At 74.8% G+C, this 57,671-nt stretch carries 20 protein-coding genes and 1 pseudogene (1 of these 21 running past the window's edge); 15 read left to right on the top strand and 6 right to left on the bottom strand.

Annotated elements, in window-relative coordinates; translation table 11 throughout:
• The 10 genes and pseudogenes from HCJ92_RS00095 to HCJ92_RS00055 form a co-directional block, all read left to right on the top strand.
• Positions 1-190, top strand: the end of a protein-coding gene (locus HCJ92_RS00095) for a type I polyketide synthase (protein WP_167931258.1). Its footprint begins 13,880 nt before the window's first position; only the last 190 of its 14,070 coding nucleotides appear in the window; its start codon lies beyond the left edge, outside the window; the stop codon is at positions 188-190.
• Positions 191-208: 18 nt separating this feature from the next.
• Positions 209-15,082, top strand: a complete 14,874-nt coding sequence (locus HCJ92_RS00090; protein WP_167931257.1) for a type I polyketide synthase — start codon at positions 209-211, stop codon at positions 15,080-15,082.
• A 56-nt stretch (positions 15,083-15,138) separates the two neighbouring features.
• Entirely contained in the window at positions 15,139-26,922 is an 11,784-nt protein-coding gene (locus HCJ92_RS00085) for a type I polyketide synthase (protein WP_167931256.1), read from the top strand.
• A 70-nt stretch (positions 26,923-26,992) separates the two neighbouring features.
• Positions 26,993-37,168 carry a type I polyketide synthase gene (locus HCJ92_RS00080; RefSeq protein WP_167931284.1) on the top strand — a complete coding sequence of 3,392 codons (10,176 nt, stop codon included), beginning with the start codon at positions 26,993-26,995 and terminating at the stop codon, positions 37,166-37,168.
• A pseudogene (locus HCJ92_RS25720) lies at positions 37,161-40,772 on the top strand (type I polyketide synthase); the annotation flags it as partial. The gene HCJ92_RS00080 and the pseudogene HCJ92_RS25720, both read left to right, overlap by 8 nt.
• Positions 40,773-40,968: 196 nt before the next feature.
• Positions 40,969-43,248: a type I polyketide synthase gene (locus HCJ92_RS25715; protein WP_420824649.1), complete on the top strand. Its 2,280-nt coding sequence runs from the start codon at positions 40,969-40,971 to the stop codon at positions 43,246-43,248.
• A gap of 30 nt (positions 43,249-43,278) precedes the next feature.
• Positions 43,279-44,172, top strand: a complete 894-nt coding sequence (locus HCJ92_RS00070) for a 3-hydroxyacyl-CoA dehydrogenase family protein (RefSeq protein WP_167931254.1) — start codon at positions 43,279-43,281, stop codon at positions 44,170-44,172.
• Positions 44,169-44,441, top strand: a complete 273-nt coding sequence (locus tag HCJ92_RS00065) for an acyl carrier protein (protein ID WP_167931253.1) — start codon at positions 44,169-44,171, stop codon at positions 44,439-44,441. Before HCJ92_RS00070 ends, HCJ92_RS00065 begins: the two co-directional genes overlap by 4 nt.
• Positions 44,442-44,520: 79 nt before the next feature.
• Complete coding sequence (locus HCJ92_RS00060; RefSeq protein ID WP_209310520.1) at positions 44,521-45,642, top strand: acyl-CoA dehydrogenase family protein; 1,122 nt, start codon at positions 44,521-44,523, stop codon at positions 45,640-45,642.
• A 98-nt stretch (positions 45,643-45,740) separates the two neighbouring features.
• Positions 45,741-46,793, top strand: coding sequence for an HAD-IIIC family phosphatase (locus HCJ92_RS00055; protein ID WP_167931283.1), 1,053 nt, complete (start codon positions 45,741-45,743; stop codon positions 46,791-46,793).
• Positions 46,794-46,853: 60 nt separating this feature from the next.
• Here HCJ92_RS00055 and HCJ92_RS00050 read toward each other — a convergent pair whose 3' ends face one another.
• Together HCJ92_RS00050 and HCJ92_RS00045 are read right to left on the bottom strand one after the other, a co-directional pair.
• Positions 46,854-47,516, bottom strand: a complete 663-nt coding sequence (locus tag HCJ92_RS00050) for an O-methyltransferase (protein ID WP_167931251.1) — start codon at positions 47,514-47,516, stop codon at positions 46,854-46,856.
• 650 nt (positions 47,517-48,166) lie between these two features.
• Positions 48,167-48,763 (bottom strand): helix-turn-helix domain-containing protein, encoded by a 597-nt coding sequence (locus HCJ92_RS00045; RefSeq protein WP_167931250.1) that lies wholly within the window; start codon positions 48,761-48,763, stop codon positions 48,167-48,169.
• A gap of 94 nt (positions 48,764-48,857) precedes the next feature.
• Between HCJ92_RS00045 and HCJ92_RS00040 the strand changes: the two genes are divergently transcribed.
• The 3 genes from HCJ92_RS00040 (at position 48,858) to HCJ92_RS24550 (ending at position 50,926) form a co-directional block, all read left to right on the top strand.
• Positions 48,858-49,883 (top strand): NAD(P)/FAD-dependent oxidoreductase, encoded by a 1,026-nt coding sequence (locus HCJ92_RS00040; RefSeq protein ID WP_167931249.1) that lies wholly within the window; start codon positions 48,858-48,860, stop codon positions 49,881-49,883.
• A 118-nt stretch (positions 49,884-50,001) separates the two neighbouring features.
• A complete protein-coding gene (locus tag HCJ92_RS24555; protein WP_338053925.1) occupies positions 50,002-50,427 on the top strand; it encodes a MerR family transcriptional regulator in 426 nt (141 codons plus the stop codon).
• A gap of 25 nt (positions 50,428-50,452) precedes the next feature.
• Entirely contained in the window at positions 50,453-50,926 is a 474-nt protein-coding gene (locus HCJ92_RS24550; RefSeq protein WP_338053924.1) for a HEAT repeat domain-containing protein, read from the top strand.
• A gap of 152 nt (positions 50,927-51,078) precedes the next feature.
• On the opposite strand, the gene HCJ92_RS00030 is transcribed toward HCJ92_RS24550, so the two are convergent.
• The 4 genes from HCJ92_RS00030 to HCJ92_RS00015 form a co-directional block, all read right to left on the bottom strand.
• The gene (locus tag HCJ92_RS00030; protein WP_167931248.1) at positions 51,079-52,308 is read right to left on the bottom strand and encodes a metallophosphoesterase; all 1,230 of its coding nucleotides are present in this window, start codon (positions 52,306-52,308) and stop codon (positions 51,079-51,081) included.
• 478 nt (positions 52,309-52,786) lie between these two features.
• Positions 52,787-53,449: an SDR family NAD(P)-dependent oxidoreductase gene (locus HCJ92_RS00025; protein WP_167931247.1), complete on the bottom strand. Its 663-nt coding sequence runs from the start codon at positions 53,447-53,449 to the stop codon at positions 52,787-52,789.
• 115 nt (positions 53,450-53,564) lie between these two features.
• Positions 53,565-53,975 carry a (R)-mandelonitrile lyase gene (locus HCJ92_RS00020; RefSeq protein ID WP_167931246.1) on the bottom strand — a complete coding sequence of 137 codons (411 nt, stop codon included), beginning with the start codon at positions 53,973-53,975 and terminating at the stop codon, positions 53,565-53,567.
• Between the two features lie 68 nt (positions 53,976-54,043).
• On the bottom strand, positions 54,044-55,060 hold the full coding sequence (locus HCJ92_RS00015) for a zinc-dependent alcohol dehydrogenase family protein (protein WP_167931245.1): 1,017 nt from the start codon (positions 55,058-55,060) through the stop codon (positions 54,044-54,046).
• A gap of 216 nt (positions 55,061-55,276) precedes the next feature.
• Between HCJ92_RS00015 and HCJ92_RS00010 the strand changes: the two genes are divergently transcribed.
• Together HCJ92_RS00010 and HCJ92_RS00005 are read left to right on the top strand one after the other, a co-directional pair.
• Positions 55,277-56,182: an MmyB family transcriptional regulator gene (locus HCJ92_RS00010; RefSeq protein WP_167931244.1), complete on the top strand. Its 906-nt coding sequence runs from the start codon at positions 55,277-55,279 to the stop codon at positions 56,180-56,182.
• A gap of 416 nt (positions 56,183-56,598) precedes the next feature.
• Positions 56,599-57,671, top strand: a 1,073-nt coding sequence (locus tag HCJ92_RS00005) for a ferric reductase-like transmembrane domain-containing protein (RefSeq protein ID WP_167931243.1), incomplete at its 3' end; no start/stop codon positions are given.

The raw sequence follows: 57,671 nt of genomic DNA, 5'->3' as shown, positions 1-57,671 counted from the left end.
GACGCTGGCGGGCGCGGGCACGGACACGCCCGACGCCGACGAGATCGGCGCCCGCCTCCGCGGTCTGCTGCGCTCCTGGGAAAGCCGCCGTCCGCGCGCGGACGGGCCCGGCGGGGCGAACGGCGCCGACACGACGACCGCCTCGGCGGACGAGCTCTTCGAACTTCTCGACAACAACTACGGCGCCTGAGGGAGAAGCGAAACACCCATGCCGGACAACGACAAGCTCCTCGAGTACCTCAGGCGAGCCACCGCCGACCTGGGGGACGCCAGGCGGCGCCTGCGCGAGGCGGAGGACGCCCGCCACGAGCCCGTCGCGATCGTCGCCATGAGCTGCCGCTACCCCGGCGGCGCCGACACTCCCGAGCGGTTGTGGGACCTCGTCGACACCGCTACCGACGCCGTCACGGAGTGGCCCACCGGCCGTGGCTGGGACACCGAGGCACTCTTCCACCCGGACCCCGACCACCCCGGCACCTCCGCCACCCGCCACGGCGGATTCCTGCACGACGCCGCCGACTTCGACCCGGCCTTCTTCGGGATCTCGCCGCGCGAGGCGCTCGCCATGGACCCGCAGCAGCGCCTCGTCCTGGAGACCGCGTGGGAGGCGGTGGAGCGCGCGGCGATCGATCCGGCCGCGCTGCGCTCCAGCCGGACGGGCGTCTTCGTCGGCGCGATGCGCAACGACTACGGCAGCGCCTCGCGTGACGTCCCCGAACTGCAGGGCCTCCTCGACACCGGTACGGCGGCGAGCGTCGTCTCCGGCCGCGTCGCCTACACCCTGGGCCTGGAAGGCCCCGCGATCAGTGTCGACACCGCCTGCTCGTCCTCCCTGGTCGCCCTGCACCTCGCGGTCCGTTCGCTCCGGGCGGGCGAGTGCTCCCTCGCCCTCGCGGGCGGCGTCGCGGTCATGGCGACCCCGGACGCGTTCGTCGCCTTCAGCCGCCAGCGCGCCTTGTCCGCGGACGGGCGATGCAAGGCGTTCGCCGCGGCAGCCGATGGCACCGGCTGGTCCGAGGGAGCGGGGATCGTCGTCCTGGAACGCCTCGCGGACGCCCACCGCAACGGCCGCCGCGTACTCGCCGTCATCCGTGGTTCCGCCGTCAACCAGGACGGCGCGAGCAACGGCCTGACCGCGCCCAACGGCCCCGCCCAGGAACGCGTCATCGCCGACGCTCTGGCCGACGCACGGCTCGCCCCGGGCGACATCGACGCCGTCGAGGCGCACGGTACGGGCACCCGCCTCGGTGACCCCATCGAGGCGCAGGCCCTGCTGGCCGCCTACGGCCAGCGGCGTGACGCTGAACGACCGCTCTGGATCGGGTCGTTGAAGTCGAACATCGGCCACACCTCGGGCGCGGCCGGCGTCGGCGGCGTCATCAAGATGGTCATGGCGCTGCGCCACGGGCGGCTGCCCCGCACCCTGCACGTCGACGAGCCGACCCCGTTCGTCGACTGGTCACGGGGGGCCGTCCGCGTCCTCACCGAACCCCGGCCCTGGGGCGCGTCCGAGAGGCCGCGCCGGGCCGCGGTCTCCGCCTTCGGCGTGAGCGGTACCAACGCCCACCTCGTTCTCGAGGAGCACACCGCCGGGGACGTCGGGGAGACGGCCGCCCCGGCGGGGGCCGCTCCCGCCGAGGGCCCGCTGCCCTGGGTGCTGTCCGCCCGCGACGAGGACGCCCTGCGCGCCCAGGCCGCGCGCCTGCTCGCACACGTCGGCGCCGCGACGGGGGGCAGGTTCGGGGAGGTCCCGGACGGTGCCGTCGGCCGGGCCCTGGCGACGACGCGGTCCGCCTTCGAGCACCGTGCCGTCGTGGTGGCGGAGGACCGGGCCGGGTTCATCGGGGAACTGACCGCGCTCGCCGCGGGCACTCCGTCCCCGCGCCTCGTGCGGGGCACGACCGGGCCCCTCGGCAGGACGGTGTTCGTCTTCCCCGGGCAGGGCTCGCAGTGGCCGGGCATGGCCGTCGGCCTCCTGGACTCCGAGCCCGTGTTCGCGGACCGGATGGCCGCGTGCGAGCGGGCTCTCTCACCGTTCGTGGACTGGTCCCTGGAGGCCGTGCTGCGCGGCACGTGCGGCGCGCCGTCGCTGGAGCGCGTCGACGTGGTGCAGCCAGCGCTGTTCGCGGTGATGGTGTCGCTGGCGGCACTGTGGCGCGCGTACGGGATCGAGCCGGACGCGGTGGTCGGTCACTCCCAGGGGGAGATCGCCGCCGCCTGCGTGGCGGGCGCGTTGTCCCTCGACGACGCGGCCAGGGTCGTCGCGCTGCGCAGCCGGGCTGTGGGGGACATCGCGCGGCGCGGCGGCATGGCGTCCGTGCCGCTGCCCGCCGCCGACGTCGGCCCGCACCTGGAACCGTGGGGTGGACGGCTGTCCGTCGCCGCGGTCAACGGGCCCTCGGCCACGGTCGTCTCGGGAGACCCGGAGGCGGTCGAGGGCCTCGTCGCCGCTCTCGTCGCACGGGACGTGCGGGCACGCGTCATCCCCGTCGACTACGCCTCGCACTCCCCGCACGTGGCGGAGATCGAGGAACGGCTGCACACCGTGCTCGCGGACATCGCCCCGCGCGCCGCCGAGGTGCCGTTCCACTCCACGGTCGACGCCGGCCGGGTGCTCGACACCACGACGCTGGGCCCCGCCTACTGGTACCGCAACCTGCGGCAGACCGTGCGGTTCGAGGAAGCGATCCGGGGCCTGCTCGACGACGGGTACGGGTTCTTCGTCGAGGTCAGTGCCCACCCGGTGCTCACCGTGGGTGTGGAGCAAACCGTCGACTCCGCCGGCCTCGAACGGCCCACCGCCGTGCTCGGCACCCTCCGCCGTGACGACGGCGGCCCGCACCGCTTCCTGCTCGCGCTCGGCGAGGCCCACACCCGTGGCCTCTCCCCTGACTGGTCCCGCGTGTTCGACGGTCACGACGGGACGGCCGAACTGCCCACGTACGCTTTCCGAAGGCGCCCGTACTGGCTGGAGTCTCCGCCCACGACCGTGGCGGACGCACCAGCGGATCCCGTGGAGGACCGCTTCTGGGAGGCCGTCCGTACCGGCGACCTGCCCGAGCTGACCGCCACCCTCGGTGTCGGGCCGGACGAACCGCTCAGTGCCGTGCTGCCCGCGCTCGCCACCTGGCGGCAGCGCCGGGCCGAGCTCGCCACCGTCGAGTCCTGGCGCTACCGGCCCACCTGGCAGCCCCTGCCGGAGCCCGCCACCCCCCGCCTGGCGGGCACCTGGCTCGTCCTGACACCCGCCGCGCTCGCCGAAGAGGCCTGGACCCTCTCCTGCGTCAGCGCCCTCCGGGACCACGGGGCCACCGCGGTCCCCGTCGTCCTCGATACGTCCGACACCGCGCGCGGCCCGCTCGCCGCCCGGCTCACCGACGTCCTGGCCGGCGCCGTGCCCACGGGCGTCCTCTCGCTCCTCGCCACCGACGAACGACCGCACCCGGCCGGCCCGGCGGTGCCCGTCGGCGCCGCCCTCAACCTCGCCCTGGTGCAGGCCCTCGGGGACGCAGGCATCGACGCGCCGCTGTGGTGGGCCACGCGCGGCGCCGTCGCCGTCGGCCCCGCCGACGCGCCCGTCAGCCCGGCGCAGCACGTGAGCTGGGGCCTCGGCCGGTGCGCCGCCCTGGAACATCCGCGCCGCTGGGGCGGCCTCGTCGACCTGCCACCGGAGCTCGACACGCGGGCCGCGTCCCGGCTGTGCGCGGTGCTCGCCGCATTCGGCACCGAGGACCAGCTCGCCGTGCGCCGCGCGGGTGTCCACGGCAGGCGACTCGTCCGCGCCCCCCTCGGTGACGCCGCCCCCCGTCGCACCTGGACCCCGCGCGGCACCACGCTGATCACCGGCGGCACCGGTGGCCTCGGCGCGTACATCGCACGCTGGCTCGCCCGGGAGGGCGCCGAGCACCTCGTCCTCGTCAGCCGCCGCGGTCCCGCCGCGCCCGGGGCCGACGCGCTCGTCGAGGAGGTCAGGGGGCTGGGCACCCGTGCCACGGTCGCCGCCTGCGACATCACCGACCGGGACGCGCTCGCCTCGCTCGTCGCGGAACTGGCGGCGGACGGCTGCGAGATCCGTGCCGTGCTGCACGCCGCCGCCGGCGGCTCGCTCGTGGCCCTGGACGACACGGATCCCGACGAGTTCGCCGACACGCTGCACGCCAAGGCACGGGGTGCGTCGCACCTGGACGCGCTGTTCGACCGGGACACGCTCGACGCCTTCGTGCTGTTCTCGTCCATATCCGGCGCGTGGGGCAGCGCGATCCACGGCGCGTACGCCGCGGCCAACGCCCACCTCGACGCGCTCGCCGAGAACCGCCGGGCCCGGGGCCTCACCGGCACCTCGGTGGTCTGGGGTATCTGGAGCCCCGAGGACGGCGGCGGCATGGCGGCCGGCCTCGCCGAGGACCAACTGCGCGCGCAGGGAGTGGTGTTCATGCCACCCGCCACCTGCGTCGCCGCCCTCAAGCAGGTCCTCGACCACGACGAGACGCTCACCCTCGTCGCCGACATCGACTGGAACAGGTTCGCCCCGGTCTTCACCACCGGCAGGCCGAGCCCCTTCATCGGTGGTGTCCCCGAGGCCCGCGCCGCCCTGGCGCCGGGCCCCGCACCGGCCTCCGACGACGCGGCTCCGGCCACCGGGAGCCTCCGCGACCGGTTGCGCGACCTGACCGCGGCCGAGAGCGAACGCCTCCTGACCGACCTCGTGCGCACCGAGGCAGCCACCGTCCTCGGCCACGACACCGACGCGTCCATGGCGCCCGACCGCGCCTTCCGCGACCTCGGCTTCGACTCGCTGACCGCGGTGGAGATGCGCAACCGGCTCGCCGCGGCGACCGGTCTGCGCCTGCCCGTCACGGTCGTCTTCGACTACTCCTCGCCCGGCGCCCTCGCCCGCCACCTGCGCACCGAACTCCTCGGCGACCGGGCCGCCGTGGCCGCCGTGCCGAGGGTGCGCGCGGTCGCGGACGACGACCCGATCGTCGTCGTCGGCATGAGCTGCCGTTATCCGGGCGGTGTCGCCACCCCGGAGGAGCTGTGGCGGCTCGTCGCCGACGGCCGCGACGCGGTCGGCGGACTCCCCGCCGACCGCGGCTGGAACCTGGACGCGCTCTACGACGCCGACCCCGACCGGCCCGGCACCAGCTACGCGGCGGCGGGCGGCTTCGTCTACGACGCGGGCCGGTTCGACGCGGAGTTCTTCGGGATCTCGCCGCGCGAGGCGCTCGCCATGGACCCGCAGCAGCGGCTCCTCCTGGAGACGTCATGGGAGGTACTGGAGCGCGCGGGTGTGGACCCGCGCACCCTGCGATCCAGCCGTACCGGCGTCTTCGTGGGCGCCGCCTACCAGGGGTACGGCGGCAGCATGGACGATGTCCCAGAAGAACTCGAAGGGCTCTTCGTCGCGGGCATCTCCACCAGCGTCCTGTCCGGTCGCGTCGCCTACACCCTCGGCCTCCAGGGGCCGGCCGTGACCGTGGACACGGCCTGCTCGTCCTCGCTCGTCGCGGTCCACCTGGCCGCGCAGGCGCTCCGCAACGGCGACTGCGCCCTGGCCCTCGCGGGCGGCGCGACCGTGATCGGCTCGCCCCTGACCTTCACCGGTTTCAGCCGGCAGCGCGGGCTCGCCCCCGACGGCCGCTGCAAGTCGTTCGCGGCGTCGGCCGACGGCTTCGGCATGGCGGAGGGCGTCGGGCTCCTGCTCCTGGAGCGCCTGTCCGACGCCCGCCGCAACGGGCATCGGGTGCTCGCGCTCGTGCGCGGCTCCGCCGTCAACCAGGACGGTGCGAGCAACGGTCTCACCGCGCCCAGCGGCCTCGCCCAGCAGCGCGTGATCAACGAGGCCCTCGCCGACGCCGGTCTCACCGCGGCCGACGTGGACGCCGTGGAGGCGCACGGCACCGGCACCACCCTCGGCGACCCCATCGAGGCGCAGGCCGTCCTCGCCACGTACGGACAGGGCCGTGACGAACCCCTCCACCTGGGTTCGCTGAAGTCCAACATCGGGCACAGCCAGGCCGCCGCCGGTGTCGCGGGCATGATCAAGATGATCCTCGCCCTGCGCCACGAGGTCCTCCCGGCGACCCTGCACGTCGACGAGCCGTCCGCGAACGTCGACTGGTCCGCCGGCGCCGTCTCGCTGCTCACCGGAGCCGCGCCCTGGCCCGCGAACGGCCGCCCGCGGCGCGCCGGAGTCTCCTCCTTCGGTCTGAGCGGCACCAACGCCCACGTGATCGTCGAAGAGCCCCCCGTCGAACAGCCCCCCGCCGACGAGGAGCCCGCGCGGGCCGGGGCGGGGTTCCCCGACACGGACGTGCCGTGGGTCCTCTCCGCCCGTACGGGCGAGGCGCTGCACGAGCAGGCCGTGCGGCTGCGGGCGCATGTCACGGGCCTGCCCGGTCTGCGCCCCGCCGACATCGGGTACTCGCTCGCCACCACCCGTACCGCGTTCCGCCACCGCGCCGCCGTCGTCGGCCGCGACCGGGACACCCTGCTCGCGGCGCTCGACACCCTCATCGACGGTCGCACCGGCCCCGGCGCCGTGCGCGGCACCACCTCCCAGGACAGCCGCGCGGTGTTCGTGTTTCCGGGGCAGGGGTCGCAGTGGCCGGGTATGGCGCGTGAGTTGTTGGGGTGTTCGCCGGTGTTCGCGGCGCGGGTGGCGGAGTGTGCGGGGGCTCTGGGTCCCTATACGGATTGGTCGTTGGTGGATGTGTTGTGCTCGGGTGAGGGGCTTGAGCGGGTGGATGTGGTGCAGCCGGTGTTGTTCGCGGTGATGGTGTCGTTGGTGGAGGTGTGGCGGTCCTACGGGGTGGAGCCGGCTGCGGTGGTGGGGCATTCGCAGGGGGAGATCGCCGCTGCCTGTGTGGCCGGAGCGCTGTCGTTGGAGGACGCGGCGCGTGTCGTCGCGCTGCGCAGCAGGGCACTGGTCGCACTGACCGGCCGTGGCGGCATGCTGTACATCCCGCTGCCCGCGGAGCAGGTCGAGGCCCGGCTCGACACCTGGGCGGGCCGGTTGGACATCGCCGCCGTCAACGGCCCCACGACGGTGACCGTCTCGGGCGACTCCGACGCACTGGAGGAACTGCACGACGCACTCGCCGACGACGGCGTACTCTGCTGGCCCATCCCCGGGGTCGACTTCGCCGGGCACTCACCGCAGGTCGACGAGATCCACGACGAACTGCGCACCCTCCTGGACGGGATCACGCCCCGCTCGTCGCGCGTGCCGTTCTACTCGACCGTCACCGGCGGCCTGCTCGACACCTCCCGCCTCGACGCCGCGTACTGGTACCGCAACCTGCGCGAGCCCGTCGCCTTCCGCCGCGCCGTGGACGCCCTCCTCGCCGACGGCCACCGCCTGTTCGTCGAGGCCGGCGCTCACCCGGCACTCGCCGTGTGGATCCGGGAAGCCCTGGAGACGGCTGGCGCCGGCGGTGGTGTCGTGGGCACCCTGCACCGGGACGAGGGCGGCCGTGCCCGTGTGCTCACCTCGCTCGCCGAACTCCACGCACTCGGACACCCGGTGGACTGGGACGCGGTCTTCGACGGCACCGGTGCCCGCCGCTGCGAGCTGCCCACCTACGCCTTCCAGCGCCGCCACTACTGGATGGAGCCCTCGCGGCAGGAGACCGGGGGCGGCGTCCACCCCGTCGACCAGGGATTCTGGGACGCCGTGGCCGGAGCGGACCCGGACGCCCTCGCCGACCACCTGCGCGTGCAGGACGACGACGTGCGCGCCGCCATGAACGCGGTGAGGCCCGTACTCTCCGACTGGCTGCGCAGCCGCCGGAGCCGGTCCGTGCTGGACTCCTGGCGTCATCGCGTCACCTTCAAGCCCCTCACCTCGGAGCGGAGTTCCGGCCTCGGCGGGGCGATCTGGTGGCTCGTCGCGCCCGCCGCCGCCGAGTCCCCGGTCGTCGCCGGCTGCGTCCAGGCGCTGCGCGAGCACGGTGCACACCCCGTCCTGGTGGAACTCGACGCCGAGGACGTCGGGGAGCACGGTCGCCGACCCCTCGCCGACCGCCTGCGCGCTCTCGCCGGGAACTCCCCGGCAGTCGGCGTGCTCTCGCTGTTGGCGCTCGACGAGACCCCGTACACCGACGACACCGTCCTGCCCACCGGTCTCGCCCTCACCACCGCGTTGCTCCAGACGCTCGGTGACGCCGACGTCCGCGTACCGCTGTGGTGCGCGACCCGGGGCGCGGTCAGCGTGGGACGCTCCGACCGCCTCCGCGCACCCCTCCAAGCCCTGCTCTGGGGGCTCGGCGGGGTCGCCGCCGTCGAGTACCCCGAGCGCTGGGGCGGCCTCGTCGACCTGCCCGAACGCATCGACGAGCGGGCCCGCGGGCGGCTCGCCGCCGTCCTCGCGCACCCGGACGGCGAGGACCAGTTCGCCGTGCGCGCCTCCGGGGTCTTCGGGAGGCGTCTCGCCCGCGCGGAGCCGGCGCCCGAGCACGCCGCGGCCGACTGGACACCGGACGGCACCGTCCTGGTCACCGGCGCCACCGGAGGGCTCGGCGCCCGCATCGCCCGCAGGCTCGCCCGCAGTGGCACCGCACACCTGCTGCTCACCAGCCGCGCCGGCCCGGACGCTCCCGGTGCCGAAGCACTTGCTGCTGAACTCGCCTCCTCTGACGTCGAGTTCACCATCGCGGCCTGTGATGCCGCCGACCGCGACGACCTCGCCCGGCTCCTCGAAGGCATTCCGCCGGAGCGGCCCCTGCGCGCCGTGTTCCACGCCGCGGGTGTCCTGGACGACGGCGTCCTGGACACCCTCACCCCGGAGCGCGCCGCCGGGGTGCTGCGCCCGAAGGCGGACGCCGCGACCCATCTCGACGAGCTCACCCAGGACGCGGATCTGACGGCCTTCGTGCTGTTCTCCTCGCTGGCCGGGACCCTCGGCGGCACCGGACAGGGCAGCTATGCCGCAGCCAACGCCTTCCTCGACGCCCTCGCACAGGCCCGCCGCGACCGCGGGCAGCGGGCCACCTCCGTGGCCTGGGGCCTGTGGGGCGGCGACAGCCTGGCCTCGGGCGCCACCAGCGAACGCCTCGTCCGGGGCGGCCTGCCCGCGATGGACCCGGACCTCGCCGTGGACGCCCTGTGGCAGGCCCTCGGCGACGACGAGACACGGCTGATCGTCGCCGACTTCGCCTGGGACCGCTTCGTCCGCGCCTACACCGCGCTGCGGCCCAGCGCCCTCCTCGGGGACCTCCCCGAGGTCCGCCGCGCCCTCGCCGGGACCGCCGCCTCGCCCGGCGGGGGAGAGGACGGTCTCGCCGTCCGGCTGGCGGGACTGTCGGAGGCCGAACGCACCCAGGCACTGGCCGAGGTGGTGCGGAGGTGCGCCGCCGATGTCCTGGGCCACGACGATCCGGCCGCCATCGAACCGGGGCGCGCGTTCAAGGACCTCGGGTTCGACTCGCTGACCGCCGTCGAGCTCCGCGACCGCCTCGCCCGGGCCACCGGACTGCGCCTTCCCGTGACCCTCGTGTTCGACCACCCGACCACCGAAGCGCTCGTGGCGCACCTGTCCGCGCACGTGTCCGGGGGGCGGGCCGGCGCGGCCGGGCCCGCCCCCGCCCCCGCGCCTCGTGCGGTCCTGGCAGACGACCCCGTGGCCATCGTCGCGATGAGCTGTCGCTTCCCCGGTGGCGTCACCAGCCCCGAGGAGTTCTGGCAGCTCCTGGCGGACGGCACCGACGCCGTCTCCGGGTTCCCCACCGACCGCGGCTGGGACCTGGAGGGCCTCTACGACCCCGACCCGGAGAAGGCCGGCCGCACCTACGCCCGCGAGGGCGGCTTCCTCTACGACGCCGACCACTTCGACCCCGCCTTCTTCGGCATGTCGCCCCGCGAGGCCCTCACCGTCGACCCGCAGCAACGCCTGCTGCTGGAGACCGCGTGGGAGGCGTTCGAGCGGGCGGGCATCGACCCGCGGACCGTCAGGGGCGGTGACGGCGGCGTCTTCGTCGGCTCCAGCTACCGCGACTACGGCTCCCGTGTCACCGAGCCGTCCGAGGAGTTCGAGGGCTACCTCGGCATCGGTAGCGCCGGCAGCGTCGCCTCCGGGCGCATCGCGTACACCTTCGGCCTGGAGGGCCCGGCCGTGACCGTGGACACCGCCTGTTCCTCCTCCCTGGTCGCCGTCCACATGGCGGCCCAGGCGCTGCGAGGCGGCGAGTGCTCCCTGGCGCTCGCGGGCGGTGTCACCGTGATGGCGACACCGGGCGCGTTCGTCGAGTTCAGCCGACAGCGCGGCCTCGCGGCCGACGGCCGGTGCAAACCCTTCGCCGCCGCCGCCGACGGCACCGCGTGGGCCGAGGGCGCGGGCCTGCTGCTCCTTGAGCGTCTGTCCGACGCCCGGCGCAACGGGCATCCGGTGCTTGCGCTCGTGCGCGGTTCGGCCGTCAATCAGGACGGCGCCAGCAACGGCCTCACCGCGCCGAACGGGCCCTCCCAGCAGCGCGTCATCCGCCAGGCCCTCGCCGCCGCGGGCCTCGCGCCCGGCGACATCGACGCCGTGGAGGCACACGGCACCGGCACGAAGCTCGGCGACCCCATCGAGGCGCAGGCCCTGATCGCCACGTACGGGCAGCGCCCCGCCGAACGGCCCCTGCTCGTCGGGTCGCTGAAATCCAACATCGGCCACAGTCAGGCCGCCGCGGGAGTCGCCGGCATCATCAAGACGGTCCTCGCCATGCGGCACGGCACGCTCCCGGCAACCCTCCACGTCGACGAGCGGACGCCCTACGTGGACTGGTCCGCCGGCCATGTGCGGGTGCTCACCGAGAACACCGCCTGGCCCGACGGCGAGGGCCCGCGCCGCGCCGCCGTGTCGTCCTTCGGCGTCAGCGGCACCAACGCCCACACCATCCTGGAGCACGTCCCCGACCCGCCGAGGCCCGCGGTGACCCCGGCGTCGGGGCGGTGCCTGCCCTGGCTGCTCTCCGCCCGCGGCGAGGACGCTCTGCGCGCCCAGGCCCGCCGCCTCCTCGCGCACGTCGGAGCCGACGCGTCGCTCCACCCCGACGTCATCGGCAAGGGCCTGGCCACCGGCCGCAGCTCCTTCGAGCACCGGGCCGTCCTCGTCGGCGCCGACCGGCACGCGTTGGAGGCGGCCCTCACCGCGCTGGCCGATGGCACCCCGTCGGCCGACGTGGTCGCGGGTGTCGCCGGGCGCGGTGGCAGGACCGCCTTCCTGTTCCCCGGACAGGGCAGCCAACGCCTCGGCATGGGCGCCGAACTCCACCGGACCTCGCCGGTGTTCGCCGACGCGTTCGACGCGGTGTGCGCGGAGTTCGACCCGCTCCTGGACCGGCCGCTGCGCGACGTCGTCCACGCCGCGGCGGGAAGCGACGACGCGGCGCTGCTCGACACGACGGCCTACACCCAGCCGGCCCTGTTCGCGGTCGGCGTCGCCCTCCACCGGCTCGCCGAGTCGTACGGGGTGCGGTCCGACCTCGTCACCGGGCACTCCGTCGGGCAGCTGACCGCCGCGCACGTCGCGGGCGTGCTGTCGCTCCCCGACGCCGCCGCCCTGGTGGCCGCCCGGGGCCGGCTGATGCAGGCCATGCCCGACGGCGGCGCAATGGTCGCGCTCACCGTCCCCGAGGCGGACCTGCTCCCGCAACTGGCCGGAAGAGAGGCGGAGATCGCGATCGCCGCCGTCAACGGACCCGCCGCCACCGTCCTGTCCGGCGACGCGGCTGCCGTCGAGGCGATCGCGGCGCACTGGCGGGAGAGGGGCGCCAGGACCCGCCGCCTCCCGGTCAGCCACGCCTTCCACTCCCCGCACATGGACGGCATGCTGGCCGACTTCCGGGCCGTCGCCGAACAGGTCGCCTACCACGCGCCGAACACCCCCGTCGTCTCGGACCTGACCGGCGCACTCGCCACCGCCGCCGAACTGTGCGACCCCGGCCACTGGGTACGTCACGTCCGCTCCACCGTCCGCTTCCGGGACGTCGTGCGCACCCTGGAGGCCGCGGGCGCCACCGCCATGGTGGACCTCGGCCCCGACGGCGCCCTGGCGGCCCTCGGCCAGGACTGCCTCAGCGGGGACGCGGACGGTGTCCGGCTGGTGCCGCTGCTCCGCAAGGACCTGCCGGAGCCCGCCGCGGTCACCACCGCCCTGGCCCGACTGCACGTCCACGGCGTCTACCTCGACTGGGCGCCGCTGTTCGCCGACGTACCGGACGGCCGTGCGGCTCTGCCCACGTACGCCTTCCAGCGCTCCCGCTACTGGCTCGCGCCCACCCCCGCGGCGACTGACATGCCCGCGGCGGGCCTGCTGCCGTCCACACATCCCCTCCTCGGCGCGGGCTCCCCGCTCGCCGAAACCGGCGGCTTCCTGTTCACCGGCCGGCTGTCCGTCGCCGCCCACCCGTGGCTCGCCGACCACGCCGTCCACGGCGGTGCGCTCCTCCCCGCCACGGCCTTCCTCGAACTCGCCGTCCACGCGGGCGACCGCACCGGTTGCGCGGAGGTCGACGAACTCACGCTGGAAGCCCCCCTGACCCTGCCGGCCCGCGGCGCCGTCACCCTGCAACTCACCGTCCAGGCACCCGACGCGACCGGCGGCAGGGCCTTCGCCGTCCACGCGCGGCCCGAGCACGCCGCGCCCGACGAGCCCTGGACCCGGCACGCGAGCGGTCGCCTCGCCGACGGCACGCCGACCGACGCCGCCGACCTCACGGCATGGCCGCCCCCGGGAGCCGAACCCCTGTCCGTCGACGGCCTCTACGAGCGCCTCGCCGGCGGCGGATTCGCCTACGGTCCCGCCTTCCAGGGACTGTGCGCAGCCTGGCGTCTGGGGAACGACGTCTATGCCGAGGCGCGCCTCCCCGAGGCACAGCGGACGGACGCGGGCCGCTACGGGCTGCACCCGGCGCTCCTCGACAGCCTGCTGCACTCGCTGGCGTTCGGCGTACTCGAAGGCAGCGACCGGAGCTGGCTGCCGTTCTCCTGGAGCGGTGTACGGCTGCACGCGTCGGGCGCGGCGGCCCTGCGGCTGCGCATGACGCCCACGGGGCGCGATTCCGTCGCCCTGACGGTCGCCGACCCCTCCGGATCCCTGGTCGCCACCGCCCGCTCCCTGGTGCTCAGGCCGGTGACCGCCGAGCGGATCCAGGAGTCCCGCACGGGTGCGCACGAGGACTTGTTCCGTCCGGAGTGGCCCGTCACCGCGCCCGTCCGCGAGGTGCCCACGTCCCTGGCCGTGCTCGGAAACTCCTTCGCGGACCTCGCGCCGACCCACGAGGACCTCACCGCCCTGGGCGCCACGATCGACGCCGGCGCCGAGCTGCCGGCCTTCGTGCTGACCGCGCTGCCGGGCTCGGGCGGCGGCACGGACGGCGACGGCACGGGCGGTGGCGCCGGCGACACGGCCCGCGCCGTCCACGAACTCACCGCCCGCGTACTGGAACTGGTGCGCACCTGGCTCACCGACGAGCGGTTCGAAGGGGCCAGGCTGGCCCTCGTCACCGAGGGCGGCGTCCCCGTGGCCCCCACGGACGACGTACCCGACCCGGCACACGCCGCCGTGTGGGGCCTGGTCCGCTCCGCGCAGACCGAGAACCCCGACCGGTTCGTGCTCCTCGACACCGACGGCGACCCGGCCTCGCGCGCCACCGTGACCGCCGCGCTCGCCACCGGCGAACCCCAACTCGCCCTCCGCGCCGGACAGCTCCACGCCGCGCGCCTGGCCCGCGTTCCCCGGACCCTGCCCGAGCGCGGAACCCCGTGGGACCCGGACGGCACCGTCCTGATCACCGGCGGGACCGGCTCCATCGGCGCCCTGGTCGCCCGCCATCTCGCCGGCGAGCACGGCGTACGGCACCTTCTGCTCACCAGCCGCAGCGGGACCGACGCCGACGGCGCGGGCGCACTCCTCGCCGACCTGGCAGCAGCGGGCGCCGACGCCAGGATCGTCGCCTGCGACGCCGCCGACCGGGTGGCCATGGCGAAACTCCTGGACGGCCTCGAGCCCCCGCTGCGTGCGGTCGTGCACACCGCCGGCGTCATCGACGACGGCGTGGTCGCCGACATGGCGCCCGAGCAGCTCCACCGCGTGCTGCGCCCCAAGGTCGACGCCGCCGTCAACCTCCACGAGCTGACCGCCGACCAGGACCTGTCCGCGTTCGTCCTGTTCTCCTCCATCGCCGGGGTCTTCGGTGGCATGGGGCAGGCCAACTACGCGGCGGCCAACGCCTTCCTGGACGCCCTGGCCCACCGGCGACGCGCCCGAGGCATGCCCGGCGTCTCGCTCGCCTGGGGCCTGTGGGCCACCGGCGGCGGCATGACCGGGCACCTGGGCGAGGCCGACCTGGCCCGGATCGCCCGCGGCGGCATCGTCCCCTTCGCACCGGCGGACGGGATCGCCCTCTTCGACACGGCCACCGCCCTGGACGCGCCCGCTCTCCTGCCGCTGCGCCTCGACACCGGCGCCCTGGCGGCACAGGCCGCCGCGGGCGGGGTGCCCGCCTTCCTGCGGGGACTCGTACGCGCACCCGTACGCCGCGCCGCGGCGGCCGACGGCCCCGGTCACGACGGCGCCGACGCCCTGCGGCAGCGCCTGGCAGGGCTGCCCCCGGCCCGGCGCGAGCGGATTCTCGTCGACGTGGTCCGCACCCACGCCGCCCTGGTGCTCGGCTTCCCCGATCCGGTGGCAGTCGGTGCCGAACTGCCGCTGTTGGACATCGGCTTCGACTCGCTGACCGCAGTGGAGCTGCGCAACCGGCTGCGGGGCGCCACCGGTCTGGCCCTGCCCGCGACGCTGCTCTTCGACCACCCCACCGCCGTAGCGGTCGCCCGCCACCTCGCCGAGGAGATCGCCCCCGGGGACGAACCGGGCGGGCCCGACCCCGCGGTCCTCGCCGGACTCGACGGCCTGGAGACCGCGGTGCGTGACGCCGTGCACGACGACGCAGTCCGCACCGCGCTGACGGCCCGGCTCCAGGGCCTCCTGGAGACGCTCCGCCCGCCCTCCGCCCCCGAGGCGTCCGCCGTCGAGGACCGCATGGGCTCCACCGACGACGAGCTCTTCGACTTCATCGACAGCGAACTCGGCAGTCCATGACGCAGCCGCCGCGCTCACGACCCCGACCGCCCCGCGTACGAAGGTGACGATGCACGGTGAATGACGACAAGCTGCGCGACTACCTCAAGCGGGTGGCCGCCGACCTGCACCGGACCAAGCAGCGCCTCGGCGAGGCCGAGGCCAAGGACCAGGAGCCCATCGCCGTCGTCGCCATGGGCTGCCGCTACCCCGGCGGTGTGCGCACCCCCGAGGAGCTGTGGCACCTCGTCTCGACGGGGACCGACGCGATCACCCCCTTCCCCGCCGACCGCGGCTGGGACCTGGCCGACCTGCACGACCCGGCGGGGGAGCGCCCCGGCACCACCTACAGCGCGGAGGGAGGCTTCCTCGACGACGTCGCCGACTTCGACCCCGGATTCTTCGGGATCTCCCCGCGCGAGGCCCTCGCCATGGACCCGCAGCAGCGGCTCCTCCTGGAGACCAGCTGGGAGACCTTCGAACGCGCGGGGATCGACCCGCACACCCTGCGCGGCAGCCGCACCGGGGTCTTCGCCGGGGTGATGTACCAGGACTACGCGGTCCGGCTGCGCGACGTGCCCGAGGACGTCCGGGGCTACCTCGGCAACGGCAGCTCCGACAGCGTCGCGTCCGGTCGCGTCGCCTACACCTTCGGCCTCGAAGGCCCCGCCCTCTCCGTGGACACCGCGTGTTCGTCGTCCCTGGTCGCGCTGCACCTGGCCTGCCAGGCGCTACGGCAGGGCGACTGCGCGCTCGCGCTCGCCGGCGGCGCCATGGTGATGTCCACGCCGGTGCCGTTCGTGGAGATGAGTCGGCAGAACGGCCTCGCCGCCGACGGCCGGTGCAAGTCGTTCTCGGCCGCCGCCGACGGCACCGGCTGGGGGGAGGGCGTCGGCATGCTCCTCCTGGAGCGCCTCTCGGACGCCCGGCGCAACGGACACCCGGTGCTCGCGCTCGTCCGGGGCTCCGCGGTCAACCAGGACGGCGCCAGCAGCCGCCTCACCGCGCCGAACGGGCCGTCCCAACAGCGCGTCATCCGCCAGGCCCTCGCCCACGCCCGACTCTCGGCGGCGGACGTCGACGTCGTCGAGGCCCACGGCACGGGCACCCCGCTCGGCGATCCCATCGAGGCACAGGCGCTCCTCGCCACCTACGGCCGGGAACACACCGCCGAGCGGCCGCTGCTCATCGGCTCGCTGAAGTCCAACATCGGACACACCCAGGCCGCCGCCGGCGTGGGCGGCGTCATCAAGATGGTCCTCGCCATGCGGCACGGCGTGGTGCCGCCCTCCTTGCACGGGGCGGAGCCCACCCCCCAGGTCGACTGGTCCACAGGGACGCTGAAGCTTGTCACGGACGCCACCGACTGGCCCGAGACCGGGCGTCCGCGCCGCGCCGCCGTGTCCTCCTTCGGAGTCAGCGGCACCAACGGCCACGTCGTCCTGGAACAGGCCGAGCCCGCCGAGATCCCGCCTCCCGCCGGGGAACCCACCGGTCCCGTGCCGTGCGTGCTGTCGGGGCGAAGCGCCGACGCGCTGCGCGCCCAGGCCGCCGCGCTGCACGCCCACGTGGAGCGCGCGCCCGGCCTCCACCCCGCCGACATCGCCCACACCCTGGCGACGGGCCGGGCCGCGCACGAGCACCGGGCCGCCCTCGTCGCCGACGACCGCCAGGCGCTGCTCGACGGGCTGGCCGCGCTCGCCCGCGGCACCGACCCGCTGCCGCCGGGCGCCGTGCGCGGCACGGCCCGCACCGGCGAGGCGGTCGCCTTCGTCTTCCCCGGCCAAGGCTCCCAGTGGCCCGGCATGACCCGTGAACTCCTCGACACCTCCGCGGTGTTCGCAGCCCGCTTCGCCCGGTGCGCCGACGCTCTCGCCCCGTACACCGACTTCTCGCTCACGGACGTGGTCCGCGGTGTCCCCGGCGCCCCGGGGCTGGACCGCGTGGACGTCGTCCAGCCCGCCCTGTTCGCGGTGATGGTCTCCCTCGCCGAGCTGTGGCGGGCCCACGGCGTCGAGCCCGCGGCCGTGGTGGGGCACAGCCAGGGGGAGATCGCCGCCGCCTGCGTCGCCGGCGCGCTCACCCTGGACGACGCCGCGAAGGTCGTCGCGCTGCGCGCGAGGGCGCTGCGGGCCCTCGCCGGGCACGGTGGCATGGCGTCGGTGTCGCTGCCCGCCGACCGCGTCCGGGAACGCATCGTGCCCTGGGCCGGGCGCATCGCGCTCGCCGCCGTCAACGGCCCCGAGTCGGTCGCCGTCTCCGGCGACCCCGAGGCGCTGGCCGAACTTCTCACCGCCCTCGACGCCGAGGGAGTGAGGACCCGCGCCATCCCGGTCGACTACGCCTCGCACGGTCCGCAGGTAGAGGCGATCCGCGCGGAGCTGTCCCGGAACCTGGCGGACATCGCGCCCCTTCCTGCCGTCGTGCCCTTCTACTCGACCGTCACCGGCGGCCTGCTGGACACCGGCCTGCTGGACGCCGCCTACTGGTACGAGAACCTCCGCCACACCGTGGAGTTCGAACGGGCCACGCAGGCCCTGCTCGCCGACGGGCACCGCGTGCACGTCGAGGTCAGCCCGCACCCCGTGCTGACCTCCGCCCTCCAGGACACCGCCGCGGCGGCCGGCACCGACACCCTCGCGCTCGGCACCCTGCGCCGCGACGACGGCGGTCGGCGTCGCGTGCTCACCGCGCTCGCGGAGCTGCACGTGCGCGGCGTGCCCGTCGACTGGGACGCCGCGCTCCCCGGGCACCACCCCCCACGCGCCGACCTGCCCACGTACGCGTTCCAGCGGGAGCGCTACTGGCTGGAGGACACCGGCGCGCCGGCGGGCGACGCCGCCTCGCTCGGCCTCGCCCCCTCCGGGCATCCGCTCCTCGGCGCCGTCGTCGCGCTCGCCGACAGCGGAGGCCTGCTGTTCACCGGCAGGCTCTCGCCACGCACCCACCCCTGGCTCGCCGACCACACCGTCCACGGCGACACCCTGCTGCCCGGTACCGCCTTCCTGGAACTCGCCGTCCTCGCCGGGGACCGCACGGGCTGCTCCCATGTCCGGGAGATCACCCTCGAAGCGCCCCTCACACTGCCGCCGGACGGCGGCATCGTGCTGCGACTGTCCGTCGGCGTGCCCGCCGCCGACCGCACCCGCACCCTCGCCCTGCACGCGCGGCCCGACGACCCCGACACCGACGAGGAGTGGACCCGCCACGCCACCGGCGTTCTCGCCCCTGCGGCACCGGCCCCCGTCCCGGTCGCCGCCCCGAGCGCCTGGCCGCCGCCCGGCGCGGTCCCCGTCGACCTCGATGGCATGTACGCGCGCTACGCCGAGGGGGGATTCGCCTACGGCCCCGCCTTCCAGGGACTCACGGCGGTGTGGCGGCTCGGCGACGACCTGTACGCCGAAGCCGCGCTGCCGCCCGCGATCCACCAGGACGCGCGACGGTTCGCCCTGCATCCGGCGCTGCTCGACGCCGCTCTGCACGCCACCGGAGTCACCACCGACGCGGAGAGCGAGGGCGGCCGCATGCCGTTCGTCTGGTCGGGGGTGACCCTGCACGCGTCGGGAGCCGCCGCGCTGCGCGTCCGGGTGACCAGGACCGCGCCGGACACCCTCGCACTCGATGTCGCCGACGCCACCGGAAGCCCCGTCGCCTCGGTGGATTCCCTGGTGCTTCGCCCTGCCGCACCGGCCGCCGCCGCGGCCCGCACCCACCACGACTCGCTGTTCCGGGTGGAGTGGGCCCCCGTCACCTGCCCGCCCGCTCCCGTCGACGCCGTCTGGGCGGTCATCGGCCCGGGGGACACCGGCCTGCCGGCATCGACCGCCCACGCCGACACCGCCGCCCTCGTCGCCGCCCTCGACGCCGGCAGCGCGCCCCCCGGGCTGGTGATGATGCCCCGACCGACCTGCCACGAGGGTGACCGGGACGACGTCGCGGACATGCACACCGCGGTCCACAGGGCTCTGGGGACGCTCCAGACCTGGCTGGCCGACCCGCGGCTCGCGGGGACGAGGCTCGCCCTCGTCACCCGGGGCGCCGTCGGCGACGCGCCCGCGGACCCGGCCGGCGCGGCCGTGTGGGGGCTGGTGCGCTCCGCCCAGTCCGAACACCCCGGCCGGTTCGTCCTCCTGGACCTGGACCCGGACCGCGAGGCGGCGGCGGAGACCGTCGCCTCGGCGCTCACCTCCGGGGAACAACAAGTCGCCGTACGCGGCGACACCGTCCTCACCCCCAGGCTCGCCAAGGTCCCGACCACCGACCCGGTACCCCTCACGCTCGACCCCGACGGCACCGTCCTTGTCACCGGCGGCACCGGACTGCTCGGCACCCACGTGGCCCGCCACCTCGTGGCACGGCACGGCGTCCGCCGCCTCCTCCTCACCGGACGCCGCGGGCCGGACGCGCCGGACGCCGCCGGCATCGCCGCGGAACTCACCGCGCTCGGCGCCCACGTCACGGTCGCCGCCTGCGACGTCGCCGACCGGAGCGCCCTCGCCTCGCTGCTCGACCGGATTCCCGGCGACCACCCGCTGACAGCCGTCGTGCACGCCGCGGGCGTCCTCGACGACGGTGTCGTCACCTCCCTCACCCCGGACCGGGTCGACGCGGTGCTGCGCCCCAAGGCCGACGCCGCCCGGTACCTGCACGAGCTCACGCGGGACACGGAGCTGCGGGCGTTCGTCCTCTTCTCCTCCGCCGCGGGCACCCTCGGCGGCCCCGGGCAGGGCAACTACGCTGCCGCCAACGCCTACATGGACGCCCTCGCCCAGCGGCGCCGCGCGCTCGGCCTGCCCGCGCAGTCCCTCGCCTGGACCCTGTGGGAGCAGCGCTCCGCCCTGACCGGCCACCTCGACGCCGCCGACCTGCGTCGCCTGGCCCGCTCCGGCATGCCGCCGCTCACCACCGACGAGGGCCTCGCCCTCCTCGACGCGGCGCTCACGGTCGACGCCGCCGCGTTGGTGCCGCTCCGGCTCGATCCGCGTGCGCTGCGGGCCCGGGCCGCCGAGGGCGAGCCGGTGCCGCCGCTCCTGCGCTCCCTCGTGCGCGTGCCGCTGTCGCGCAGGGCCGCGGCCGACGGCACCCCGGGGAGCGCCGGTGACGCCCCGTCCGAGGGCCTTGCCGCGCTGCCGGAGGCCGAACGCCTCCGCGTGCTCGTCCGGTTGGTGTGCGCCCAGGCCGCCGCCGTGCTCGGGCACACCTCCGACGGCGCGGTCGCCCCGGCGCGTGCCTTCCGCGACCTCGGGTTCGACTCCCTCGCCTCCGTCGAACTGCGGAACCGCCTGAACGCCGCCACCGGTCTGCGGCTGCCCGCCACACTGGTCTTCGACCACCCGTCGCCGGAGGCGCTCGCCACGCATCTGCGGGACGAGCTGGCCGGCGGGAAGCCCACGGCCCCGGCGCCCGCGTCCGGCACATCCCTCGCACCCGCTACCTCCGGCAAGGCCGCCGCGGACGAGCCGATCGCCATCGTCGGGATGGGGTGCCGCTTCCCCGGAGCGGTCCGCACCCCCGACGACCTGTGGCGACTCGTCGCCTCCGGGGGCGACGCCATCCGTCCCTTCCCCACCGACCGCGGCTGGGACCTCGACGCGCTCCACGACCCGGACCCCACGCACACCGGCACCTCGTACGTGCGTGAAGGCGGCTTCCTCGCCGGCGCCGGTGACTTCGACCCCGACTTCTTCGGCATCTCGCCCCGCGAGGCGATCGCCATGGACCCGCAGCAGCGACTGCTGCTCACCCTCACCTGGGAGGCGTGCGAGCGCGCCGGGATCGACCCGGCCGCACTGCGCGGCACCCCGGCGGGCGTCTTCATCGGCCTGATGCAGCAGGACTACGCGGTTCGGCTTCTCCCGCACATCCCCGAGGACGTCGAGGGCTTCCTGGGAACCGGCAACTCCGGCAGCGTCGTCTCCGGCCGCATCGCCTACACCTTCGGCCTCGAAGGTCCCGCCCTCACCATCGACACGGCGTGCTCCTCCTCGCTCGTGGCCCTCCACACCGCGGTGCAGTCGCTGCGCCGCGGCGAGTGCTCGCTGGCCCTCGCGGGCGGGGTCACCGTGATGTCCAGCCCCGAACTCTTCGTGGAGTTCAGCCGTCAGGGCGGCCTCGCCGCCGACGGCCGCTGCAAGTCCTTCGCCGCCGCGGCGGACGGCACCGGCTTCGGTGAGGGCGCCGGGGTCCTGCTGCTGGAGCGCCTGTCGGACGCCCGCCGCAACGGTCGTCCGGTGCTGGCGGTGGTGCGGGGGAGCGCCGTCAACCAGGACGGTGCGAGCAACGGTCTGACGGCGCCGAACGGGCCGAGTCAGCAACGGGTGATCCGCGCGGCGCTCGCCGACGCCGGACTGTCGGCGCAGGACGTGGACGCCGTGGAGGCGCACGGGACCGGCACCCGCCTGGGTGACCCGATCGAGGCGCAGGCGCTTCTCGCGACGTACGGCCGGGAACGCCGGGCGGGGCGGCCACTGTGGCTCGGCTCGCTGAAGTCCAACATCGGCCACACCTCCGCGGCGGCCGGCGTCGCCGGGGTGATGAAGATGGTCCTCGCGATGCAGCACGGGACGCTGCCGCGGAGCCTTCACGTCGACGAGCCGACCCCTCGGGTCGACTGGTCCGCGGGTGAGGTGCGGTTGCTCGCCGAGGCACGACCGTGGGAGGCCGACACCGGGCCCCGCCGGGCGGGGGTGTCGTCGTTCGGCGTCAGCGGGACGAACGCGCACGTGATCCTGGAGCAGGTGCCGGACGCGGTCCCTCCCCGGGGCGGTGACATGCCGCTGCCGGTGCCCTGGATGCTGTCCGCGAAGTCTCCCCAGGCGTTGCGGGAGCAGGCGGCCGGGCTGGTGGAGGTGTGCGGCACCGAGACGCGGGTCGGGGACGTGGCCCTGTCGCTCGCGGTGACGCGTGCTCGCTTCGAGCACCGGGCGGTGGTCGTGGGGGACCACGAGCAGCTGCTGCTGGGGGTGAGGGCACTGGCCGCCGGCGAGCCGTCGCCGTTCGTCGCGGAGGGGCTGGCGTCGGCGTCCGGCAAGACGGTGTTCCTGTTCCCCGGGCAGGGCGCGCAGTGGGCGGGAATGGCACGTGAACTGCTGGACGCGTCGCAGGAGTTCGCGGAGTCCATGCGGGAGTGCGCGGCGGCGCTGGCCCCGTTCACGGAGTGGTCGCTGCTGGACGTGGTGCGCTCGGGCGACGGCCTGGACCGCGTGGACGTGGTCCAGCCGGTGCTGTTCGCGGTGATGGTGTCGCTGGCGCGGCTGTGGCGCTCCTTCGGTGTGGTGCCCGACGCAGTGGTGGGGCACTCGCAGGGCGAGATCGCCGCGGCAGTGGCAGCCGGAGGTCTGTCACCGGCGGACGGCGCGAAGGTGGTCGCGTTGCGCAGCCGGGCGATCGCGGGCCTGGCCGGGCAGGGCGGGATGGTGTCACTCGCCATGTCGTCGCAGCGGGCCGCGGAGGCTGTCGCGGCCTGGGACGGACGTCTTTCGGTGGCGGCGGTCAACGGCCCCTCGGCGGTGGTGGTGTCCGGCGACACCGGCGCCCTGGAGCAACTGCTCGCCGCCTGTGGGACGGACGGCGTACGAGCCCGGCGGGTCGATGTGGACTACGCCTCGCACTCGGCCCACGTGGAGCGCGTCGAGCGGGAGCTGGTGCAGGCGCTGGAGGGAATCCGACCGACCCGCGGTGACGTGCCGCTGTTCTCCACCGTGACGGGTGAGTGGCTGGACACCTCGACGATGGACGCCGCCTACTGGTACGCCAACCTGCGCCGCCCGGTCGCCTTCGAACCCGCCGTCCGCACGCTGGCCGGCGAGGGCTTCGACGCCTTCATCGAGGTGAGCCCGCACCCGGTGCTCGCCATGGCGGTGGAGGAGACCCTGGAGGCGGCCGACGCGACCGGCGTCGTCCTGGGCACGCTCCGGCGGGACGAAGGCGGACCCCAGCGGATGCTTCTCGCCCTCGGGCAGGCCCACGCGCGCGGCGTCGCGGTCGACTGGTCACCCGCCTTCGCGGGCACCGGGGCCACCCGGACCGACCTGCCCACCTATCCCTTCCAGGAACGACGCCTCTGGCTGGACGTCCCGACCACCAGCCGGGATGTCGTCTCCGCGGGCCTCGGCGCGACAGGGCACCCCCTCCTGGGCGCCGCCGTGGAGATCGCCGACACGGGAGAACTCCTGTGCACCGGCCGCCTCTCGCTGCGCAGCCACCCGTGGCTCGCCGAGCACGCGGTGCGGGGGACCGTCCTGCTGCCCGGCACCGCCTTCCTGGAGCTGGCGCTCCGCGCCGGCGAAGCGGCGGGCTGCGCAGCTGTGGACGAACTCACCCTGTCCGCGCCGCTCCCGCTGCGCCCCGAGGACGCCGTCCGGATTCAGGTGCGGCTCGGGGCGCCCGACGCGGACGGGCGGCGGGCGATCGGCGTCTTCGCGCGGGCCGAGAGCGAGACCGGGGCGGGGACAGGAAGTGCGTCCGCGTGGACCGTCCACGCCACCGGAACCGTCGGTCCCGCGGCGCGCCCCGCCGGGCCCGCCCTCGTGGCCTGGCCGCCGTCCGGCGCCGAGGCCGTGGACATCGGGGACCTCTACGAGCGGTTCGCGGCTGCCGGACACGCCTACGGGCCAACTTTCCAGGGCATCCGCGCCGCCTGGGCGCGGCACGGAGAGATCTGCGCCGAACTCGTCCTGGACGAGCGGCAGCACGCCGATGCCCCCGGGTACCGGATCCACCCGGCGCTCCTGGACGCCGCCCTGCAGACCGCCGCCCTGCTGCCCGGCCGCGACGACACCGCACGCCTGCCGTTCAGCTGGAACGACGTCGCCGCGCACACCGCGGGTTCCACCGCCGTACGGGTTCGACTCACCGGCGAGGGGCCGGACGCCGTCGCCCTGACGGTGTACGACCTGGCGGGGCAGGAGGTGCTGTCGGCCGGTTCACTCGCCCTGCGCCCCGCGTCGGGGGTCGGGGCGTGGGGCGCGGGCCACGGCCGGGACGGGCTGCACCGGGTGGACTGGGTGCCGCTGCCGGAGGCCGGCGTGCCCGTGCCGAAGGCACCCCCGTGGGGCGACTGGGCCGTCCTGCGTGACGCGCCCGACAGCCCGGTGCCCGGCCTGGTCGTCGCCGACTGCCCGCGCGCTGACGCCCGGCAGGAGGGCACGGGCGGCGGCACCGACCCGGGCGCGGCGTTCCACGCCGCCGTCGTGGAGTGCCTCGCCCTCGTGCGGGAGTGGCTGTCCGACGAGCGGTTCGACGGCTCCGTCCTCGCCGTGGTCACCCGGGGGTCCGTGACCACCGGCCCCGGCGACCGGGCGGCGGACTGGACGCGGTCCGGCCAGTGGGGGCTGCTGCGGACGGCACAGACCGAACACCCCGGCCGCTTCCTGCTGGTGGACCTGGACGACGACCCCCGGTCACGTGCCGCGCTGCCCACCGCGCTCGCCTCGGGCGAACCCCACGTCGCCGTACGCGCCGGGGAACCGCTCGTGCCGCGGCTGACCGCGGGGCCCGGCCGGGACACCCTCGTGCCGCCCCCGGACAGCCCCGACGGCTGGCAGATCGCCCTGTCCGGGGACGGCACGGTCGACGGGCTGACGACCGAACCCGCGCCCGACGCGTTCGCCCCGCTCGGTGCGGGCGAGGTGCGGATCGCCGTACGGGCCGCGGGCCTCAACTTCCACGACGTGGTGGTCGCACTCGGACTCGACCCCGACCAGGCAGGACTTGGCAGCGAGGGCGCCGGTGTCGTCCTGGAGGCCGGCGCCGGGGTCGCCGACCTCGTGCCCGGCGACCGGGTGATGGGCGTCTTCGGCGGCGCCTTCGGGCCGACCGCAGTCGCCGATCGGCGGACCCTCGCCCGGATCCCGGCCGGCTGGACGTTCGCGCAGGCCGCGTCGGTACCGATCGCCTTCCTCACCGCCTACTACGGCCTGTTCGACCTCGGGGGGCTGCGTCGCGGCCAGTCGGTCCTGGTGCACGCGGCGGCGGGCGGCGTCGGCATGGCGGCCGTGCAGCTCGCACGGCACGCAGGGGCCGAGGTGTACGGGACCGCGAGCCCAGCCAAGCAGGACGTGCTGCGGGCCTCGGGGCTGACCGGCGACCACATCGCCTCCAGCCGCACCCTCGACTTCGCCGACCGCTTCCTCGGCGTCAGCGGTGGCCGTGGCGTGGACCTCGTCCTCGACTGCCTGGCGCGCGAGTTCGTCGACGCGTCCCTGGCGCTGCTGCCGCGGGGCGGCCGGTTCGTGGAGATGGGCAAGACCGACGTGCGCGACGCCGCCGAGGTGGCACGCCGGCACCCCGGCGTCCACTACCGGGCCTTCGACCTGATGGAGGCCGGAGCCGAACGGATCGGCGCCATGCTCGCCGAGGTGCTGTCCCTGTTCGAACGGGGCGAGCTGACGCCGCTGCCCCTGAACTGCTGGGATCTGCGTCAGGCGCCGCAGGCGTTCCGCCACCTGAGCCAGTCCCGGCACATCGGGAAGAACGTCTTCACGCTGCCCGCGCCCCTCGACCCCGAGGGCACCGTCCTGATCACCGGTGGCACCGGCACCCTCGGCGGACTCGTCGCCCGCCACCTGGTCGCCGCACACGGCGCACGCCGACTGCTGCTCACCGGCCGCTCCGGCGCGGACGCTCCTGGCGTCGGACCACTCGTGCGCGCACTCGCCGAGGCGGGCGCCCACGTGACCGTCGAGACCTGCGACGTGACCGACCGTGCCGCGCTCGCCGAGCTGCTCGCGGGTGTCCCGCAGGCACACCCGCTCACCGCTGTCGTGCACGCCGCCGGAGTCCTCGACGACACCACCGTCACCGCGCTCACGCCCGACCGGCTCGCACGGGTCCTGCGGCCCAAGGCGGACGCCGCGCTCGCCCTGCACGAGCTGACCCGGGGACGCGACCTGGCCGCCTTCATCCTGTTCTCCTCCGGCGCCGCCCTGCTCGGCGGCGCCGGGCAGGCCAACTACGCCGCCGCCAACGCCGCGCTCGACGCACTGGCGGCACGCCGCCGGGCCGAGGGGACGCACGCGGTGTCCATCGCCTGGGGCATGTGGGAGCAGCGTAGCGCGCTGACCGCCCACCTCACCGACACCGACGTACGGAAGATGGCGCGGGGCGGCATCGGCGCCCTGCCCACGGAAACCGCACTCGCCCTCTTCGACGCGGCACTGACCGCCCCGCAGCCGCACGTGCTGGCCGCCGACATCGACACGGCCGCGCTGCGAGCGGCGACCGCCACGGGCACACCCCTGCCGCCGTTGCTCAGCGGGCTGGTGCGTGGGGCGGGCAGGAACGCGGCGCGGTCGGCCGCTGCCGCCCGGCCCGCCGGTCCGTCGCTCGCCGAGCGGTTGGCGGAGCTGCCGCCCGCAGAGGCGCATCGTGCCCTGCTCGACCTGGTGCGCGGCAACGCGGCCGCCGTCCTCGGCCACCCCTCGACCGACCTGATCGGAGCGGAACGGCCCTTCAAGGAGCTGGGCTTCGACTCCCTCACCGGTGTGGAGCTCCGCAACCGGCTCATGGCCGTGACCGTGACCCGGCTGCCGGCCGCGCTGGTCTTCGACCACCCCACCCCCGACGCGCTCGCCCGCCACCTCGCTGCCCACCTCTCCCCGGTCTCCGCACCGACCGCGCCCCCGGTGGCCGCCGATCTCGACCGGCTCGACGCGCTCGCCACCGAACTGGCCGACACCGGCACCGACGGCGCACAGCGGCGCGCGGATCTCGCCCGGCGGCTGCGAGGCGCCCTCGCCCGCCTCGAACCGGCACCGGACGCCGCGGCGGGTGAGGACCGCGCCGATTCCGCCGCGGCCGTCGAGTCCGCCACCAACGAAGAGATCTTCGACCTGATCGACAAGGAGCTGGGCATCTCGTGAGTCCCGTCCAGACCGCGCCGTCCCGACACACCCACGGAGGCGCCCGGTGAGCGAACAGAACGAGCGGAAGCTGCGCGACTACCTCAACCGCGTCACCGTCGACCTCCGGGACACCCGCCGACGGCTGCGCGAGACCGAGGGCCGGAACCGGGAGCCGATCGCCGTGGTCTCGATGAGCTGCCGCTTCCCCGGCGGCGTCCGTACCCCCGAGGAGCTCTGGGACCTCCTGGCCGCGGGCCGTGACACCGTCGCCGGCCTGCCCGGCGACCGCGGCTGGGACACGGCAAGGCTCCGGGCGGGCGGTGTGCCCTGCCGGGGCGCGTTCCTCGACGGCGCCGCCGACTTCGACGCCGAGTTCTTCGCCGTGTCACCGCACGAGGCCGTCGCGATGGACCCGCAGCAGCGGCTGCTGCTCCAGGCCGCGTGGGAAGCGGTCGAACGAGGGGGCATCGACCCGTCGACGCTGCGCGGCAGCCGCACCGCGGTGTTCGCGGCCGCCATCGACCAGGGTTACGCCCAGCTCGGCACCGGCGCGCCCGAGACCGTGCAGGGCTTCCTGATGACCGGCAACTCGATGAGTGTCATGTCCGGCCGTGTCGCCTACGCACTCGGCCTCCAAGGGCCGGCGGTCACCGTCGACACCGCCTGCTCGGCGTCACTCGTCGCCCTGCACCAGGCGGCGCGCGCGCTACGTGCCGGGGAGTGCTCGCTCGCCCTGGCGGGCGGGGTGACCGTGATGGCTCGGCCCTCGGTGTTCACCGAGTTCAGCCGTCAGGGAGCCATGGCCGCCGACGGCCGGTGCAAGCCGTTCTCGGCCTCCGCCGACGGCACCGGCTGGGGCGAGGGCGTCGGCGTGCTCCTGCTGGAACGCCTGGCGGACGCCCGCCGCAACGGCCACCCGGTCCTCGCGGTGCTGCGCGGTTCCGCCGTCAACCAGGACGGTGCCAGCAACGGTCTCACCGCGCCGAACGGGCCCAGCCAGCAACGCGTCATCCGCGACGCGCTCGCCGACGCGGGCCTGTCCGCCGCCGACATCGACGCCGTCGAGGCCCACGGCACCGGCACCACCCTCGGTGACCCCATCGAGGCCGACGCGCTGCTCGCCACCTACGGCCGGGAACGCCGCTCCGAAGAGCCCCTGTGGCTCGGCTCGCTGAAGTCCAACATCGGCCATACCCAGGCCGCCGCCGGCGTCGCGGGCGTCATCAGGACGGTCCTCGCGCTGCGTCACGGTCTGCTGCCGCAGTCGCTCCACATCACCGAGCCCACCCCGCACGTCGACTGGAGCGAGGGCACGGTCGCGCTCCTGACCGAGGCCGGACCGTGGCCCGCGACCGGCCGTCCGCGCAGGGCGGGCGTCTCCTCCTTCGGCATGAGCGGCACCAACGCCCACGTCATCCTGGAACAGGCCCCCGAACCCGAGCCGAGGCCGCGGCCCACGGGCACCGCCCCGGACGTCGTGCCCTGCCTCCTCTCCGCGCGCACCGCGGCCGCCCTGCGCGACCAGGCCGCACGACTGCGAGCGCGCCTCGCCGCGGAGCCGGACGCGCGCCCCGCCGACGTCGGCTACTCGCTCGCGACCACACGGACCGCCTTCGCCCACCGCGCCGCGGTGACGGTGGTCGACCGCGCCGAGCTGCTCGCGTCGCTGGACGCGCTCGCCCGCGACCCGGCCAGCACCGTGTCCGCCGTCACCGCCCTCGCTGAGCCCGGGCCCGGCCGGGTGGTGATGGTCTTCCCGGGGCAGGGTGGGCAGTGGCCCGGCATGGGGCGTGAACTCCTGGACACCGCGCCGGAGTTCGCCCGTTCGATGGCCGCCTGTGCGGACGCGCTGTCCCCGTTCGTGGACTGGTCGCTGTCGGACGTCGTGCGCGGTGGGCCCGGCGCCCACGCGGCGGACCGGGTCGACGTGGTGCAGCCCGCACTGTTCGCGATGATGGTGTCGCTCGCCGCACTGTGGCGGTCCTGGGGCGTCGAGCCGGACGCCGTGGTGGGGCACTCCCAGGGGGAGATCGCCGCCGCGGTGGTCGCCGGGGCGCTGTCGTTGGAGGACGGCGCGAAGGTCGTGGCCCTGCGCAGCCGGGCCATCGCCCGGCTCACGGGCGGCGGCGGCATGGTCTCGCTCGCCGTGTCCCGCGACCGGGCGGAGGGCGTCATCGCGCCCTGGGCGGAGCGGCTGTCGATCGCCGCTGTCAACGGCCCCGCCTCCGTGGTGGTCTCCGGCGACGCGGCTGCCCTGACCGAACTGGCCGCGGCCTGCGAGGCGACCGGCCTCCGGGCCCGTACCGTCCCCGTCGACTACGCCTCGCACTCCGCGCACGTCGAAGGCATCGAACCCGAACTCGTCGCGGCTCTCGCCGGCGTCACTCCGGTCGTCTCCCGCGTCCCGCTCTTCTCCACCGTCACGGGGGAGCGACTGGACACCACAGCCATGGACGCCGCGTACTGGTACCGGAACCTGCGCCGCACCGTACGCTTCGACGCCGCCGTCCGCGCACTCGTCGAACAGGGACACGGCGTCTTCGTCGAAGTGTCCCCGCACCCCGTCCTGACGGCGCCCGTCCAGGACACCGCCGAAGCCGCAGGCGCACCCGACGCCCTCGTCACCGGCACCCTGCGCCGCGACGAGGGCGGCCTCCGCCGCGCCCTCACCTCGGCGGCCGAACTGTGGGCGCGCGGCGTGCCGGTCGACTGGCCGACGGTGTACGAGGGGCGGGACGCGCACCGGATCGACCTGCCCACGTACCCCTTCCAGCAGCGCCGACACTGGCTGACGCCCGCCGCGCCGGAGCCCGCCGCCGGCGACACCGACTTCTGGGAGCTGGTGGAACGCGGCGACGTCGACGACGCGGCCACCGCCCTCGCCGTCGACGCCGCACCCCTGCGCGACGTCCTCCCGGCCCTGAGCGCCTGGCGGCGGCACCGCGACGCGACGGACCCGTCCGACGCCTGGCGCTACCGCGTCGCCTGGCATCCGGTGCCCGATCCGCCGGCCCCCGCGCTCAGCGGGACGTGGCTGGTCCTGTCGCCCGAGGGGGACCAGGAGAGCGAGGCGGTGCGGGAGGCCGCGCGGGCCCTGCGGGAACACGGGGCCGAAGCGGTCGTGGCGGCCGTCGCGCCGCCCGGCGATTCGCAGCTCACCGGCGCCGACCGCGCCCACCTCGCCGCCACCATCAGCGCAGCCGTGGACGTCCGCGCCCTCACCGGGGTCCTCTCCCTCCTCGGCCTGGCCGACCACCCGCACTCCCACCACCCGGGCCTGCCCGCCGGCACGGCCCTGACCCTCGTGCTCGTCCAGGCACTCGGCGACCTCGGTGCCACCGCGCCGCTGTGGTGTGCCACCCGGGGCGCCGTCTCCACGGGTGCGGCCGATCCGCTCACCGCGCCGGCACAGGCGCAGGTATGGGGCACCGGTATGGTCGCCGCACTTGAACACCCGCAGCGCTGGGGCGGGTTGGTCGATCTTCCCGGCACGCTCGACGCCCGCGCCCGGGAACGCCTGTGCGCCGCCCTCGGCGGCCCGGACGGCGAGGACCAGCTCGCGGTACGCCCCGGCGGGCTGTTCGTCCGCCGCCTCGTCCGAGCCCCCAGGCCCGCCCGTCCCGCGCGTCCCTGGAAACCTCGGGGCACCGTGCTGCTCACCGGGGGCACCGGGGCCCTCGGTCCGCGCCTGGCCCGCTGGCTGGCCCGAGGCGGCGCCACCCACCTGGTCCTGCCCGGGCGGCGCGGGGAGGACGTGCCGGCGGCGGCCGAACTCCGCGCGGACCTCGCCGCGTCCGGCACCACCCTCGCGATGCCCGCCTGCGACCTGGCCGACCGCGACCAGGTCGAACGGCTCCTCGCCGGGCTCGACGCGAGCGGCACGCCCGTCACCGCCGTCGTGCACGCAGCCGCGTTCATCGCGCTCGCCCCGCTCGACACCGTCCCGGTGGCGGCGTACGAGCGTGTCGTCGCCGCCAAGGCGGCGGGCGCGGCGCACCTCGACGCGCTTCTCGACCGCGAACTCGACGCGTTCGTGCTGTTCTCCTCGATCGCGGGCGTATGGGGCAGTGGCGACCACGGCGCCTACGCCGCGGCCAACGCCCACCTCGACGCCCTCGCCCAGTACCGGCGCGGCCGGGGCCTGAGCGCCACCACCGTCGACTGGGGCATCTGGCGGACCGGGGCACCGGCCGACGGAGCCGCGCCCGCCCCCGGGGACACCGATCTCTTCAACCTCGAGGAGCACGGCCTGCCGCGGATCGACGACGCGCGGGCGCTCGCCGCGCTCCAGCGTGCCCTCGACGACGACGAGACGCTGGTGACCGTCGCCGACGTCGACTGGGGGCAGTTCGCCCCGGTGTTCACCTCCAGCCGCCCCAGCCCGTTCCTGCGGACCGTCCCCGAAGCCCGTCGCGCCCTGGCGGGGCAGGGCGACGCCGACGCCCCGGCCGCCTCCGAACTGCGGCGGCGGCTCACCGGGCTGCGGCTCCCCGCCGAGCAGGACCGGCTGCTGCTCGACCTGGTCCGCGGCCACGCCGCCGCCGTCCTCGGCCACGACCGTGCCGACGCCGTACCGCCCGCCAAGGCGTTCCAGGAACTGGGTTTCGCCTCCCTCACCGCGGTCGAACTCCGCAACCGCCTCACCAGGGCGACCGGCCTGCGGCTGCCGTCGACCCTCGTCTTCGACCATCCGTCGGCCGTCGCGCTCGCCGCCCACCTGAAGGCCGACCTGCTCGGTGCGGACGGGACGGCGGCGGCGACGGCGGCTGACCCCCGCCCCGAAGCCACCGACGAGCCGATCGCCATCGTCGCCATGGGCTGCCGCCTGGCCGGTGGCATCACCACGCCCGAGGAGCTGTGGCAGCTCCTCGCCGACCGGGGGGACGCCGTCACCGGGTTCCCGACGGGACGCGGCTGGGACCTGGAGGCGCTCTACGACCCCGACCCGCAGCACCCGGGCACCTCGACCACCCGGCACGGGGGATTCCTGCACGACGCGGCCGACTTCGACGCCGCCTTCTTCGGTGTCTCACCCCGCGAGGCACTCTCGATGGACCCGCAGCAGCGGCTCCTGCTGGAGACCTCCTGGGAGGCGCTGGAACGTGCCGGTCTGGACCCGGAGACGCTGCGCGGCAGCCGCACGGGTGTCTTCACCGGGGTCAACTACAGCGACTACGGCACGGCGGTGGCCCGTTCCGCCGAGGGCGAGGGCCATCTGCTGACCGGCAGTGCCCCCAGCGTCGTCTCCGGGCGTGTCGCCTACACCCTCGGCCTGGAGGGCCCGGCGGTCACCGTCGACACCGCCTGCTCGTCCTCCCTGGTGGCCCTGCACCTGGCGGCCCGCGCGCTGCGCGCCGGGGACTGCACGCTGGCGCTGGTCGGCGGCGTCGCGGTGATGGCGACACCCGGAGCTCTCATCAGCTTCTCGCGGCAGGGCGGCCTCGCGGCGGACGGCCGGTGCAAAGCGTTCGCGGACGGCGCCGACGGCATGGGCATGGGCGAAGGAGCGGGTGTGCTGCTCGTCGAGCGGCTGAGCGAGGCCCGCCGCCGCGGCCATCCCGTCCTTGCGGTGCTGCGCGGCTCCGCCGTCAACCAGGACGGTGCCAGCAACGGCCTGTCGGCCCCCAACGGGCCCAGCCAGCAGCGCGTCATCCGCGCCGCCCTGGCCGACGCGGGCCTGTCCGCCGCCGACATCGACGTGGTGGAGGCCCACGGTACCGGCACCACCCTGGGCGACCCCATCGAGGCGCAGGCGCTCCTGGCCACCTACGGCCGGGACCGGCCCGAGGGGCGGCCCCTCCTGGTCGGCTCCCTGAAGTCCAACATCGGCCACACGCAAGCCCTTTCCGGCGTCGCCGGCGTCATGAAGACGGTTCTCGCCCTGCGCCGTGCCACTGTCCCCGCGACGCTCCACGCCGAACGGCCCACCACCCACGTCGACTGGAGCGCCGGCGAAGCCGTGCTCGTGACCGAGGCCGAGCGGTGGCCCGAGACGGGCCGGCCACGCCGCGCGGGCGTCTCCTCCTTCGGACTCAGCGGTACCAACGCCCATGTCGTCCTGGAGCAGGCGCCGGAGCCCGAGGCACCCGACCCGGCCCACGCCCGCGAGGTCGCCGTAGTCCCCTGGTGCCTGTCGGCCCGGTCCGCGGACGCTCTGCGCGACCAGGGCGCGCGGCTGCTCCATCACCTGACCCGGAGGCACCCGGCCGACGCGGCGGACGTCGCCCTGTCCCTCGCGGGTCGCACCGCCTTCCCGTACCGCGCCGTCCTCGTCGGCGACCGCGACCGGCTGCTGCCCGCGCTGGAGGCGTGGGCCGCGGACGCCGCAGGACCCACGGTGGTCGGCGGCGTCGCCGACCCCGACCGGCGCACCGTCCTGATGTTTCCCGGCCAGGGCTCCCAGTGGACCGGCATGGCCCGTCAACTCCTCGACGAATCACCAGAGTTCGCCGAAGCCCTGCACGCCTGCGCGGCGGCGCTCGCCCCGTGTGTCGACTGGTCGCTGCTGCAGGTCGTGCGCGACGGCGGCGGCCTGGACCGCGTCGACGTGGTGCAGCCCGTCCTCTTCGCCGTGATGGTGTCCCTCGCTCGGCTGTGGCAGGCGTACGGCGTCGTCCCCGACGCCGTCGTCGGGCACTCCCAGGGGGAGATCGCCGCGGCCGTCGTCGCGGGCGCGCTGACGCTGGAGGACGGGGCGAGGATCGTCGCCCTGCGCAGCCGTGCGATCGCGAGGCTCGCCGGGCGCGGAGGCATGGAATCGCTCGCGGTGCCGGAGCCACGAGCCGTCGAGTTGATCGCGGCCTGGGAGGGACGGTTGTCGGTGGCGGCGGTCAACGGGCCGTCCTCGGTCGTCGTCTCCGGTGACGCGGACGCTTTGCAGGAGCTCAGGGAGGCATGCGAGTCGGCCGGCGTGCGGAGCCGGCGCATCGACGTCGACTACGCGTCCCACTCCCTCCACGTGGCTGCCCTCGAAACCGAACTGACCACCGCCCTGCAGGACATCGAGCCCGTCACCGCGGACATCCCGCTGTACTCGACGGTGACGGACGGCTGGCTGGACACAGCGACGATGGACGCCCGCTACTGGTACGCCAACCTCCGCCGCACGGTGGGCTTCGAGTCCGCCGTCCGTGGCCTCGCCGCCGCGGGCCACCGCCTCTACCTCGAGGTGAGCCCGCACCCGGTTCTCATCCCGGCCGTGGAGGAGACCCTGGAGTCGGCCGGTGTGGAAGCGGCCGTGCTCGGCACGCTGCGGCGCGACGAGGGCGGCATGGAGCGCGTGCTCCGCTCCCTCGGAGCCGCCTGGGCACACGGCGCTCCCGTCGCATGGGCGCCGCTGTTCGCGGGCACCGGCGCCCGTCGCGTGGAGTTGCCCACCTACGCCTTCCAGCACCGTCCCTACTGGGCCGTGCCGGCACCGGACACCGTGGGCGACGTCACGGCAGCGGGTCTCGGAGCCACCGGACACCCCCTCCTGGGTGCGGCGGTGGAGCTCGCCGACACCGGTGGAACACTGCTCAGCGGACGGATCTCGGCGCGCACGCACACCTGGCTCGCGGACCACGCCGTGTCGGAGGTCGTGCTGCTGCCCGGCGCCGCGTTCGTGGAGCTCGCCGTCCGCGCCGGCGACGAGACCGGATGCCCCGTCCTGGAGGAACTCACACTCCACACCCCCTTGGTACTGCCGGCGACCGGCGGTGTGCGGCTCCAGGTACGGGTCGGCACCCCGGACGGCACCGGCCGCCGCACCGTGGACGTGCACGCACGGCCGGACGTCGCGGACGCGCCGTGGACGCCGCACGCCTCGGGCGTCCTGGCCGGAGCAGCGGAGGAAGGGGCCCCGGCGCAGGGTGCGATCCGGCCTCCCGCCGGTGCGGAGCCCGTCGACGTCGATGACCTCTACGACCGTTTCGCCGCAGCCGGATACGGCTACGGACCCGCCTTCCGAGGGCTGCGCGCGGCCTGGCGGCACGGTGACGACCTGTACACCGAGGTCCGCCTGGACGAGGACCAGCACGCGGCGGCCACCGGCTTCGGTATCCATCCCGCCCTGCTCGACGCGGCGCTCCACGGCCTGTGGCTGGCACCCGGTGGCGGCGGGGCGCCGGGCCTCGCACCGGGTGCCGCGCGGTTGCCGTTCGCGTGGACCGGGGTGACCCTGCACGCCTCCGGTGCCACCGCCCTGTGGGTCCGCCTCTCCCCGGACACCGACGGGACCGTGGCCCTCACCGCGCACGACCCCTCCGACCGACCGGTGATCACGGTGACCGGACTCGCCGTCCGACCCGTCGACGTCGAGGTCCTGCGCGCCGCCGCGGCTCCCGAGGCGGACGGTTCCCTGTACCGCCTCGCGTGGTCGCCCGTGCCCGCTCCCGCCACCGGCTCCGCGCCGCCCGCCCGCCTGGCCGCTCTCGGTTCCGGCATGCCACCCGCGGACACCTACCCGGACCTCGCCGCCCTCGCCGCGGCCGTCGACGGCGGGACGCCCGTGCCCGACGTGGTCCTCGTGCCGTGCGCCACGGCAGACGGGGACGACGCGGCGGCCGTACGGGCCGTCGTGGGCACCACCCTCGCGCTGCTCCAGGCATGGCTCCCCGACGACCGGTTCACCGACACCCGCCTGGTGTTCCTCACGCGCGGCGCCGTCCGCACGGGACCGGACGACACGCTGAGCGACGCCGCGGGCGCGGCGGCACGCGGCCTGGTGCGCTCCGCCCAGCACGAGCACCCCGGCCGCCTCCTTCTCGTCGACGCGCCGGACCACGCCGACGCGATCGGCCTGCTGCGGCGCTGCCTGGACCTCGGCGAACCCCAACTGGCCCTACGCGACGGGAAACCGCTCGCCGCCCGCCTCACCCGGGTCCCGGCGGCGGAAGCCGCGGACCGCCCCGCACCGCTGGACCCCGCCGGCACCGTCCTGGTCACCGGCGCCGGCGGGGTGCTCGGCGGACTCGTGGCCCGGCACCTCGCCGGGCGACACGGAGTGGGACACCTGCTCCTGGCCGGGCGGCGCGGGGCCGACGCCCCCGGGGCCGCAGCGCTCCTCGCCGACCTCCGGGACCTCGGCGCCGAGGCGCGGTTCGCGGCCTGTGACGTCGCCGACCCGGCCGCCGTCGCGGAACTGCTGGCGAGCGTGTCCGCCGACCACCCCCTGACGGGCGTCGTGCACGCCGCCGGTGTCCTCGACGACGGCGTCGTCACCTCGCTCACCCCCGGACGCCTCGACCGCGTCCTGCGGCCCAAGGTCGACGCGGCCCTCGCCCTGCACGAGGCGACCCGCGAGCTGCCGCTGTCGGCGTTCGTCCTCTTCTCCTCCGCGGCGGGCGTCATCGGCAACGCCGGCCAGGCGAACTACGCCGCGGCCAACGCCTACCTCGACGCCCTGGCCGAACGCCGCACCGCCGCGGGCCTGCCCGCCCAGTCGCTCGCCTGGGGGCTGTGGGAACAGCGAAGCGAGATGACCGGCACGCTGGACGGGACCGGACTCGGGCGGATGACGCGCGGCGGTGTCGCAGCGCTCGCCGACACCCAGGGCCTCGCGTTGTTCGACGCGGCACTGCACCTCGACGACGCGGTGCTCGTGCCCCTGCGGCTCGACACCGCCCGGCTCCGGGCGGGCACGGGAAGCGGTGTCGTGCCGCCGCTGCTGCGTGGTCTGGTGCGCGGCGCCCGGCCCGCCGCCGCGGCCGATGCCGCGCAGGTGGCCTCGGTGCGGGACCGGCTGGCGTCCCTCGGCGCGGGGGAGCGCGGGGAGCGCATCGAGGAGCTGGTGCGGGCCCACGTCGCCGAGGTCCTCGGGCACAGCGGCCCCGAGGCGATCGACCCGGAGCAGGCGTTCAAGGACCTCGGGTTCGACTCCCTGACCGCCGTCGACCTCCGCAACCGCCTCAACGCGGCCACCGGCCTGCGTCTGCCCGCCACCCTCGTCTTCGACCACCCCACCCCGGCCGCCACCGCAGCCCACGTGGCCCGGCGTCTCGCGCCGACCACCGAGCCCGCTCCGGCCACCGGGCCCGCCGCCCCCGACCGCCCGGACGACGACCGGGAACTGCAGCGCCGGCTCGCCGCCGTACCGGTGACGCGCCTGCGCGAGGCCGGGCTGCTGGAAACGGTGCTCCGCCTCACCGAGAACGACAACGGGGGAACGGAGAGCGCGGGAACGGCCCCCGCGAGAACGGGACTCGCGGACGACCCTGACGCGATCAGGGAGATGGAAGTGGACGCCCTCGTGCGGCTGGCACTGGGCGGCGGCGAACGTGCCTGATCCGGCGCGGGAAGAAGGGAAGAACATGTCCACGGACCACGTGGTCGAGGCACTGAGGGCCTCCCTCCTCGACAACCAGCGGCTGCGCCGGGAGAACAGCAGGCTCGCCGACGAGGTCGACAATGCCCGCGAACCGATCGCCGTGATCGCCATGAGCTGCCGCTTCCCCGGCGGGATCGGCTCCCCGGAGGAGCTGTGGGAGCTGCTCGTCAAGGAGCAGGACGCCGTCACCGGCTTCCCCGCCGACCGGGGCTGGGACCTCGACGGCGTCTTCGACGCCGATCCGGACACGCCGGGAACCTCGTCCACGGGCCAGGGCGGATTCCTCCACGACGCCTGCGAGTTCGACGCGGGATTCTTCGGGATCTCGCCCCGCGAGGCTCTCGCGATGGACCCGCAGCAGCGCCTGCTCCTGGAGACCTCCTGGGAAGCGGTCGAGCGCGCGGGCATCGACCCCCTCACTCTCCGGGGCAGTCGCACCGGCGTCTACGCCGGCGTCATCTACAGCGAGTACGGTTCCCGCCTCGCCCGCGTGCCCGAGGACCTGGAGGGCTTCCTCGGGACCGGCTCCATCGCCAGCGTCGCCTCCGGCCGCGTCGCCTACACCCTGGGCCTGGAGGGGCCCGCGGTCACCCTGGACACCGCCTGTTCCTCCTCGCTCGTCGCCCTCCACCTCGCCTGCCAGGCCCTGCGGGCGGGTGACGCCACCCTGGCGCTGGCAGGCGGCGTCACCGTGATGGCGACGCCCGGGTTCTACGTCGGCTTCAGCAGACAGCGCGGCCTCGCACCGGACGGGCGCTGCAAATCCTTCGCCGCGGCCGCTGACGGCGCGGGCTTCGGTGAGGGAGCCGGCATGGTCCTCCTGGAGCGCCTCTCGGACGCCCGCCGCAACGGCCACCCGGTGCTCGCGCTGATCCGCGGCTCCGCCGTCAACCAGGACGGCGCGAGCAACGGACTGACTGCGCCCAACGGCCCCGCGCAGGAACGCGTCATCCGACAGGCCCTGCGGAGTGCCGGACTCACCCCGGCCGAGGTCGACGCCGTCGAGGCGCACGGCACCGGCACCGTGCTCGGCGACCCCATCGAGGCGCAGGCCCTGCTCGCCACCTACGGGCGACGACGGCCCCGGGAGCGACCGCTGTGGGTCGGCTCCCTCAAGTCGAACCTCACGCACACCCAGGCCGCCGCCGGTGTCGGCGGCGTCATCAAGACGGTTCTCGCGCTTCGCCACGGTCTGCTGCCGCGCACCCTGCACGTGGACCGGCCCACTCCGCAGGTCGACTGGACGGAGGGCGCCGTCTCCCTGCTCACCGCCGCGACGCCGTGGCCCGCCACGGGCCGCCCGCGTCGCGCCGGGGTCTCCTCCTTCGGGGCCAGCGGCACCAACGCCCACCTCCTCCTGGAGCAGGCGCCCGAGGAACCGCCGGTCCAAGGCGAGGAATACGACGGGCCCGTCGCCTGGCCGTTGTCCGCCAAGGACGCGGCGGCGCTGCGCGGCCAGGCCGCCGCCCTGCACGCCCACGTGCTGGCCGACCCGTCCCTGCGCCCCGCGGACATCGGCCTCTCCTTGGCCACCGGCCGCTCCCGGTTCACCGAGCGAGCCGTCGTCGTGGGTGCCGGCCGCGCCGAACTCCTCGACGCCCTCGGTGCGCTGGCGCGCGGCGAACTGTCGACCGACGGCGCCACCGGAACCGCCCCGCGCGGCGGACGCAAGGCGGTGTTCGTCTTCCCCGGTCTGGGCGCACAGTGGGCCGGCATGGCGGCCGGACTCCTCGACAGCTCGCCGGTGTTCGCCGACCGCGTGGCCGACTGCGAGCGGGCGTTCGCCCCGTACCTCGACTGGTCGCTGAGCGCGGCGCTGCGCGGCGGGCCCGACGCGCCGGCCCTGGACCGTGTCGACCGCCTCCAGCCCGCGCTCTTCACGGTGATGGTGTCCCTCGCCGCCGTGTGGCGCGCCCACGGCGTCGAGCCCGCAGCGGTCGTGGGCCACAGCCAGGGAGAGGTCGCCGCGGCGTGTGTCGCCGGAGCCCTCACGCTGGAGGACGCCGCCAAGGTGGCGGCGTTGCGCAGCCGAGCCCTGGCCGGGATCACCGGCGCGGGCGGTATGGCGACCCTGATGATGTCGGGGGAGGACGCCGAGCGGCTCCTGGCCGAGCGCGGCTCGGAGGTGACGATCGCGGCCGTCAACGGTCCCCGCGTCGTGGTCGTCGCGGGCCCGTCCGCGGCCGTCCGCGGCCTCGTCGCGGACCTGTCGCAGCAGGGTGTCATGGCGTGGCACCTCCCCGTCGACCTCGCCTCGCACTCGGGCGCCGTCGACGCCCTGCGGGACGAACTGAGCACCGCCCTCGCCGGTGTCACCCCGCGTGCCCCCGAGGTTCCGCTGCTCTCCGCCGTCGACGCCGACTGGCTCACCGCCGACCGGGTCACCGCCGGGTACTGGTACCGCAGCCTGCGGGAGCCGGTCCGCTTCCACGCGGCCGTGCGGCTGCTGCTCGACGCGGGCCACCGCGCTTTCGTCGAGGTCAGTCCGCACCCCACCCTCACCTACGGCATCGCGGACACGGCGGCCGACGCCGACCGCCACGACGTGGCGGTCATCGGGACCCTGCGTCGCGACGCGGGCAGCCGGCGGCGGTTGCTGACCGCCCTGGGCGAGGCGTACGCGGCCGGACTTCCGGTCGACTGGCGTCCCGCGTACGAGGGAACCGGCGCGCGCCGCGTGGACCTGCCCACGTACGCCTTCCAGCGGCGGCGCTACTGGCTCGACGCCACCGCCCCGGGGGGCTCCCCCGCCGCGGCGGGCCAGAGCGATCCCGGCCACCCCTTCCTCGGCGCCGCGGTCGACCTGCCGGGCGGCGGCACGCTGCTCACCGGGCGGCTGTCGACGGCGGCCCGTCCGTGGCTCGCCGACCACGCCGTCGCAGGCGCGGTCCTGCTGCCCGGAGTGGCCTTCCTGGAGATGGCGGCCCACGCCGGCGCCCTCCTCGACCGCGCGCGAGTCGAGGAGCTGACCCTCGCCGCCCCGCTGGCGCTGCCGGCCGGCGACGAGGTCGCGGGCGTCCAACTGCGCCTCGCCGTGGACCCTGTGGACGAGCAAGGACGTCGCGCGATCACGTTCCACTCCCGACCGGAGGACGCACCGGGTCAGGACTGGACCCAGCACGCGAGCGGCCACCTCGCGCCGGGCACGGCGGAACCCCCGCCGCCTGCCGGGACCGCTGCCTGGCCGCCCGAGGGTTCCCGACCGCTGAGCGTCGACGACCTGTACGACGCCCTGGAGTCGCGGGGCGTCGCGTACGGCCCCGCCTTCCGCGGGCTGCGCTCCGCCTGGGGCCACGGCGACGACATCTTCGCCGAAGTGGCCCTGCCCGACGGACTGACGGACGACTTCCCCGTGCACCCCGCGCTGCTCGACGCGGCGCTCCAGACGGCCGGCTTCCGCGCCGTGGACGCGCGACACGACGGCGTGCCGCTTCCGTTCTCGTGGAGCGCCGTCACGCTCGGCCCTGGAGCCGGACCCATCCTGCGCGTCTCCCTGCGCACCGACGGCTCGGACGGCTCGGTCGGCTCCGACACGCTGAGCGTGCGCATCACCGGCGAGAACGGGCGACTCGTCGCGGACATCGGTTCGCTGACCCTGCGGACGGCCTCGTACGAAGCGCCGCGCGCCACCGACCGGTCGCTGTACCGCGTCGACTGGATCCCCTCGGACCAGCCCGCCACGCCGCCCCCACACGCCGCCCACCGGCGGCGGCGCGCCCGAGGCAGTGCACGCCGCCACCGCGGCCGTCCTGGACCGCGTGCGCGACTGGCTCGCGGACGCCGCGTCCGCCACGGTCCCGCTGGTCATCCTCACCCGGGGCGCCGTCGACCTCGGCACGGTCCCCGTGGACGTCGCGTCCGCCGCCGTCTGGGGTCTGCTGCGCTCGGCCCAGCTCGAACACCCCGGGCGTTTCGTCCTGCTGGACATCGACGACCCGGCAGCGACGGCACGGTGCCTGCCCGCCGCCCTCGCCACTGACGATTCGCAACTGGCGGTGAGGAACGGCGTGATGCACGTACCGCGACTCGTCCGCGCCGGGCCGCCCCCCGCGAGCGGAGCCGCGAGTTTCGACCCGGACGGTACCGTGCTGCTGACCGGCGGCGGTGGTGTCCTCGCCGCCGTCCTCGCCCGCCACCTCGTCGCCCGGCACGACGTCCGCCATCTGCTGCTTCTCGGGCGCCGTGCCGCCGACAGCCCCCGTGTCGCCGAACTGAGTGAGGAGCTGCGGGAGGCGGGCGCTCAGGTGACCGCGGTGTCGTGCGACGTGGCCGACCGCGCGGCGCTCGCCGACGTGCTGGCCGCGACGGCGCCGGAACACCCGCTGCGTGCCGTCGTGCACACCGCGGGCGTCCTCGATGACGGTCTGCTGGAGGCACAGACGAGCGAACGGCTGAGCGAGGTGCTGCGGCCCAAGGTGGACGCGGCCCACCACCTGCACGACCTCACCCGGGACGCGGAGCTGACGGCGTTCGTCGTCTACTCCTCGGCCGCCGGAGTCCTCGGCAGCCCCGGCCAGTCCACCTACGCCGCGGCCAACGCGGCGCTCGACGCCCTGATGACGCGTCGGCACCGCCTGGGCCTCCCCGCCACCTCACTGGCCTGGGGCCTGTGGGAGCAGCGCAGCGGCCTGACCGCCGACCTGTCCGACACCGACCTGCGCCGCCTGCACCGCAGCGGCGCGCGCGGCCTCACGGCGGCGGAGGGCACGGCGCTGTTCGACCGCGCGTTCGCCGCCTCCGGGGCCGACACGCCCGTCCTCGTCCCCGTCCACCTCGACCTCTCCGCCTACCGGGGCCCGACGGTGCCCCCGATCATGCGATCCCTCGTCAAGACGCAGCCCGGGCCCCGGACCGGGTCCGACAGCGCGCGGCTGCGACAGCGCCTCGCCACCGCCGACAGCGACGAGCAGGGGCGCATCCTCCTCGACCTCGTCCTGGAACAGGCCGCCGAAGTGCTGGGGCACGCCACGGCCGAGGCGCTGCGCCCGGACGACGCGTTCCTCGCCGTCGGCTTCGACTCACTGACCGCGGTCGAACTGCGCAACCGCCTCGCCGCCCGTACCGGCCTGCGACTGCGCCCCACCGCGGTCCTCGACAGCGGCAGCCCGGACCGACTCGCCGAGCTGCTGCGCGCCGAGCCGGCCACGGGGCCCGCGCACGACCACGGGCCCGCGACCGTGCCCACCGACCCCGTCGGCACGCTGTTCCGCCAGGCGTGCGAACTGGGCCGGGTGGACGACGGCATCGCGCTGCTGAAGCACGCCGCCGCCCTGCGCCCGGACTTCCGCACCGCGGACGAACTCCAGGCAGCGGCGGCACGGCCCGAGCTGTTGCGCCTGTGCCGGGACGACGACGCCCCGCAGCTGGTCTGCTTCGGCTCCGTCGTCGCGCTCGGGGGCGCGCACCAGTACGCGCGCTTCGCCGCCCGGTTCCGGGACCGCTACGGCGTCAGCGCACTCGCCGCCCCCGGGTTCCTGCCGGGTGAACCCGTCCCGGCCGGGATGTCCGCACTCCTCGACTTCCAGGCCCGCACGCTGCGCGCGGAACTCGGCGATCGGCCGCTCGTCCTGGTCGGCTCCTCCTCCGGCGGCACCCTCGCGCACGGCGTCGCGGCCCGCCTGGAGGAACTGGGCGCCGGTCCGGCAGCGGTGGTGCTGCTCGACACCTATCTCTCCGACAACGAAGGGATGACGCAGTTCAACGACGTACTGATCGGCGGAATGTTCGCGCGCGAGGAGCGGGCCGCCCCCATGGACGGCACCCGGCTCACCGCCATGGGCCGCTACTTCCGCCTCCTGGACAGCTGGACGCCTCCCCCCGTGACGGCGCCCACTCTCCTGGTGCGCGCCGGTGAGCCGCTCGGCGCACCGGACCCCGCCGCGGGCGACTGGCGCGCCACCTGGCCGACCGCCCAGAGCGTCGTCGACGTACCCGGCGACCACTTCTCCCTCATGGAAGAGCACGTCGGCACGACGGCCGGGGCCGTCACCGACTGGCTCGACACCGTCCTCACCCCCTCGACCGCCACCACACCCTGACGTCGCACCAGCACCCTAGGAGAGAGGCGCATGACGCGAGCGCCGCGCACCGCCCCCGATCCGCACACCGCCGTGTCCCACCGGATCGCCGTCCTCGGCGCCGGGGTCATGGGGGTGGGCATCACCGCACTCGCCCTCGGACACGGGGTACCAGTACTCCTCGTCGACATCGACGAGGAGCGGCTGGACCGGGCCCGGGACGACATCGACCGCGAGCTGCGCATGGCGCAGCTGATGGGACGCCTCCCGGCCGCCGCCGACACCCGGGCCCTCGAACTGGCCACGGGCACCGGTGCCGTCGGCGACGCCACCGCCGTCGTCGAGGCCGTCACCGAGATCGCCGACATCAAGGCCACGGTGCTCGCGGACGTCTCGGCCCGGGTACGTCCCGGCACCCCGCTCATCTCCAACACCTCGTCCATCCCCATCGACGAGCTCGCCGGCCACGCGGAGCGAGCCGAGGACGTCGTCGGTACGCACTTCATGAACCCGCCGTACCTGATCCCGACCGTCGAGGTCATCCGGGGAGCCAGGACCGGCGAGAACACCATGACCGGGGTCGGCGCGCTGCTGACTGTCCTCACCCGTAGGCAGGTCGTCGTGAAGGACGCCCCCGGGTTCGTCACCAGCCGCGTGCTGCACCCGATGATCAACGACGCTGCCCGGGTCGTGCAGGAGGGCACCGCGACGGTCGAGGACGTCGACGCGCTCATGGAGGGCTGCCTCGGCCACCCCACAGGCCCGCTGCGCACCGCCGACCTGATCGGCATCGACAACCTGGTGGACTCGCTGCGCGTTCTGCACCAGCGCACCGGGGACGAGGGCTGCCGCCCCTGCGACCTGCTGCTCGACAAGGTCCGGCAGGGCGAACTCGGCCGCAAGAGCGGCCGCGGATTCTACGTGTACCAGGAGGAGAACCGATGAGCAGTTTCGACACCGAGGCCACCGAGAAGGAGATCCTGCGCTTCCTGGAGGCGCGGACCAAGCGGCCCTGGGGGACCGACGCGGACCTCTTCGCCTCCGGCGGGCTCTCCTCGCTGTTCGCGATGGAACTCGTGGTGCACCTGGAGAAGAGCTTCGGCATCTCCGTCCGCGGTGCCGACCTGAGGCTGGACAACTTCCGTACGGTCACGGCGATGACGGCGCTCGTGGAGCGACTCCGGACTCCGGCGGGCGGAGCAACCGATGAGTGACCGGTTGCTGACCGAGCCCCCCGCCCCGGACGCGGCCGTCTCCCCCGACGCGGAGACCCCGTGGGAGGATCCGTCCGCCATGGTCACCGCTCTCGTCGCCGATGAGGCCGACGCCTGGGACCGTGCGGGGCTGCTTCCCGTCCCCCTGCTGCGGGAACTCGGCGCCGCCGGGTGGCTGTGTGCCCAGGTCCCGGTCGTCTCCGGCGGCAGGGGGCTGTCCAGCGCCGCGGCAGGCGAGTTCACCGCGCACGTCGGCAGCCTGTGCAGCTCGCTGCGCTCCGTGATGACCTCGCAGGGCATGGCTGCCTGGACCATCGAGCGCTTCGGCACCGCCGAGCAGCGCGCGGCGTTCCTGCCCCGACTCACCGGCGGCGGTCTCGCCGCGGCCGGGTTCAGCGAACGCGCCGCCGGAAGCGATCTGTCCGCCATGACGACCCGGGTGCGCCGCGACGGCGACTCGGTCGTCCTCGACGGGCACAAGGTCTGGGTGACCGCCGCGCACTACGCCGACCTGCTGGTCCTGTTCGGCAGGTATGACGGGAGCGGCGACCGCGGAGAGGACGCGGGCGCGGTGGGCGGGGGCGAAGCGGTGGCCGTCGTGGTCCCCGCCGACACTCCTGGCGTCCGTGTGACGCGCGTGGCGGATCCGCTCGGCTGCCGCGCGGCCGGGCACGCCGACGTCGCCCTGGACGCCGTGCGGGTCCCGGCCGGACATGTGCTCGGCGGCTCGTCGCTGCCGTTGCCGCTGCTGGTCACCACCGCTCTCGCCTACGGCCGGATGTCCGTGGCCTGGGGGTGCGTCGGCATCCTGCGCGGCTGCCTCACGGCCGCCACCCGGCATGCCGCCACGCGCGAGCAGTTCGGTGTCCCGCTGGGCGAGCACCAGCTCGTCGCCCGCCACCTCGCCGAGCTCTACGTCGCGGAGCAGACCGCCACCCGCGTCTGCGAGCACGCCTCGCGCTGCTGGGACGACGGCTCACCGGAGCAGGTCGTCGCCACGGTCCTGGCCAAGCACGTCAGCGCGGGCAACGCGGCTCGTGGCGCGGCCACCGCTGTCCAGGTACTGGCATCCGCCGCGGCCCGGGACGGGCATGTCGTGGCCCGCGCCCACCGCGACGCCAAGTTGATGGAGATCATCGAAGGCAGCAACGAGATGTGCCAACTGATGCTCGCCCGGCACCTCCTCGGCAGGACAGTGTGAAGGGAACCGGAGTGACGACCCCCGGAACGAACACGCCCGCGGCCACCCCGGCGACCGCGGTGACGCCCGCGGTGGCCGGCGTACACCCGGACCAGGTACTGAAATGCCTGGTCTGGGATCTCGACAACACGCTGTGGCAGGGGACCCTCCTGGAGGACGACGTGGTGACCCTGCCGGACGCGATCCGCGATGTCGTCGTGGAGCTGGACGCGCGCGGCATCCTCCAGTCCGTCGCCAGCAAGAACGACCACGAGCCCGCGTGGGCCCGCCTGGAGGAGCTCGGCATCGCCGAGTACTTCGTGCTGCCCCGGATCGGCTGGGGGCCCAAGTCGGTCTCGGTGAGTCGGATCGCCGAGACGTTGGGCTTCGCCCTGACCACCGTCGGCTTCATCGACGACCAGCCGGCCGAACGCGCCGAGGTTGCCCACCACCTGCCCGAGGTCCGCTGCTACGAGGCCGAGTCCGCACGACTCCTCCCAGGGCTGCCGGAGTTCACCCCCGCTTCGCAGACAGTGGACTCCCGGCGGCGTCGCCAGATGTACCAGGCGGGCTTCCGCAGGGAGGCCGCGCGGGAGGAGGCGACCGGACCGGACGAGGACTTCCTGCGCTCGCTGGAGTTGGACCTGCGTATCGGCCGCGCAACCGAGGAGGAGCTGTCGCGCGTCGAGGAACTCACGCTCCGTACGAGCCAGATGAACGCCACCGGCGTGCACTACTCCGACGCGGAACTGCGCCGACTCCTCTCCGACCCCCGCCACGAGGTCCTGGTGGCCACCCTCACCGACCGGTTCGGGCCGCACGGCGCGATCGGCGTTCTCCTTCTGGAACGCCGAACCGAGGCGTGGTACCTCAAACTCCTCGCGACCTCGTGCCGCGTGGTGTCCTTCGGTGCGGGCGCGACCCTCCTCAACTGGCTCATCGACGAGGCGGCTCGCGCGGACACGCATCTGGTCGCCGACTTCCGGCCGACGGACCGCAACCGGATGATGGAGATCGCCTACCGCTTCGCCGGTTTCCAGGAGGGCGACCCGTGCTCCTGCGCGGACACCCTCCCGCCGGCAGCCACCGACAGCATCCAGCGTCTGCACCTGCGGCCCGCGCCACGCCAGGCTTCCACGACCATCGAGGTCAGCGCGGTCGCTCTGGCCTGACACCGCCGGGGCGGCCTCGGCACGCACGCCGAGCGTACCGGGGCCGCCCCTGTCGCCTGCTCAGCGTTTACGGGCCAGAGTGATGCCGTCGGCCATCGGCAGCAGGGAGATGTCCACGCGCTCGTCCGAGGCGAGCACGGCGTTGAGTTCGCGGACGGCCACCGTGTCGACATCGTCGAATCCCGGGTCCGCGACGCGTCCGAAGTACAGCGTGTTGTCGATGACCAGAAGGCCGCCGCTCCTGGTGAGCACGAGCGACTTCTCGTAGTACGTGCGGTAGTTGGTCTTGTCGGCGTCGATGAAAACGAGGTCGAAGGCCCCGGCCCCCCGCTCCGCCAACAGCGCGTCCAGGGTGTCCGTCGCGTCCCCGAGACGCAGGTCGACACGGTCCTGGACGCCGGCCCGCTTCCAGTAGGCGGCGCCGACTTCCGGCCACCGGTCGGTGACGTCGCAGGTCACGACCGTGCCGCCGACGGGCAGCGCCCGTGCCATGCACAACGCGCTGTACCCGGTGAAGGTGCCGAGCTCCAGCACCGACCTGGCTCCGGTGAGCCTGACGAGAAGGGCCAGCAACTGGCCCTCCTCCGCCATGACCTGCATGCTCGAACCACCGGGAAGCTGCGCTGTTTCCTCCCGCAGCCCTCGCAGGATCTCGTCGTCGCGAAGCGAAACATCCCTGACGTAGGCAAGGAGACTCTCGGTGGCGTCTGTCTGACGTGCCATGAAGGTGAACCTCTTCTCCGGGCTGGGCACGGAACGGGTGTTTCCTCGGGAACACAGCAGCGATCACCGAGACCCTTCCCTGATTCGGCCGGAGAGAAGCGGAGGCATCCGGGACCTGTCCGCCTGTGCGCCAGTGCGCCTGGGTCCGCAGGCCGCACGCGTGCCGAGACCTCGCGAGTGATCTCGGCGGCTGCCGGACACGGCCTGTCACAGCGGTGACCAGCCGGTCGCCGACGGAGGCTGCCGGCGGCTGAACCCCTGCGAGGGGGCCGCCTCACCGCCCCTGGAATGCTTCGTACGGGAGGCCCTGACCCGATGCGCCGTGTTGCCCCGTGCCCTGATGGGAGCCCTGCCGGTCTGTTCCCTCGCCTTCTCCGGACGCCTCTCGGAAGCCGCCCCACGGTCGGGCAACCGCTTCCGACAGTGGAGATCGTTGCTGTACGTCACCGACGTCACCGACGTAGCCGTGCTCGACGGCGCGGACGAGTGCAGTCCACGCATCCTCCCGTTCAGCGCCCCTGAACGCCGTCCGCCGGCGCCATTCACCAGACAGGACCCAGCGGGGCGGCTTCACCGCCTCAGACCCTGGTGCCGGTGAAGCCGCCCAGCCTGTTGCTGCCCTGGCGGTCGTACCGCCGTGGCTCGCACCGTCAGGCGGTGGCGGGGGAGTCCTGAGCGTCGGTGCCGTCGTCACGCTGGTGACCGCGGCGGGCGTCACGGTCGAAGAGGCCCAGGATCTCGCACGGGCCGCCCTCCGCGCCGATGGCGTGCGGCAGCATCGTGGGGAACTCGGCGGCCTGGTTGGTCTCGACGCGGAACCGCCGGTGGCCGAGCATGAGGACGGCGGTACCGGAGAGCACGACGAGCCATTCGCGCCCCGGGTGGGCGCGCATGCGAGCCGGGTTGTCGGGCGGGGGAGCGGTCAGGTGCTGACGCACCACGCTCATGCCCGGGTCGGACTTCAGGGTCCAGCGCATGCGGCCATGCGTGCTGTCGATCGTCGGGCTGGTGATGACGTCGTCTGTGGCGGTTTGCACGAGCTGGTCCAGCGTGGTGTCGAGTGCGCGCGCGAGGGTGACCAGCTGGTCCAGCGCGAGGCGACGGCGGCCGTTCTCGATGCGGCTCAGGGTGGACTGGCTGAGGTGGGCTCGGGTGGCCAGTTCCTCCAGCGACCAGCCCTGCGCCACCCGTAGCGCTCGGATGCGTTTGCGTACGAGGCCGTCCAGCTCTCCACTCTCTTGCGTCATGCGCAACATTGTATGCCCCGGATGCAATGCGGGGTTAGCGTCGTGTGCAGAAAGCCCCAGTGCGGCACCGCACACGACGAGAGAGCAGGACGAGATGACTGAGACGACTTCACCGTACGCAGGAGAAACCGGCGACACACTGCCCGACGACATCGCCGACGTGGTGGTGATCGGCGGGGGTGCCGCCGGGCTCAACGGTGCGCTGATGCTGGCCCGGTCCCGCCGCTCGGTCGTCGTGATCGACGCCGGCACCCCGCGCAACGCGCCTGCCGAAGCCATGCACGGCTTCATCGTCCTGGACGGCACCCCTCCGCAGGAGATCCTGCGGCGCGGCCGGGAGCAGGTGCGCCAGTACGGCGGCAGCATCGTCTTCGGCGAGGTGGCTGCCGCCGACCCTGCCGACCCGTCGGCCGACGGGGACCCGCGCTTCGCCGTCACCCTGGCCGACGGCCGCAGCATCACCGCTCGCCGCCTCCTGGTCGCCACCGGCCTGAGGGACGTGCTGCCCGAGATCCCCGGGCTCGCCGAGCACTGGGGGCACGGCGTGGTGCACTGCCCGTACTGCCACGGTTGGGAGGTGCGCGACCGGCCCATCGGTGTTCTCGCGACCGGCCCCGCCTCCGTCCACCACGCACTGCTGTTCCGCCAGTTGACCGAGGATCTGACCTACTTCACCCACGGCACCCTGCCGGACGGGGACACCCGCACCCGTTTCGAGGCCCGCGGCATCCGCATCGTCGACACCCCGGTCCGGGAGGTCGTCACCGACGATGGCGGCGCGCTCGCGGGAGTCCGCCTGACGGACGGTTCGGTCGTGACCCGCAGCGTCCTCGCCGTCGCCACGCGGATGCAGGCCCGCACCGGAGGCCTGGACGGCCTGAAGCTCCCGATGGAGGATCTGCCCGACACCATGGGCCGCCGCTTCGCCTCCGGTACCGCCGGCACCACCGACGTGCCCGGCGTCTGGGTCGCCGGCAACGCCACCGATCTCTCCGCGCAGGTGGGCGCCTCCGCCGCGGCAGGCGCGCTCGCCGGCTCTCACATCAACGCCGTGCTGGCCGTCGCCGACACCGAAGCCGCCATTGCCACCGCGGTCCGGGGCGCGACGCCCGTCCCGTGACGCCACCCGACCTGGGCCGAGCCGTGCGCGGGAGAGGCACGGCGCGGCGAGTCCGGGTCACGCCGGTACGCGAGTCGTGCACCGGTCACCGGGCCGCCACCAGTCGAACGGTGCGCGCGTGGGCCCGAACGCTCGCCGACGTCGTGGGCGGCGTCGCCCCGGCCGCACCGCCGGTGGCTACCGCGAGTACTCGGCCGGGGACATCCGCCGCATCTTCCACGTGGAGAGCCTGCGGTCCCTTGGGCTGTCGCTCCACCAGATCGGTCGCGCGCTGGAGGACCCGGCCTTCACGGCGTCCGAACTGGTCAGCAACCTCATCCAGTGGACGGAAGGCCGCCTGGCCCGCGAAGCGGAGTTGCTGGAGCGGCTCCGTGTGATCGACGCGGCGGCGCCGACGGGCTGGCAGGACATCCTGCGCGTCGTCGAACTGATGCGAGAGTTCGACTCGACCAGCGCCGCGCGCAGGCAGCAGGCGGTCCTGACCGAATCCGACCCTCACGTCGCGGGCGCGTTGCGTTGGGTACTCGCCCCAAGCAGGTGGTGAGGGAGCGGCGGAGCTGGCCGCGGCTGTGCGCTCGGAGGACGTGGGGACACGGCGCCGCGCGGTGCGTGCGATCGCGGAGATGCCCGAGGCACCGGGGGCGATCGCCGCGCTCGCGGACGCCCTCGCGGACCCGGACCCCTCGGTGAGCGGGTGCGCCGCCCTGGTTCTCGGGCGGCATGACGTGGCAGCTGCCGCGCCGACGCTCGTCCGCATGGTGGTGCAGGGTTCCAACGACGTGGAGGCGGCCGAGGTCCTGGGAAGGCTGTCCCGGGACCCCGAACACGCGGCCTGCATCGCGACCGCCGTGTCCGAGGAACTCGCCTCACCCGCGGCCGGCTCGGCGACCCGGATCCGACTGACCCAGGCGCTCGTCGAGCTGGAGGAAACCATCGCGCGGGAGATGCTGCGCCACCTGTCCCACGACGAGGACCGAGTCGTCGCTCTGCTGGCATCCTCCCTGTTGTCAGCAGAGCAAGAGCGACCGGGCGAGCAGTGCTGACAGTGCCGCGTGCCGCGGTCCCGGGCCACGGCTCGCTGCGCAGGCCCCTTCGTCCGGTGAACGTGGCCGCGAGGCGCCGCTCCTCCCGTGCCGGCATGGCGCACGGGAGAACCAGGACAGCCTCCGGCCTGTTCAGCGAGTCCCTGGTTCGCTCAGCCGCCGGAGGAGGCGGCCCGCGTGGAACGGAGCACGAGCAGCGTGATCTCGCTCGGCGCGAAGACGCGGAACGGCGGACCCCAGAAGCCGGTCCCGCGGCTGGTGTACAGGTGGGTGCGTGCGCCGTGGCGGCTGAGGCCGGCGACGGCCGGCTGGTCGAGGCGGACCAGGTAGTGGAAGGGCCAGATCTGGCCGCCGTGCGTGTGGCCGGACAGCTGGAGGTCGATGCCGTGGGCCGCCGCGCGGTCGACGAACTTGGGCTGATGGGCGAGGAGGAGGACGGGATGGTCGGGGTCGGCGCCGCTGAGGGCACCGGCGAGATGCGCACCGTGACCCTCCAGACCTGACGACTCGGCTGTGACGTCGTCGACTCCGGCCACCACGAGGCTGTCGCCGCCGCCTTCGAGGACCAGGTGGCGGTTGCGCAGCGGCTCCCAGCCCAACTCGTCCATGAGGTCCACCCAGCCCTGGGCCTCGGAGTAGTACTCGTGGTTACCGGTGACGTAGACACGGCCCCGGCTCGCCTTCACCGTTCCCAGCGGGGTGGCCTGGGCGCGCCGGCGGTCGGCCGTGCCGTCCGCGATGTCGCCGGTGTGGCACACCAGGTCGGCCTCCAGGGTGTTCACCGTCTCGCAGACCCGCGCCGACCAGCGGGCACGGTCGAGCGGACCGTAGTGGGTGTCGGTGATCAGGACGACGCGGGTACCGTCCAGACCGGACCCGAGGCGTTCGAGCGGCACCTCGACCCGGCGCACCCGCGGTACCCGGCGTGCCTCGGCGAAACCCCAGGCGAGCAGCACGGCGGAGACACCGAGCACCGCCCACGTCACGAGGCGCGCCCGGTCCTGGCTGTCGCCGACGCCGCCCGCCGCCAGCGCGGGCCGCAGCAACGCGCCGAGGAGGACGGACCAGGTGAACAGCACCCAGATACCGCCGAGCAGGGTGTCACCGACGACCGCCGCGGCGTCCTGCTGGCGTCGCCCGTGGCCGCGCGCCATCGCGACCGGCATCGCCACGAGGCCGAGCACGAACAGCGCGGTGCCCGCCGCCGCGACGGGGAGCGGCCATCGCTGCCCCGCGTGCAGCAGCACCCAGCCCGGTACCACCCAGAGCAGGACGGGTGCGACCAGCGGGAGGTAGCGCATCAGCAGCTGCAGCCGGCTGCGCCGCGGCCCCTGCTCCTGCTCCTGGCCCGCGGTGGGTGGGGTGTCGCTGGTCTCGGTCACGCATGCCCTCCTGAGGTCCTGCCCTGCCGCCGCGCTCGGCGGTGCCGTCGTCGCGAACGTGCCGTGCCGTCGGCTCGCGCGGGCGCCGTGGCCCGGTGCTGCCCGCCTCCGCGCCGCCCCGGCTGTCGGGTCGTCCGGAGGAGCCCATTGAAGCAGGGGCGAACGTACGGTCGTGCCTGTCGTCCGGCGTGGCAGATCCGTCTCGTCATCGACGAGGACCGGACGAACTCCTGCCGCGCCGCTCGGGGATCAAGACCGCAGGGAGGGCCGACAGGTTGCCCCGGGCGCACCCGAATCCCCGGCGGGGCCCGCGGTCGCCGGAGCCCCAGCCGTGGATACGTCCCGGTCCCGGTCGGCGGCGCCCGCCGCCGACCGGCGAGCGGAGACCACGGGGCCGGTCCGAAGGTCCGACAGCGCGTCGTGCCGACCGCCCCGCCGGGGGAACACAGCCCGGGGCGGGCGTGGCGCGCCGGGCTCACTACGGCATCGGCTCGGAGTAGTGCCGGAAGGCACCCCGCTCCGTGTGGAGGCCGTACAGGCGCTCGGCGAGTGCTTCGGGGCTGGAGCGCTCGGAGTCCGGGCTGATGGCGCCGGGGATGATCAGCTGCGCGACGTGGATGCTCTCCTGCGCGAGGGCGTCATGGAGCATCGCCGCGTAGGCGCTCTCGGCGGCGAACGCCACCGAGGTGCCTGCCACACCGGGGTTGGGGCGGACGGCGCTGCCGCCGTTGACGAACAGCAGGGTGCCCCGGCCGAGCTCGCGCATGCCGGGCAGGACGGTTCGCACGCAGGTCACCGGCGCCTTGACGGAGAACGTCAGCGGGGCGTCCAGGTCGGCGGCGCCGGTTTCGAGGACCGGTTTCATGAAGTCGCCGCGCGGTACGGGGCTGAACTGGAGTACCTCGACCGGGCCCAGCGCGTCCGCGGCCTCGGTCAGGGCCCTGGTCAGGGAGGCGGGGTCGAGGACGTCGGCGGTGAAGCCGCGGGCGTGGATCTCCTCCTGGGCCAGTTGGTCCACCAGTTCCCGCTGGTTGTCGGCGCTGCGGGACACCAGGGCCACGCGGTGGCCGGCACGTCCGAAGCGGCGGGCCGAGGCCAGGCCGAGGCCCGGGCCCGCTCCGACGAGGGCGAAGGTGGTCATGGTGGTTCTCCTCGGGTTCGGGTTGGTCGGGGACGTGTCCGCCGCTCGGGCCCGCCCCGCCGCGCGGGTGGCGGCGGGCGGTGCCCGGTGGCGGTGCGGGGCGGAGGCCCTCGGTTCAGCCGCCCGCGGTGGCAGCGGTGTACTCCTCGTCGGTGACGGGGAGCAGCCAGTGGACCACTGCGTGCTCCTCGTCGCCCTCGTTGATGGCGAGGTGTGCCATCAACCGGTGGGGTGCGGCGCCGTGCCAGTGCTCCTCGTCGGCCTCGAACAGGACGCGGTCACCGGGCCGGATCACCTCCACCGGACCACCCCGACGGCCGCACAGGCCGATCCCCTCGGTGACGAAGACGGTCTGGCCGAGCGGGTGGCTGTGCCAGTGGGTGCGCGCGCCGGGCGTGAAATGCACGAGTGAGGCGGTGACCCGGGACGGGGGAGGAGCGGCGGCGACGGCGTCGATCCAGACGTCGCCGGTGAACCGATCGGGCGGCCCCTTCACGGTGTCGATCGAGCTCCGGGTGATCAGCACGGCTTCCTCCCGTTCACAGGGCGGTCGAAGGCGGTCGAAGGCGGTCGGGAAGGGGCGGTCGGTGCGGGTCAGGGCTTGAGGAGCGCCTTGACGGCGCGGCGCTCGTCCATGGCCCGGTAGCCCTCTGCCACCTGGTCCAGTGGCAGGGCGAGGTCGAAGACCTTGCCGGGGTCGATCCGCTCCGACAGGACCTGGTCGATCAGCTCGGGCAGATACCGGCGGACGGGTGCCGGGCCGCCGCGCAGGCCGACGTGAGAGAAGAAGAGCGCCTGTCCGTCGATGGCGACGTCGTGGGGAACGCCGACGAAGCCGACGTTCCCGCCGGGTCGGGCGGAGTGCAGTGCCTGTCGCATGGCCTCGGGGGTCCCGACGCACTCCAGGACGCAGTCGGCGCCGATGCCGCCCGTCATGTCCTTGATCCGGGCGACGCCCTCCTCGCCGCGCTCGGCGACGACGTCCGTGGCTCCGAACTCACGGGCGAGCTGCTGCCGGGGTTCGTGGCGCGACATGGCGATGATGCGCTCGGCGCCCAGTTCCCTGGCCGCGATCACCCCGCAGAGCCCCACCGCCCCGTCGCCGACGACCACGGCGGTGGAGCCGGGCCCGACCTCGGCGGCGTCCGCCGCCCACCAGCCGGTTCCCATCACGTCGGAGACGGCCAGCAGGCCGGGCCAGTGCCGCTCGTCCGGCACCCCGTCGGTCGCGACCAGGGTGCCCTGGGCGTTGGGAATGCGCACGTACTCGGCCTGGCAGGTCGACATGAACTCTCGGCGCAGGCAGTTCGAGGTGAAGCCGTTCCGACAGTTCGCGCAGGTGTTGTCGCAGGTCGCGAAGGAGCCGACGACGAACTGGCCCGGCCGCACCGCGGTGACCTCGCTGCCGACCTCCTCGACGAATCCGACGTACTCGTGACCCATCGGATGCGGGTCGCCGATCGGCTCGGCACCCCGGTACGGCCACAGGTCCGAGCCGCACACGCAGGTCACGGCGGTGCGGATGACCGCGTCGGTCGGGTGGAGGATCGTCGGGTCGTCCAGGGTCTCGAAACGCACGTCACGGGGGGCGTGGATCACTGCGCCGCGCATGGGGGATTCCTTACGTCGCGAGGCGTACGGTGCCGGACATCCGGAGCCGCCGCCGAGGGAGAACGGGGCCGGGCGCTCGCGCAGCCGCCGTGCGGGCCGCTGCGTGAAGCACCACCCCAACCAGGTAACCCCCACATCGCACACCCCGCGAGTCACTGGCGAGGGGTGTACCACCAGTACATCCCCGGCCCGCCGCGCGGGACGTACCGTCGAGGGGTGGACAACCAGCGAGCGGCCCGTGAGTTCCTCACCACACGGCGCGCGAAGATCACCCCCGAGCGGGCCGGGCTGCCCGCCGGTCCCCGGCGCCGGGTCCCTGGGCTGCGCCGCAGCGAGGTCGCGGCGCTGGCCGATGTCAGCGTCGAGTACTACGCCAAGCTCGAACGCGGCAACCTGGCCGGTGCGTCGCCGGCCGTCCTCGAAGCCGTCGCCCGAGCGCTCCGGCTCGACGACGCCGAACGCGCCCACCTGCTCCACCTGGCGCGGGCCGCCGACGGATCCGACGCACTGGTGCGGCCTCGCCGCCGCCGGACCCGCGACCGGTGGAAGCCCCACCCGAGCCTGCAGTGGACGCTGGACGCCTTCACGGGAGGGCCCGCGTTCGTCCGCAACGGCCGCATGGACCTGCTTGCCGGCAACCGGCTCGCCGACGCCTTCTACGCCGATGTCCACGCGGGCGGCAACCAGGCGAACCTGGCGTACTTCACCTTCCTCGACCCCGCCGCGCGCCGCTTCTACCCCGACTGGGACCAGGCCGCCGACGTCACCGTCGCCATCCTCCGCACCGAAGCCGGGCGCAACCCCCACGACAAGGAGCTGCACGACCTCGTCGGGGAGCTCTCCACCCGGAGTGACTCCTTCCGCACCCGCTGGGGTGCCCACAACGTCCGGCACCACGGGACGGGCACCAAGCGCTTCCATCACGCGGCAGTGGGCGAGCTCACCCTCGCCTACGAGGGGCTGGAGATGGCCGCCGAACCCGGGCTCACGCTCACCGTCTTCGCTGCCGAGCCCGGCTCGGCCAGTGCAGGGGGTTTGCGGCTGCTCGCCGCCTGGGGAGCCACCGACGCGACCACCGAGCCGCGTACCGGCGACCGACGCCACCGACCGCAGGCGCGGTGACCACCGCCGGCGCCGCACACGCGCTGGGTCCCGGGCAGGTGTGCGGAGCGGCGGAGGCCGCGCCCCCCCCCCCGCGCGACCGGTGCGATGCGGTGGTGCCCGGCACGACGACGCCGGCGTCGTCGTGCACGGTGCACACCGTGGCTCCGGTGACGGTGAACTCCGCGGAGAGGCCAGGTCGCACCCGCTCGGCGCGGCCCCTGACCCCGGGTGGGACGGGGCGCTCCACGATCGACTCGGCATTCCCGAGGCCGCCGTCGTGCGGTGATCGACCGGCCGCGCCGGGTGCGGCGGGGCGCCGGGACGGCCGGGGTGAACGCGGAGCGGATCCTCGGTCCACCCCTTATCCCGCGGCGGTTCACCGCGTATCTTCTCCGCAGCGCATGATCCCGAGTGACCGGATGGGTGTGAGGCGGATGGCTGGCCCGGTGGTTCCCGACCTGGGGGACGGCACGCCCGAGCCGCCCGGGACCGCCGCGCCGCGGGCACGGCGCCGCCCGCGGCTCGATCGCGCCGGGCTCCGGGCCGACCTGCGGGCGACCCTGCCGGACGCGGGTCTGGCGCTGCTGGTCACCGGCCTCATATTCGGCTGGCTGTGGATACGCATCGAGAACGGCACCTCCTCCACCGTCGAGGTGATGCCTCATCTGGCCGACCCGCGGCACTGGATGTACTGGCTCTGCCAGGCCTTCGGCTGGTCCGCGTTGCTGTGGGCCTACGTCACCGTCCTGCTGGGGCTGCTCCGGTCCGGTACCCGACCCCCGTGGGCGTGGCTGACCGCCGCGCGCACCGAGAAGCTGCACCGCACCACCAGCCTGACGACCGTCGCGCTGATGTTCCTGCACGCCTTCATGCTCTTCCTGGAGTTCGTCCGCTCCGACCATGCGGACTCGGCCTCGTGGGTCGGGCGTGTGGCCTCTGCGTTCGCGGAGAGCTTCGTCCCGGGCTACTACCCGTCGGGTACCGGCCGCCTCGCCATCCTCATCGGGTTGCTCGCCTTCTACCTGGCGATTCCGCTGAGTCTCGCCTACTACCTCCGCCACGCCACCGGGGCCCGCATGTGGCGGGCTCTGCACCGCTTCATCATCGTGGTCTACGTCCTCAGCGTGTGGCACACCCTGCTGTACGGCACCAGCGTCTGGTTCGACGGGCTGTTCCGTTCGTTCGTGTGGGCGTTGCAGGTGCCGCTCGGCCTACTGCTGTTGCTGCGGCTGGCCCGGCCGGCGAGACCGTCGGAACGGCTGGAGCTGCGGGGCGAGCGGCGCCCGACGCCCGCCCCGCTCACCGCCAGGCTGTCGGGCCGGCTGCTGGTGGCTGCCGCCGTCGTCGGAGTGGTGGCAGTGGTGGTGTCGGGGATGGACGGGGGGCGGACGCCGGGGCTGCCGTCCCCGGGGACGTGGCCCGAGCCGTGGGTCGTCTGGTTGGGCCTCGGCCTGTTGACGGTCGCGGTCGCGGTCACCGCCTACCTCCGCCGGCCCTCGCGGCCGGC

The organism is Streptomyces spiramenti (assembly GCF_012034385.1).
GTDB classification, from domain to species: domain Bacteria; phylum Actinomycetota; class Actinomycetes; order Streptomycetales; family Streptomycetaceae; genus Streptomyces; species Streptomyces spiramenti.
The sequence above is the reverse complement of the archived record's forward strand: the minus strand, read 5'-3'. Positions and strand labels throughout refer to the sequence as shown.

Excerpts from the sequence above, each read along its gene's own strand:
- HCJ92_RS00090 (WP_167931257.1), top strand. The coding sequence starts at position 209 with ATGCCGGACAACGACAAGCTCCTCGAGTACCTCAGGCGAGCCACCGCC.
- HCJ92_RS00070 (WP_167931254.1), top strand. The coding sequence starts at position 43,279 with ATGACGCGAGCGCCGCGCACCGCCCCCGATCCGCACACCGCCGTGTCC.
- HCJ92_RS00065 (WP_167931253.1), top strand. The coding sequence starts at position 44,169 with ATGAGCAGTTTCGACACCGAGGCCACCGAGAAGGAGATCCTGCGCTTC.
- HCJ92_RS00060 (WP_209310520.1), top strand. The coding sequence starts at position 44,521 with ATGGTCACCGCTCTCGTCGCCGATGAGGCCGACGCCTGGGACCGTGCG.
- HCJ92_RS00050 (WP_167931251.1), bottom strand. The coding sequence starts at position 47,516 with ATGGCACGTCAGACAGACGCCACCGAGAGTCTCCTTGCCTACGTCAGG.
- HCJ92_RS00045 (WP_167931250.1), bottom strand. The coding sequence starts at position 48,763 with ATGACGCAAGAGAGTGGAGAGCTGGACGGCCTCGTACGCAAACGCATC.
- HCJ92_RS00040 (WP_167931249.1), top strand. The coding sequence starts at position 48,858 with ATGACTGAGACGACTTCACCGTACGCAGGAGAAACCGGCGACACACTG.
- HCJ92_RS00025 (WP_167931247.1), bottom strand. The coding sequence starts at position 53,449 with ATGACCACCTTCGCCCTCGTCGGAGCGGGCCCGGGCCTCGGCCTGGCC.
- HCJ92_RS00015 (WP_167931245.1), bottom strand. The coding sequence starts at position 55,060 with ATGCGCGGCGCAGTGATCCACGCCCCCCGTGACGTGCGTTTCGAGACC.